This window comes from Sphingomonas sp. TZW2008, from assembly GCF_002117915.1.
Classification (GTDB): Bacteria; Pseudomonadota; Alphaproteobacteria; order Sphingomonadales; family Sphingomonadaceae; genus Sphingomonas.
The window spans coordinates 276358-331906 of the sequence record NZ_BDJB01000008.1 but is presented as its reverse complement, the minus strand read 5'-3'; the positions used below and the strand labels follow the sequence as shown (position 1 = coordinate 331906).

General features: G+C 67.0%; 58 protein-coding genes, 4 tRNA genes and 1 riboswitch (2 of these 63 running past the window's edge). Of the genes, 30 read left to right on the top strand and 32 right to left on the bottom strand.

The window, feature by feature from the left end; all coding sequences use genetic code 11:
- The 5 genes from glgA to B7L05_RS11555 all read left to right on the top strand — a co-directional run.
- Positions 1-343, top strand: partial view of a glycogen synthase GlgA gene (gene glgA / locus B7L05_RS11575; RefSeq protein ID WP_085810410.1) — the 3' portion only. The gene continues 1088 nt to the left of window position 1, outside the view; the window shows 343 of its 1431 coding nt (coding positions 1089-1431); the start codon falls outside the window, past its left edge; it ends in the stop codon at positions 341-343.
- Positions 340-1959: an alpha-D-glucose phosphate-specific phosphoglucomutase gene (locus B7L05_RS11570; RefSeq protein WP_085810409.1), complete on the top strand. Its 1620-nt coding sequence runs from the start codon at positions 340-342 to the stop codon at positions 1957-1959. The genes glgA and B7L05_RS11570 overlap by 4 nt, the downstream gene beginning before the upstream one ends.
- Positions 1959-3680 carry a glycogen-debranching protein gene (locus B7L05_RS11565; protein WP_085810408.1) on the top strand — a complete coding sequence of 574 codons (1722 nt, stop codon included), beginning with the start codon at positions 1959-1961 and terminating at the stop codon, positions 3678-3680. Before B7L05_RS11570 ends, B7L05_RS11565 begins: the two co-directional genes overlap by 1 nt.
- 1020 nt (positions 3681-4700) lie before the next feature.
- A complete protein-coding gene (locus B7L05_RS11560) occupies positions 4701-5630 on the top strand; it encodes an aldo/keto reductase (protein WP_305852075.1) in 930 nt (309 codons plus the stop codon).
- Between the two features lie 20 nt (positions 5631-5650).
- Positions 5651-6508 carry a potassium channel family protein gene (locus B7L05_RS11555; protein ID WP_218776009.1) on the top strand — a complete coding sequence of 286 codons (858 nt, stop codon included), beginning with the start codon at positions 5651-5653 and terminating at the stop codon, positions 6506-6508.
- A 260-nt stretch (positions 6509-6768) separates the two neighbouring features.
- Here B7L05_RS11555 and B7L05_RS11550 read toward each other — a convergent pair whose 3' ends face one another.
- A complete protein-coding gene (locus tag B7L05_RS11550; protein WP_085810405.1) occupies positions 6769-7197 on the bottom strand; it encodes a VOC family protein in 429 nt (142 codons plus the stop codon).
- 126 nt (positions 7198-7323) lie between these two features.
- Between B7L05_RS11550 and B7L05_RS11545 the strand changes: the two genes are divergently transcribed.
- Complete coding sequence (locus B7L05_RS11545) at positions 7324-7518, top strand: hypothetical protein (RefSeq protein ID WP_085810404.1); 195 nt, start codon at positions 7324-7326, stop codon at positions 7516-7518.
- On the opposite strand, the gene B7L05_RS11540 is transcribed toward B7L05_RS11545, so the two are convergent.
- Positions 7491-7754 carry a DUF4214 domain-containing protein gene (locus B7L05_RS11540; protein WP_085810403.1) on the bottom strand — a complete coding sequence of 88 codons (264 nt, stop codon included), beginning with the start codon at positions 7752-7754 and terminating at the stop codon, positions 7491-7493. The genes B7L05_RS11545 and B7L05_RS11540 overlap by 28 nt on opposite strands.
- Positions 7755-7896: 142 nt before the next feature.
- Complete coding sequence (locus B7L05_RS11535; protein ID WP_085810402.1) at positions 7897-8085, bottom strand: hypothetical protein; 189 nt, start codon at positions 8083-8085, stop codon at positions 7897-7899.
- Between the two features lie 82 nt (positions 8086-8167).
- On the opposite strand from B7L05_RS11535, the gene B7L05_RS16940 reads away from it, so the two are divergent.
- The 5 genes from B7L05_RS16940 (at position 8168) to B7L05_RS11520 (ending at position 9964) form a co-directional block, all read left to right on the top strand.
- The gene (locus tag B7L05_RS16940; RefSeq protein ID WP_144037244.1) at positions 8168-8737 is read left to right on the top strand and encodes a hypothetical protein; all 570 of its coding nucleotides are present in this window, start codon (positions 8168-8170) and stop codon (positions 8735-8737) included.
- 34 nt (positions 8738-8771) lie between these two features.
- Positions 8772-9086, top strand: a complete 315-nt coding sequence (locus B7L05_RS11530) for a hypothetical protein (RefSeq protein WP_144037243.1) — start codon at positions 8772-8774, stop codon at positions 9084-9086.
- A gap of 146 nt (positions 9087-9232) precedes the next feature.
- Positions 9233-9430 (top strand): hypothetical protein, encoded by a 198-nt coding sequence (locus B7L05_RS11525; protein ID WP_085810400.1) that lies wholly within the window; start codon positions 9233-9235, stop codon positions 9428-9430.
- Positions 9431-9592: 162 nt separating this feature from the next.
- Positions 9593-9718, top strand: a complete 126-nt coding sequence (locus tag B7L05_RS17695) for a hypothetical protein (RefSeq protein ID WP_256926705.1) — start codon at positions 9593-9595, stop codon at positions 9716-9718.
- A gap of 30 nt (positions 9719-9748) precedes the next feature.
- A complete protein-coding gene (locus B7L05_RS11520) occupies positions 9749-9964 on the top strand; it encodes a hypothetical protein (protein ID WP_085810399.1) in 216 nt (71 codons plus the stop codon).
- Here B7L05_RS11520 and B7L05_RS11515 read toward each other — a convergent pair.
- The 5 genes from B7L05_RS11515 to B7L05_RS11495 all read right to left on the bottom strand — a co-directional run bounded on the left by B7L05_RS11515 (position 9953) and on the right by B7L05_RS11495 (position 13956).
- Positions 9953-10026 (bottom strand) — tRNA-Gly (locus B7L05_RS11515). The genes B7L05_RS11520 and B7L05_RS11515 overlap by 12 nt on opposite strands.
- A gap of 153 nt (positions 10027-10179) precedes the next feature.
- On the bottom strand, positions 10180-11208 hold the full coding sequence (locus tag B7L05_RS11510) for a LacI family DNA-binding transcriptional regulator (RefSeq protein WP_085810398.1): 1029 nt from the start codon (positions 11206-11208) through the stop codon (positions 10180-10182).
- Positions 11205-12173 carry a GDP-L-fucose synthase gene (locus B7L05_RS11505; protein WP_085810397.1) on the bottom strand — a complete coding sequence of 323 codons (969 nt, stop codon included), beginning with the start codon at positions 12171-12173 and terminating at the stop codon, positions 11205-11207. The genes B7L05_RS11510 and B7L05_RS11505 overlap by 4 nt, the downstream gene beginning before the upstream one ends.
- Position 12174: 1 nt before the next feature.
- Positions 12175-13242, bottom strand: coding sequence for a GDP-mannose 4,6-dehydratase (gene gmd / locus B7L05_RS11500; RefSeq protein ID WP_218776008.1), 1068 nt, complete (start codon positions 13240-13242; stop codon positions 12175-12177).
- A gap of 36 nt (positions 13243-13278) precedes the next feature.
- A complete protein-coding gene (locus tag B7L05_RS11495) occupies positions 13279-13956 on the bottom strand; it encodes a uracil-DNA glycosylase (protein WP_085810395.1) in 678 nt (225 codons plus the stop codon).
- A 23-nt stretch (positions 13957-13979) separates the two neighbouring features.
- Here B7L05_RS11495 and folK point away from each other — a divergent pair, with 23 nt between their 5' ends.
- Positions 13980-14489, top strand: coding sequence for a 2-amino-4-hydroxy-6-hydroxymethyldihydropteridine diphosphokinase (gene folK, locus B7L05_RS11490; protein WP_085810394.1), 510 nt, complete (start codon positions 13980-13982; stop codon positions 14487-14489).
- A tRNA-Lys gene (locus B7L05_RS11485) sits at positions 14480-14555 on the top strand. Before folK ends, B7L05_RS11485 begins: the two co-directional genes overlap by 10 nt.
- Before the next feature lie 11 nt (positions 14556-14566).
- Here the strand turns inward: B7L05_RS11485 and aguB are convergent.
- Both aguB and B7L05_RS11475 read right to left on the bottom strand, forming a co-directional pair.
- Positions 14567-15427, bottom strand: coding sequence for an N-carbamoylputrescine amidase (gene aguB, locus B7L05_RS11480; RefSeq protein ID WP_085810393.1), 861 nt, complete (start codon positions 15425-15427; stop codon positions 14567-14569).
- Between the two features lie 52 nt (positions 15428-15479).
- Complete coding sequence (locus B7L05_RS11475; RefSeq protein ID WP_085810392.1) at positions 15480-16262, bottom strand: SDR family NAD(P)-dependent oxidoreductase; 783 nt, start codon at positions 16260-16262, stop codon at positions 15480-15482.
- A gap of 265 nt (positions 16263-16527) precedes the next feature.
- On the opposite strand from B7L05_RS11475, the gene B7L05_RS11470 reads away from it, so the two are divergent.
- Both B7L05_RS11470 and B7L05_RS11465 read left to right on the top strand, forming a co-directional pair.
- Positions 16528-17082 carry a fasciclin domain-containing protein gene (locus tag B7L05_RS11470; RefSeq protein ID WP_085810391.1) on the top strand — a complete coding sequence of 185 codons (555 nt, stop codon included), beginning with the start codon at positions 16528-16530 and terminating at the stop codon, positions 17080-17082.
- A gap of 450 nt (positions 17083-17532) precedes the next feature.
- Entirely contained in the window at positions 17533-18063 is a 531-nt protein-coding gene (locus B7L05_RS11465; protein WP_144037242.1) for a hypothetical protein, read from the top strand.
- Between the two features lies 1 nt (position 18064).
- Here B7L05_RS11465 and hutH read toward each other — a convergent pair whose 3' ends face one another.
- The 6 genes from hutH to B7L05_RS11435 all read right to left on the bottom strand — a co-directional run bounded on the left by hutH (position 18065) and on the right by B7L05_RS11435 (position 26302).
- Positions 18065-19594, bottom strand: a complete 1530-nt coding sequence (hutH, locus tag B7L05_RS11460; RefSeq protein ID WP_085810389.1) for a histidine ammonia-lyase — start codon at positions 19592-19594, stop codon at positions 18065-18067.
- Between the two features lie 72 nt (positions 19595-19666).
- Positions 19667-22126: a DNA topoisomerase (ATP-hydrolyzing) subunit B gene (gene gyrB / locus B7L05_RS11455; protein ID WP_085810560.1), complete on the bottom strand. Its 2460-nt coding sequence runs from the start codon at positions 22124-22126 to the stop codon at positions 19667-19669.
- Between the two features lie 61 nt (positions 22127-22187).
- A complete protein-coding gene (locus B7L05_RS11450; RefSeq protein WP_179187197.1) occupies positions 22188-23450 on the bottom strand; it encodes an MFS transporter in 1263 nt (420 codons plus the stop codon).
- A gap of 68 nt (positions 23451-23518) precedes the next feature.
- The gene (locus B7L05_RS11445; RefSeq protein WP_085810387.1) at positions 23519-24295 is read right to left on the bottom strand and encodes an OmpA family protein; all 777 of its coding nucleotides are present in this window, start codon (positions 24293-24295) and stop codon (positions 23519-23521) included.
- Positions 24296-24382: 87 nt separating this feature from the next.
- Complete coding sequence (recF, locus tag B7L05_RS11440) at positions 24383-25426, bottom strand: DNA replication/repair protein RecF (protein WP_085810386.1); 1044 nt, start codon at positions 25424-25426, stop codon at positions 24383-24385.
- A gap of 81 nt (positions 25427-25507) precedes the next feature.
- On the bottom strand, positions 25508-26302 hold the full coding sequence (locus B7L05_RS11435) for a Coq4 family protein (protein ID WP_085810385.1): 795 nt from the start codon (positions 26300-26302) through the stop codon (positions 25508-25510).
- A gap of 105 nt (positions 26303-26407) precedes the next feature.
- Between B7L05_RS11435 and B7L05_RS11430 the strand changes: the two genes are divergently transcribed.
- Positions 26408-27103: an HAD family hydrolase gene (locus tag B7L05_RS11430; RefSeq protein WP_085810384.1), complete on the top strand. Its 696-nt coding sequence runs from the start codon at positions 26408-26410 to the stop codon at positions 27101-27103.
- Here the strand turns inward: B7L05_RS11430 and B7L05_RS11425 are convergent, their stop codons facing one another.
- Positions 27104-28525: a sigma-54 dependent transcriptional regulator gene (locus tag B7L05_RS11425; protein ID WP_085810383.1), complete on the bottom strand. Its 1422-nt coding sequence runs from the start codon at positions 28523-28525 to the stop codon at positions 27104-27106.
- 124 nt (positions 28526-28649) lie between these two features.
- On the opposite strand from B7L05_RS11425, the gene B7L05_RS11420 reads away from it, so the two are divergent.
- The 7 genes from B7L05_RS11420 (at position 28650) to B7L05_RS11390 (ending at position 33691) form a co-directional block, all read left to right on the top strand.
- Positions 28650-28784: an aa3-type cytochrome c oxidase subunit IV gene (locus B7L05_RS11420; RefSeq protein ID WP_085810382.1), complete on the top strand. Its 135-nt coding sequence runs from the start codon at positions 28650-28652 to the stop codon at positions 28782-28784.
- 3 nt (positions 28785-28787) lie between these two features.
- The gene (locus tag B7L05_RS11415; protein ID WP_085810381.1) at positions 28788-29912 is read left to right on the top strand and encodes an NAD(P) transhydrogenase subunit alpha; all 1125 of its coding nucleotides are present in this window, start codon (positions 28788-28790) and stop codon (positions 29910-29912) included.
- A 110-nt stretch (positions 29913-30022) separates the two neighbouring features.
- Positions 30023-30322 (top strand): NAD(P) transhydrogenase subunit alpha, encoded by a 300-nt coding sequence (locus B7L05_RS11410; RefSeq protein WP_085810380.1) that lies wholly within the window; start codon positions 30023-30025, stop codon positions 30320-30322.
- A gap of 57 nt (positions 30323-30379) precedes the next feature.
- Positions 30380-31888 (top strand): NAD(P)(+) transhydrogenase (Re/Si-specific) subunit beta, encoded by a 1509-nt coding sequence (locus B7L05_RS11405; RefSeq protein WP_085810379.1) that lies wholly within the window; start codon positions 30380-30382, stop codon positions 31886-31888.
- A 125-nt stretch (positions 31889-32013) separates the two neighbouring features.
- Positions 32014-32940 (top strand): hypothetical protein, encoded by a 927-nt coding sequence (locus B7L05_RS11400; RefSeq protein ID WP_085810378.1) that lies wholly within the window; start codon positions 32014-32016, stop codon positions 32938-32940.
- A gap of 55 nt (positions 32941-32995) precedes the next feature.
- Positions 32996-33071, top strand: a tRNA-Val gene (locus tag B7L05_RS11395).
- Positions 33072-33154: 83 nt separating this feature from the next.
- Positions 33155-33691 carry a DUF2141 domain-containing protein gene (locus tag B7L05_RS11390; RefSeq protein ID WP_256926704.1) on the top strand — a complete coding sequence of 179 codons (537 nt, stop codon included), beginning with the start codon at positions 33155-33157 and terminating at the stop codon, positions 33689-33691.
- Between the two features lie 25 nt (positions 33692-33716).
- Here the strand turns inward: B7L05_RS11390 and B7L05_RS11385 are convergent, their stop codons facing one another.
- A complete protein-coding gene (locus B7L05_RS11385; protein WP_085810377.1) occupies positions 33717-34223 on the bottom strand; it encodes a hypothetical protein in 507 nt (168 codons plus the stop codon).
- Between the two features lie 84 nt (positions 34224-34307).
- On the opposite strand from B7L05_RS11385, the gene B7L05_RS11380 reads away from it, so the two are divergent.
- A tRNA-Arg gene (locus B7L05_RS11380) sits at positions 34308-34384 on the top strand.
- Between the two features lie 83 nt (positions 34385-34467).
- On the opposite strand, the gene purT is transcribed toward B7L05_RS11380, so the two are convergent.
- Both purT and B7L05_RS11370 read right to left on the bottom strand, forming a co-directional pair.
- Entirely contained in the window at positions 34468-35634 is a 1167-nt protein-coding gene (gene purT, locus B7L05_RS11375) for a formate-dependent phosphoribosylglycinamide formyltransferase (RefSeq protein WP_085810376.1), read from the bottom strand.
- 97 nt (positions 35635-35731) lie between these two features.
- Positions 35732-36634 (bottom strand): exonuclease domain-containing protein, encoded by a 903-nt coding sequence (locus tag B7L05_RS11370; RefSeq protein WP_085810375.1) that lies wholly within the window; start codon positions 36632-36634, stop codon positions 35732-35734.
- A gap of 155 nt (positions 36635-36789) precedes the next feature.
- Between B7L05_RS11370 and B7L05_RS11365 the strand changes: the two genes are divergently transcribed.
- Positions 36790-37209 carry a hypothetical protein gene (locus B7L05_RS11365; protein ID WP_144037241.1) on the top strand — a complete coding sequence of 140 codons (420 nt, stop codon included), beginning with the start codon at positions 36790-36792 and terminating at the stop codon, positions 37207-37209.
- Positions 37210-37232: 23 nt separating this feature from the next.
- Positions 37233-37715, top strand: coding sequence for a DUF6438 domain-containing protein (locus B7L05_RS11360; protein ID WP_144037240.1), 483 nt, complete (start codon positions 37233-37235; stop codon positions 37713-37715).
- 10 nt (positions 37716-37725) lie between these two features.
- Here the strand turns inward: B7L05_RS11360 and B7L05_RS11355 are convergent, their stop codons facing one another.
- The 7 genes from B7L05_RS11355 to B7L05_RS11325 form a co-directional block, all read right to left on the bottom strand.
- On the bottom strand, positions 37726-39213 hold the full coding sequence (locus B7L05_RS11355; protein WP_144037239.1) for a PepSY domain-containing protein: 1488 nt from the start codon (positions 39211-39213) through the stop codon (positions 37726-37728).
- Positions 39210-39752 (bottom strand): hypothetical protein, encoded by a 543-nt coding sequence (locus tag B7L05_RS11350; RefSeq protein WP_085810371.1) that lies wholly within the window; start codon positions 39750-39752, stop codon positions 39210-39212. The genes B7L05_RS11355 and B7L05_RS11350 overlap by 4 nt, the downstream gene beginning before the upstream one ends.
- Before the next feature lies 1 nt (position 39753).
- On the bottom strand, positions 39754-41907 hold the full coding sequence (locus tag B7L05_RS11345; RefSeq protein ID WP_179187196.1) for a TonB-dependent siderophore receptor: 2154 nt from the start codon (positions 41905-41907) through the stop codon (positions 39754-39756).
- A gap of 185 nt (positions 41908-42092) precedes the next feature.
- Positions 42093-43940: a GSCFA domain-containing protein gene (locus B7L05_RS11340; protein ID WP_179187195.1), complete on the bottom strand. Its 1848-nt coding sequence runs from the start codon at positions 43938-43940 to the stop codon at positions 42093-42095.
- Between the two features lie 124 nt (positions 43941-44064).
- On the bottom strand, positions 44065-44481 hold the full coding sequence (locus B7L05_RS11335) for a cupin domain-containing protein (RefSeq protein WP_085810368.1): 417 nt from the start codon (positions 44479-44481) through the stop codon (positions 44065-44067).
- A gap of 69 nt (positions 44482-44550) precedes the next feature.
- Positions 44551-45837 (bottom strand): AarF/ABC1/UbiB kinase family protein, encoded by a 1287-nt coding sequence (locus B7L05_RS11330; RefSeq protein WP_256926703.1) that lies wholly within the window; start codon positions 45835-45837, stop codon positions 44551-44553.
- A gap of 163 nt (positions 45838-46000) precedes the next feature.
- Positions 46001-46750, bottom strand: a complete 750-nt coding sequence (locus tag B7L05_RS11325; protein WP_085810367.1) for an enoyl-CoA hydratase/isomerase family protein — start codon at positions 46748-46750, stop codon at positions 46001-46003.
- A 138-nt stretch (positions 46751-46888) separates the two neighbouring features.
- On the opposite strand from B7L05_RS11325, the gene B7L05_RS11320 reads away from it, so the two are divergent.
- On the top strand, positions 46889-47947 hold the full coding sequence (locus B7L05_RS11320) for an amidohydrolase (protein WP_085810366.1): 1059 nt from the start codon (positions 46889-46891) through the stop codon (positions 47945-47947).
- Between the two features lie 23 nt (positions 47948-47970).
- Here B7L05_RS11320 and B7L05_RS11315 read toward each other — a convergent pair whose 3' ends face one another.
- Complete coding sequence (locus tag B7L05_RS11315; protein WP_085810365.1) at positions 47971-48885, bottom strand: ABC transporter substrate-binding protein; 915 nt, start codon at positions 48883-48885, stop codon at positions 47971-47973.
- Positions 48885-49427 (bottom strand): hypothetical protein, encoded by a 543-nt coding sequence (locus B7L05_RS11310; protein ID WP_144037238.1) that lies wholly within the window; start codon positions 49425-49427, stop codon positions 48885-48887. The genes B7L05_RS11315 and B7L05_RS11310 overlap by 1 nt, the downstream gene beginning before the upstream one ends.
- A gap of 166 nt (positions 49428-49593) precedes the next feature.
- A riboswitch (cobalamin riboswitch) is annotated at positions 49594-49837 on the bottom strand.
- Positions 49838-50040: 203 nt separating this feature from the next.
- Here B7L05_RS11310 and B7L05_RS11305 point away from each other — a divergent pair.
- A complete protein-coding gene (locus B7L05_RS11305) occupies positions 50041-50382 on the top strand; it encodes an SWIB/MDM2 domain-containing protein (RefSeq protein ID WP_085810363.1) in 342 nt (113 codons plus the stop codon).
- 45 nt (positions 50383-50427) lie between these two features.
- Here B7L05_RS11305 and B7L05_RS11300 read toward each other — a convergent pair whose 3' ends face one another.
- Entirely contained in the window at positions 50428-51462 is a 1035-nt protein-coding gene (locus tag B7L05_RS11300) for an LLM class flavin-dependent oxidoreductase (protein WP_085810362.1), read from the bottom strand.
- A gap of 179 nt (positions 51463-51641) precedes the next feature.
- Between B7L05_RS11300 and B7L05_RS11295 the strand changes: the two genes are divergently transcribed.
- Positions 51642-51881: a hypothetical protein gene (locus B7L05_RS11295; RefSeq protein ID WP_085810361.1), complete on the top strand. Its 240-nt coding sequence runs from the start codon at positions 51642-51644 to the stop codon at positions 51879-51881.
- Between the two features lie 25 nt (positions 51882-51906).
- Entirely contained in the window at positions 51907-52734 is an 828-nt protein-coding gene (locus B7L05_RS11290; protein ID WP_085810360.1) for a DUF4336 domain-containing protein, read from the top strand.
- Here the strand turns inward: B7L05_RS11290 and treY are convergent.
- Both treY and malQ read right to left on the bottom strand, forming a co-directional pair.
- The gene (treY, locus tag B7L05_RS11285) at positions 52731-55061 is read right to left on the bottom strand and encodes a malto-oligosyltrehalose synthase (RefSeq protein ID WP_085810359.1); all 2331 of its coding nucleotides are present in this window, start codon (positions 55059-55061) and stop codon (positions 52731-52733) included. The two genes, B7L05_RS11290 and treY, sit on opposite strands and share 4 nt — an antisense overlap.
- On the bottom strand, positions 55058-55549 hold the end of the coding sequence (gene malQ, locus B7L05_RS11280) for a 4-alpha-glucanotransferase (protein WP_218776007.1). The gene runs 1380 nt beyond the window's last position; the window shows 492 of its 1872 coding nt (coding positions 1381-1872); its start codon lies off the right edge, out of view; the stop codon is at positions 55058-55060. Before malQ ends, treY begins: the two co-directional genes overlap by 4 nt.

The window sequence follows — 55549 nt, the reverse complement described above, 5'->3', positions numbered from 1 at the left end:
GGCGGACGCGATCGTCATCCCGTCGCGGTTCGAGCCGTGCGGGCTGACGCAGCTCTACGGCCTCGCCTATGGCTGTGTGCCGATCGTGGCACGCACCGGGGGGCTCGCCGACACGATCGTCGACGCCAACGTCGCGGCGCTTGGCGCGCAGGTCGCCACCGGGTTCCAGTTCGACGGCGTCACGCCCGACGCGCTGCTTTTCGCACTACGCCGCGCAATCGATGTTTATGCCGACCCCGCGGCGTGGCAGGCGATCCAGCGACGCGGCATGAAGGCCGATTTCTCATGGGCGGCGAGCGGCGCCGCCTATGCCGCATTGTATCGGGGGTTGAGCGAGGCATGATCGAGACGGTGCGCACCACGCCTTACGGCGATCAGAAACCGGGTACGTCGGGGCTGCGCAAGAAGGTGCGCGTGTTTCAGCAGCCGCATTATGCCGCGAACTTCATCCAATCGGTGTTCGACGTGATCGACGGCCGCAACGGCTCGACGCTCGTGATCGGCGGCGACGGGCGATTCCTCAACCGCGACGTGGCGGTAACCGCGATCCGCATGGCGGCGGCGAACGGCTTCGCGCGCGTCGTGGTGGGGCAGGGGGCGATCCTATCCACCCCCGCCGCGTCGCACATGATCCGCCAGCGCGGCGCGATCGGCGGTCTCGTGCTCTCGGCCAGCCACAATCCTGGCGGGCCGGACGAGGATTTCGGGATCAAGTACAACGTCGCCAATGGCGGGCCCGCGCCGGAAAAGGTGACCGACGCAATCGTCGCGCGCACCGCGGCAATCGATCGATATCACATCGTCGCCGACGCCGCGGTCGACCTCGATACGCTGGGCGCACAGCACGTCGGCGACATGGTTGTCGAGGTCGTCGATCCGGTTGCCGCCTACGCCGATCTGATGGAGACGCTGTTCGATTTCCCGCTGATCCGCGCCGCCGGCCTGTCGATGGCGTTCGACGCGATGCACGCGGTGACGGGGCCCTATGCGGTCGAGATCCTCGAGCGGCGGCTCGGCTTCGCGGCCGGCACCGTGCGCAACGGCACGCCACTGGAGGATTTCGGCGGCCACCACCCCGATCCCAATCTTGTCCACGCGCGCGCGCTGTACGATACGATGATGGCAGCCGATGCGCCCGATTTCGGGGCCGCATCGGACGGCGACGGCGATCGCAACCTGATCATCGGCCGCGGCATCTTCATCACTCCGTCGGACAGTCTGGCGATGCTCGCCGCGAATGCGCATCTCGCGCCGGGCTATGCGCGCGGACTTCAGGGCATCGCGCGCTCGATGCCGACCAGCGCCGCCGCCGATCGCGTCGCCGCCGCGCTCGGCATTCCCTGCTTCGAGACGCCGACGGGGTGGAAGTTCTTCGGCAATCTCCTCGACGCCGGAATGGCGACGATCTGCGGCGAGGAGAGCGCGGGGACGGGGTCTGATCACGTCCGCGAAAAGGACGGGCTGTGGGCGGTGCTGCTGTGGCTCAACATCCTGGCGGCGACCGGCAAGTCGGCTGCCATTATTGCGCAGGATCATTGGGCACGTTTCGGGCGCAACTATTACGCCCGGCACGATTATGAAGGCGTAGACAGTGCCGCGGCCGAGGCACTGATGGCAGGGCTCAGGGGCAAGCTGGCCGATCTGCCGGGCGAACGCATCGGATCGCTGCTGATCGCCGCGGCGAACGATTTCGCCTACCACGATCCGACCGACGGTTCGGTGAGCCGCAACCAGGGTATCCGCATTCTGTTCGATGGCGGCAGCCGTGTCGTCTTCCGCCTCTCGGGGACGGGAACGAGCGGCGCGACGCTGCGCGTCTACCTCGAACGGTACGAGCCGGTAGGCGGGACGCTAGACGCGGATACAACCGCGATGCTCGCCGACATCGCCGCGGCAGCCGAGGCGATCGCGGGCATCGTCGCGCACACCGGAAGGCGGCAACCCGACGTCGTCACGTGATGCTGGCAAGCCCGGACGGCACCACGCGCCGGTTCAGCGTACGCGCGCCGGACGCGGCGAGCGTGTGGCTGTGCCCGTTCGATGACGCTGACCGCGAAACCCGGGTCGCAATGGATCGCGATGGGGAGACCTGGGTGGCCCACGCGCCGATCGTTCGGCATCAGCGCTACGGCTTCCGCGCCGCCGGGCCACCCCCGTTCGATCCCGCCAAGCTCCTCGTCGATCCTTATGCGACGCACCTCGACAGGCCGTTCGAGTATGATGCGCGGCTCGCCATGTTCGGCGCGGATACCGCCGCGCTGGTGCCCAAGGCGGTCGTCGTCGATCCGCTTCCGCCGGTTGTGCCCGCGCCGCCGGTGTTTCGGGCGGGCGGCCTCATCTACGAGCTGAACGTCCGCGGCTTCACCAACCTCCATCTGGATCTGCCCCCCGCAATCCGTGGCACGGTGTCGGCGCTGGCGCATCCCGCGGTGATCGAGCATCTGCGAACGATCTGCGTCGATGCGGTCGAGCTGATGCCGATTGTCGCCTGGATCGACGAGCGCCACCTGCCGCCGCTCGGCCTGCGCAACGCGTGGGGATACAATCCCGTCGTGCCGATGGCGCTCGATCCGCGGCTGTGCCCCGGCGGCATGGCTGAGTTGCGCGACACGGTGGCGACGCTGCGCGGCGCAGGCATCGGCGTGATTCTCGACCTCGTCTTCAATCATACCGGCGAGAGCGATGCCGAGGGGCCGACGCTGTCGCTGCGGGGGCTCGACGATCGCCACTATGCCCGCGCGCCCGACGGTGCGCTGATCAACGATACGGGAACGGGCAACACGCTCGACTTCGGCTATCCCCCGACGCGTGATCTCGTCTTGGCGACGCTGCGACACTTCGTCGGACAGGCGGGGGTGGACGGCTTCCGCTTCGATCTCGCCACCGTCCTGGCACGATCGCCGGGATTCGCACCCGACGCGCCGATCTTCGCTGCCATCGCGGCCGATCCGCTGCTTGCCGACCGGATCATGATCGCCGAGCCGTGGGATATCGGCCCCGGCGGTTACCGGCTCGGCCAGTTTCCCGCGTCCTGGCTTGAATGGAACGATCGTTATCGCGACGACGTGCGGCGCTTCTGGCGCGGCGATGGCAGCGTCGGAGCGCTCGCAACGCGGCTGGCCGGATCAACCGATATCTTCGGCGACGAACGGACGCGGAGCGTCAATTTCATGGCGTCGCACGACGGATTCACGCTTGCCGACACGGTCCGCTACGCGACGCGCCACAACGAGGCGAACGGCGAGAGCAACCGCGACGGTCATGCGCACGAGGTAAGCTGGATCAGCGCGACGCCAGGCGCCGACGTCCGTGCGCTGCTCGCGACATTGTTCGCGTCGCGCGGGACGATCATGATCGCGGCCGGCGACGAGATGGGCCGCACGCAGCACGGCAACAACAACGCCTACGCGCAGGACAATGCGACCTCATGGATCGATTGGGGAGCGATCGACCATGATCTCGTCGGCCATGTCGCGCATCTGGCGCAATGGCGCCGCGCGCATCACGACATCCCGGACGTGCGCGTGCGTCACGATATACGCTGGTCAACCAACGATGGTCAGCCGATGGCCGAGCAAGATTGGTCTCGTGCCGACGGTGTGGTGATGCGCGTCGCTGCGGGCGAAGCCGAAGACGCGATCTCGTTCGATCGGCCTGCCCGTCGGGTGACGTTTAGCTGATTAGTGGAGCGGGTTTCAGGCACACGCCAAGAGTGTAGTTGGCTGAAGGCGCGATCGCAGGCCTTCCGAGATGTGTTAACAATCGCGCTGCCGCTCGTAAAAGCAGCCATTCCGCGCACGCTCAATTTGCGGGAATTGTACGCAGGTTTACATACCTTCCGACGCGGTCTGAGCCATGACAGATGACGGCAGGTCGAGGAACTTTGCGGCAACCTCAAGATCACTGGCGAACAGTAGCAACTCTGAGTACATAATGCGCTCTACCTGGCAGCCCTCTTACACGTAGATAGTTGGAGCGTGTCGGCTCGACCGTGCGGTGCGCCCGCTATCGACCGCAGCGTTTCAGGTAGTCATCGTTTGGTCACCAGATCCTTCACACCGGTGGGCGCTTCCGGCCCTAAGAATGTCAGTTGGAAGAGCGTCGGATCGCTTCGCTATTCCACGATTCGGCAGATATGTGCCCAGAAGATCGGAAAACTTCGACCGTCGTGAACGGAAAAGATACCGCGCGGTTTGCTGCTTCAGCCGTCAGGCAAGAGCACAAAGTCTACCAGCCGCGAGCATCCAATCGCTTAGCTCTCGATGCACCATGACTAGCGCATTGGTACGGATCATGCGCGTCAATTTGCGCTGGTATATGTCTGCTTACTATCGAACCAAGACCTACTTAAAATCGAAGCGAAGCCCCGCACCCAGATAGTTCGACCCCGTGCGTTGCGAACTGATCAAACCATAGACGCCCGAGCGGTGGTTGAGCCGAAGCACGAGATGGACGTTTGGCGCACTGGAGTCGGTCAACTCGGTTTCAAAGTTCATGTAATACTGAAACTGCTTCGTCCCCACCCCGCGAACGCCACTATCGCCGCTCTCTGCACGAGGGTTTGTGAACGCGTAGGACACGCCGTTACCCCAAGCCACATTAAGTGACGTGCCGCCAAAAATACCGAGTTGCCCAGACCGCAACACGATCGCAGCGTTAGTCTCGACTGCCCGTGCGCGGTTGCCGCAGGCGGGGGACGCGTGACGGCCGCTGTCACCAGCGCCGCGCAGCGGGTGACGTCCGGGCCGGAACCGGAGGGCATGGAACGGCGCCGCTTCGGTTCCCTGCCAGGCGACGTGCCCGTGATCGGCCAGGGTAGCTGGTACATTGACGACGCGCACCAGCCCACGGCGGTCGCGGCGCTGCGTCGAGGGCTAGACCTCGGCATGAGCCACATCGACACTGCGGAGATGTATGGCGACGCCGAGCTGGTGATCGGCGAGGCGATCGCAGGTAGGCGCGACGAGGTCTTCCTCGTCTCCAAAGTCCTCCCCGGCAACGCCTCCGCGCGGGGAACGATCGCCGCCTGCGAACGCTCGCTGGCGCGTCTGCGCACCGATCGGCTGGACTGCTACCTGCTGCACTGGCGCGGGTCGTACCCGCTGGACGAGACCTTCCAGGCCTTCGAGCGGCTCTGCGAGCAGGGCAAGATCCTGTCCTGGGGTGTCAGCAACTTCGACGTTCCGGACCTTGAGGAGGCCTGGGCCGCTGGCGGCGAGGGCCGGATCGCCTGCAACCAGCTCCTCTATCACCTTGAGGAGCGCGCCATCGAGTACGCCGTACTGCCATGGTGCGAGCAGCACGGCATCGCCGTCGTTGCGTACAGCCCGTTCGGCCACGGCCGCTTTCCGGCTCTTCGCTCGGCAGGCGGTCAGGTGCTGGAGGAGATCGCTGCCGATCACGGCGCAACCGCTCGTCAGGTGGCGCTGCGTTTCCTGGTCCGGCGATCGTCCACCGTTGCTATCCCCAAGGCGTCAAACCCGGAACATGCTGCCGACAACGCCGGCGCCGGCCCGCTGCGCCTAACGGAGGCCGAGCTTGACCGGATCGATGCAGCGTTGCCAAGCTGGCTGGCAAGCGCGGAGGCACGGTTCTCACGTTTGCCGGTCCGCTCATTGTCGTCTTACTGATCGGATTCTGGGCAATCGGCTTGGCGCTTGGCGCGGCGCTTATCGTCCAGCCCGAGCTCGGCACCGCGATCCGTCCCGCAAGCGGCCGGGCGTCCACTGACTTCGTCACCGCGCTGTTGGTTGCGGGAAACAGCCTGTCGATAGTCGGCGGCGGCGACTATTCGCCGCACACGACCGGTACGCGCCTGCTCTTCCTTCTTAACTCGCTGATTGGCGCGTCGGTGCTGTCGCTGGTGCTGAGCTATCTTGTCCAAGTGTATTCGGCTCTCCGGGAGCGCAACGCACTGGCGCTTGCGGTCGACCTGATAACCGACGGCACTGGCGACGCGGCCGTGATGCTGGCCAAGCTCTTACCGGAAGGGGAGGCGAGTGACGCAACGGGCGAACTCGGCAATCTCGTCCGCTCCCTCGCGGCAACCAAGGAGGCGCATCATTTCTATCCGTTGCTCTTCTACTTTCGCTTCGAAGAGCCGCTGTACGCCGTGTCCAGGTTCAGCTTCGTCCTTCTCGATGCGACGACGCTGATCGATACCGCGCTCGATCGTGCCCGCTATCGCGCACTCGCGGCCTCTGCGCCCGTCGCGGCGGTCCGCCGTGGTGCCCGACTGCTGCTCGAGACGCTCGACTCCCACTTTCCGACTGTCCGCGATCGCGCCGACGCCGCGACCGAGGCGTGGCCGCTCCGCCAGAGCTACGATGCGGCGATCCGGACACTCGCCGGGGCCAAGATCACGACGCAGCCGGAAGGCGTCCAAGCATATGTCGCCTTGCGCCTCGATTGGGAACCGCTCGTCCGGCGTGTTGCTCCAACGCTTGGCTACGCGTTGCCGGAGATCGATAGACGGACTGCTGCGACACAGGCAGCCGCCGCAAATTGATCCTTCGATCGAACGAAGGGCGGAAGCCATGGCGGCGCAGCGGCAAGCTGATCGGCATTGGACGAGAGCACGTCGCTGCCGACGACCCCAGCCTGAACGAAGCGCAAGTACCAATTCGGGCACCGCAAGCCGGCGATACCGCAAGTTTGAAGTCTCAAGCCGCTCAGAGAACGGGGCAGGGCGCAGGACGCGGTCAAGCCACACGATGAACGATCAGCAGAATACAGAAATTGGCGGGGCGCTCTGTAACTGCTTCTGTTTCATCCGGCGGGCGCAAAGGGATCGTAGCTGCCAAAGCTCCAGGCGTTACCCTCCGGATCACGGGCGCCGTACCCGCGGCCACCGTAATCCTGATCGCTCGGTTCCATGAAGATGACCGCTCCGGCAGCCCGGGCGCGTACGGCGTGCGCATCGACGTCTTCGACAACCACATAGGCTGACTGCGCGTTTCCGCCCGCCGCGGCCACCGACACCATGGGCGCCGCCCTACTAAAGCCTCCGTCCTGCGCGGTAGTCAGCATGATCATCTGGCCGTCGCGGACCAGTTGAGCGTGGTGGATAATGCGGGCGTTCTGCGGATCCACGAAGACGGCGTGGCGTTCGAAACCGAAAGCAGCGCAGAGGAAGTCGATTGCGCGCGGTGCATCCTCATACCGCAGACAAGGTATGATGGCGGAACGGGTGGACATGGCAGTCTCCTCCTTGGCGCCCCGCTTCTATCGCGCGAGCTTCGCGCCGGAATACTAATCGTCTAGCCCGGCTTGCGCGCAGACCGGCGGGCTGATGGTTCGCCATGGCAGCGCGGGGACAGCTCGATGACCGAGGAACTGCAGGCCACGATCGAGCGGCTTCATGCATTCAGCCAATCGTGGAATGACGATGAGGTCGGCCATCTTACTGGCAAGGATCTCCGCCTGGTGGTCGAGCATTTACGTGGGGCAGAAGCAGCTCCCGTCGCCGGCGTTATCAACAAGACTTTCAATCAGCGCCGGTTCTGCATCGACAGGTGATGCTCTCGAAACTTGCTTGCCTCTTCGCTCATCGTCATCGAGCGAACCACAGCGATCAATGTTTCGCGGTTCGGTGCCTTCAAAATCAAGTCCCGGTAGTGCTTCAGGCCCGAAGCGTCCGGCGCACGGCCGAACATCGCATGATAGCAGACGTCGACAAAAGCCTTGGCTTCACAATCACTAAAGTTGAGAGCAGCTCCCACAGGACCTGCTTTTCGAATCGGCAGCACGATCATCCCTCCCCCAAGGATGGCCGCGTCTTAGCTTCTTTGAGCAATACTGCCTACGGCAACATTTTGATACGCATCAACGCAAGTGCGGTAGCTTTGCCGGGTCGGGCGCTACCAGTCGCATCGCCGCCTCGATCGGTGCGCGCCGCTACGCTTCCTCATCCTCATCGTGCAGCAGCGCCGGCATCCCCTTTGGATGGACCGCCACCAACAGCGAGTTCAGCTCGGTGGTCAGGAGCCCAAACCCGGCGCCGCCGCCGGCTTGGCGCGAGACCTCGGCGAAGCCGACAGCGGGATGCCGTCTCGTTGCAATGAACGGCGCGTCTGCAGCTAGCATGAATTATCATTGCCAAGTCATGAGAGAGGCTTTGCAATCCAATCCGGCCGATTCGGGCTGGGGTGCCTAACACGGGCGGGGGATGGCAGAGCATCGAAAGCTTTTGGTTGATCGGGCGGCGCTTCGGGGTGCCGCCGACACTCCGCTGCAGAAGCTCACCAAGCGCGAGTATGAAGCGGTTCGCATGTATCTCGAGCAGGGACATCGAGGCCGCGCCGCTAGCAAGCTCGGGATCTCGGAGAACACGCTCAAATCCCAACTCGCGTCAGCCCGTCGCAAATTGCAGATGCCAGATCACGTGATTGCCGGGCTGATCTTCCCCGACAGGGCTGGCCCTCACCCAAGGCGGGTCAACCCACCTCATCCAAGGCGGGTTAACCCGGAATGGGTAATGGAGGAACGAGCGCCGCCCCCTCTATCCGGATCACCGCCGGACGATGGTTCCGGCGGCGACGTTCCGCTCGAAGGTGAGCGGATATCGCCCATCCTCTTCCGGTGGAGCCGACGAAATGACTTGACCACAAAATCGCGTCTTATTGCGATCGCTCATCTCACTGTTGCGATCTTCTCGAGCTACGTCCTGGCGTTCGCGGTCTTCGACGGCATGCAGCGCGTAGCCGACCAACTGAATCCGATTAGCCATCCTCGATAACGTCGGAGCGTTGCTCCGGCGAAGGAGCACGCACATGCCGACAACACGCCATCAAGTTGCTGCTGACATCGCGACCGCCTTCTTGCCCGCAAAGGCGCAGTCCGTTCGCAGTTCCATCTCGATGCTCGAGGCGCTCGCAATCATGGTCGAGGCGAGGGCCAAGGCTCGTATGCCCGATGCAAGCTTCGGCGCGCCGATCCTAGAACAGATGCGCACCGCGGTGAATGCGGCTTTCGATGCGCAGCAGCATATTCACGAAGCTCACGCGATGCTTGCCCCGATCAGGAAGGCATGGAAGATCGCGCCCGGCACTTACGGGCCGAACGACAGCCCAGAAGACCGTCCATGAGCCGATGGGCCTCGCACTCGCCGTTGAGCATGTCGCGCAGAGCGATCTGAACGTGACGTGCGCGGCGATCGACGGCCGCTAGGTCGACGGCTTTCGCAGATGGCTGGCGGATAAGCCGGTCGTTTCGCCGGACGGCAAATTCAGGCGTGCGCGAGCTCGCCGCCGCGATCTACGCGACGCCGGGCCGGGCAGCACAGTTCCAGGCCGAGCTGCCAAAGGCTGTTGCGGGGTCGCCGCGGTATCGCGCCGGCGTCGCAAAGCTGGCGGCGATGTTCGGTTTCGCGATGGGGATCCTCGGGCGCGAGCGCTTGATCGCTTATCTGCGCGTGGCGGTCGCCACTTAGGCACGGCGGAGGAGATCTTCGACTTGCGGGTAGGGCGATGGATTCCCGAGGCGCAAGTGCTAGCTCTCGATCCGCCGGGCCGTCGCCAGACGCGCAAGTGCCGCGGCCGCATCCCCATCGCGCGGCAGTTCGCGCCGTTTCTCGATGCGATGGGCGATGTATATGACGGTCAGCACCATGCGAGCGTCGTGGGACAAGATGCACGCTCAGATCGGCTTGCTGGCCGAACGCGGGGAAGCCGGCATCAAGCTGATCCGTCGATCGATGGCGACGCTGTGCCGACGCTGAATCGGCGAGGCCAGCTGGCGTAAGCGCGAGATGATGCTCAGGCACGTCGAAGCCAGCATCAGCGACATCTACGCGCTGCCCGATCCGGCCAAATTCGGACTGGCTCTCGCGGCTGACGAAGAGATCATCGACGAGATCTTCGCGCTCGCGACCGGTGCATATTACCGCGTCGCCACCACAAGCGGCCCACCCTTGAAGCTAGTGACGGGTATCAGAAATGGCTCAAATCTGCCGTGGAGCGGGTGAAGGGAATCGAACCCTCGTCGTAAGCTTGGGAAGCTTCTGCTCTACCATTGAGCTACACCCGCGCGCGCCAAGCCATGTCAGCTATTCGCACCGGTGATACCGGTGGCCGCCGCTGACAGGTGCTGGCCGGTCGATCCGCCTCTATTCAAAGCCTCGGGCCGACGCAAGCGCTCGCGCGATGCAGGCGGGGCGGATGGCGGAAGGAAGCGTGTGTCTCAGCGCGTAGCCGACGGCGCGCTGCTCTCGCGGATGACCAGTCGCATCGGGACGCTCGGCGACGGTGGCGGCTGGTCCTCGATGAGGCTGATGAGCGTCGCAACCAGTGCGGCTCCCGCCGCGGCGCTGTCCTGCTCGACGGTGGTGAGCGGCGGCGAGACGTGGCTGGCCGACAGGATGCCGTCAAACCCGACTAGCGCGATATCGGCGGGAATCGCCTTTTCGCTCAACCGGGCGGCCCGGATCGCGCCGATCGCCAGCAGATCGGAGGCCGCGAAGATCGCATCGATCCGCGGGTGCGCGGCGAGCAACGCCAGCGTTGCCGCGCAGCCTTCTTCCTCGCGTGACGAAGCGGGCCGGTGGGGCGCTTCAATGAGATCCATCTTCGATCGTTGGAGCGCGTCGAAATAGCCTTGCCGCCGGTCGGCATAGGCCGTCTGTCGTTCCCATCCGCCGCCGAGGAACGCGATCCGCGTCCGACCGCCGTCGATCATGTGCTGAACTGCCATCGCGGCGCCGCTGCGATTGTCGCATCGCACGGTCGGCAGGGCGTCATCGGGTGCGCCCCAGCAGACGACATGCTCGCCGGCCGCCGCTGCGCCGGCATAGAATGTCCAGGCGGCATCGTTGCGAGCGCTGCCGACCACGATGATCCCGTCGGCGTCGCCGCCCTGGCGAAAGCCGGCGCGGAACGTGTCGGGTGAACTCTGAAACGATACTAGTGTATCGTAGCCGCGCTCGGCCGCCGCCGCGGCGATCGCGCCGAGCAGGACGAGGTAGAAGGGGTTGGCCGCTGCGCGCGGCTGATCGGGCATGCCGAGGATGACGACGGCGAGGACCCCCGTCTTGCCGAAGCGCAGCTTCGATCCGCGCCGGTCGAGCCGGTAGTCAAGCTGCCGCGCCGCCTCGGCGACGCGCGCCCGCGTTTCGGCGCTGACGGAAGGATCGTCGCGCAGCGCGCGTGACACGGTGGGTTGCGACACCCCGGCCGCGGCGGCGACGTCGCGCGAGGTCGTACGGCGGATCATCGCGGCGTGGCGGCGCCACTCGCCGGCTGGTCGCGCAAGAACGCGGCGTACGCGCTCGCGATGCCGTCGGGGAGGGCGATGCGCCGGTGCCAGCCCTGGTTGGTGAGCAGTGCGCTATCCATCAGCTTGCGCGGTGTGCCGTCGGGTTTGGTGGGATCGGTGACGATGCGGCCGGTGAAGCCGATGGCGTCGCATACCATCTGCGCGAGTTCGAAGATGGTGACGTCGCTGCCCGAGCCGACGTTGACGTGGCCGTCGTCGGAATAGGTGCGCATCAGGAACACGCAGGCGTCGGCAAGGTCGTCGACGTGGAGGAACTCGCGTCGCGGCGTGCCGGTGCCCCAGATCTCGATGCTGTCGGCACCGGCCAGCTTCGCCTCGTGCGCCTTGCGGATCAGCGCGGGCAGGACGTGGCTGCCTTTCAGGTCGTAATTGTCGCCGGGCCCGTAGAGGTTGGTCGGCATCGCCGAGATGAAATCACGCCCGTGCTGGCGGCGGTACGCCTGCGCGAGCTTGATCCCGGCGATCTTGGCGATCGCATACCATTCGTTGGTCGGCTCGAGCGGGCCGGTGAGCAGCGCGTCCTCGGTGATCGGCTGGGGGGCCATCTTGGGGTAGATGCACGAGGAACCGAGGAACAGCAGCTTCTCGACGCCGTGCACGTGCGCCGCCTCGATCACGTTCGCCTCGATCATGAGGTTGTCGTAGAGGAAGTCGGCCGGAAAGCTGTCGTTCGCGAGGATCCCGCCGACCTTGGCAGCCGCGAGGAACACCGCGTCGGGCTGGTTCGCCGCGAACCACGCGCGCACCGCCGCCTGGTCCTTGAGGTCGAGCTCTGCGCGCCCGGCGGTGAGCACTTCGCAGTGTTCGGACGCGAGCCGGCGCACGATCGCCGAGCCGACCATGCCGCGGTGCCCGGCGACGAACACGCGCTTGCCGGCAAGGTCATAGGGCTGCCCGATCATCTCAGGCGCCCTTGCCGATCGGCGCGGTCTTCATCACCTCGAGGTCGGCCATCACCATCTCGCGCGCTAGATCGCGCGGGCTTGTCTCGTGCACCCAGCCGAGCTTCTCCTTCGCCTTGGTCGGATCGCCGATCAGCAGGTCGACCTCGGTCGGGCGGAAGTAGCGCGGGTCGACCTCGACGAGGCACTTGCCCGTCTCGGTGCAATAGCCCTTCTCCTCGACGCCCTCGCCGTCCCACCGCAGGGTGATGCCGGCATCGGCGAACGCCCATTCGACAAAGGTGCGTACCGGCGTCGTCTCGCCCGTCGCCAGCACATAATCGTCCGCCTGGTCCTGCTGCAGCATCAGCCACATGCCGCGCACATATTCGCGCGCATGGCCCCAGTCGCGCTTGGCATCGAGGTTGCCGAGGTACAGCTTCTCCTGCCGCCCGAGCTTGATCGCCGCGACCGCGCGGGTGATCTTGCGTGTGACGAACGTCTCGCCGCGCAGCGGGCTCTCGTGGTTGAACAGGATGCCGTTCGACGCGTGCATGCCGTACGCCTCACGGTAGTTCACCACGATCCAATAAGCGTAGAGCTTCGCCGCGGCGTAGGGCGAGCGCGGATAGAAGGGCGTCGTCTCGCGCTGCGGCACCTCCTGGACGAGGCCGTAGAGCTCCGACGTCGAGGCCTGGTAGAAGCGGCAGGTCTTCTCCATGCCGAGGATGCGGATCGCCTCGAGCAGGCGCAGCGTCCCGATGCCGTCGGCGTTGGCGGTATATTCGGGCGTCTCGAAGCTCACCGCGACATGGCTCTGCGCGGCGAGGTTGTAGATCTCGTTCGGCTGCGTCTGCTGCACCAGCCGGATGAGATTGGTCGAATCGGTCAGGTCGCCGTAATGCAGGTGGAAGCGCGCGTTCTCCTCGTGCGGATCCTGGTAGATGTTCTCGATCCGACCCGTGTTGAACGACGACGAACGACGCTTCACACCGTGGACGCGATATCCCTTCAAAAGCAAAAGTTCGGACAGATATGCGCCATCCTGCCCCGTCACGCCGGTGATCAAGGCGACTTTGCAATCCTTCACGATCGACCCTCCCTTGTCCCGGCGCCTACGGCCTCGTCAGGCGGGCGACAAGGCGGGGGTATCGCGTAGCGCGATCGCGCGGGCGAAGACGGCTTCGAACATGTCGGCGGTGAGGCGGCCGGTGTTCTGATTGTAGCGCGAGCAATGATAGCTATCGATCAGGATCCGCCCGTCGGGCATGCGGTGCTCGGCGAGGTGGCCGAACTTGGCTTTGGGCAACTTGCCGCCGAGTGCCTTTACCGCCGACTGGTGCGCGATCTGGCCGAGCGCGATGAACACCCGCGCGTTCGGCAGCGCAGCCAGCGGCGATTCAAGAAAGGGGCGGCAGGTGCGAATTTCCTCGGGCGTCGGCTTGTTCTCGGGCGGAAGGCAGCGGACGGCATTGACCAGCATTGCCTGTCTCAGGACGAGGCCATCGTCGGGCCGTGCGTCGAATACTCCCTCGCTGAACCCGAACTTGGCGAGCGTGGCGTAGAGCAGCTCTCCCGCATAATCGCCGGTGAAGGGGCGGCCGGTGCGGTTGGCGCCGTGCTTGCCCGGGGCGAGACCGACGATGACGAGCCAGGCGTCGGGATCGCCGAAGGCGGGGACGGGGGCGTTCCACCAATCCGGATAGTCGGCCTGCAACGTGTGGCGAAAGGCGACGAGGCGCGGGCAGCGCGGGCAATCGCGCGGCGGCTCGGTAGCGGGAAGCGGGGAGGGTGCGAAGTTCATCGCGGTGCGATACGCCGCGCGGCATGACCCGCTCAACCTATGTCGTCGCGCTCGGCTCGAATCGGCACGGCCGGCATGGTGGGCCGGTAGCGGAAGTGGCGGCAGCGCTCGACGCTTTGCGGGCGATCGGCACGGTCACGGCGTCGCGCACGATCACCAGCGCGCCGATCGGTCCGTCGCTGCGCCGGTTCTGCAACGCGGTCGCGATCGTCCGCAGCGCCGACGAACCGCGCGACATGCTGCGCCGGCTGAAGGCGATCGAGCGCGCGTTCGGGCGGCGGCGCGGCGCGCGTTGGTCGGCGCGGGTGATCGATCTCGACATCGTCCTCTGGTCGGGCGGGGCGTTCCGCGCTGCCGAGCTGGTGATCCCGCACCGCCTGTTCCGCGACCGCGATTTCGTGCTGCGTCCGCTGCTCGATATCGCGCCCCATTGGCGCGATCCGATCACAGGCCTGAGCGTGCGTCAGCTTCACGCCCGGTTGACCCGCCGCCGCGCGCTCCCTAGGCGCGACTTCGCTGGTGCGGGTCCGTAGCTCAGTCGGTAGAGCAAGCGACTTTTAATCGAGAGGTCCCGGGTTCGAGCCCCGGCGGACCCACCAGCGTCCCCCGCTTAAATATCGGCCACCAGTCGCCCGTAGAGTTCAGGGCGCCGATCGCGGAAGAAGCCGAAGGCGGCGCGGTGGCGCTTGACCCGATCTAGATTAAGCGTCGCGGTGATGACGCCCTCTTCCTCGCGCCCGAGCTCCGCCAGCATGTCGCCGCGCTCGTCGCAGATGAAGCTGGTGCCGTAGAACGTCTGGCCGTGTTCTACGCCGACCCGGTTCGCTGCCACCACGGGCACGACGTTCGACACCGCGTGGCCGACCATCGCGCGTCGCCACAGCCGCGCGGTGTCGAGCGAGGTGTCGTGCGGCTCGCTACCGATCGCGGTCGGATAGAACAGCACCTCAGCGCCCATCAGCATCATCGCGCGGGCGGTCTCGGGATACCATTGATCCCAGCAGATGCCGACGCCGAGCTTCGCGGCATTGGCGGCAGAGGGGCCGTCCCACACCTTGAACCCGGTGTTGCCGGGACGGAAATAGAACTTCTCCTCGTAGCCGGGGCCGTCGGGGATGTGGCTCTTGCGATAAACGCCCTGGATACGGCCATCGGGGCCGATCATCGCGAGGCTGTTGTAGTGGTGCGGCCCGTCGGCCTCGAAGAAGCTCGTTGGGATATGCACCTTGAGCTCGGCCGCCAGCGCCTGCATCGCGCGCACCGCCTTGTGCTCGGCGGTCGGCTTGGCAGTGGCAAACAGCCCTTCGTCCTCAACGCGGCAGAAATATTCTCCCTCGAACAATTCGGGGGGAAGGATCACCTGCGCGTCCTTCGCCGCGGCCTCGCGCACAAGGCGGGAGACGTTCGCGATATTGGCATCGATATCGGCGGAGAAGGCGAGCTGCAGCGCAGCGACGGTGATCTCGGTCATGCGCGGCCATGTAGGCGATGCCGCTGACGCCCGCCACCTCCGGCGACGGCTATCAGAAGATCGTGTAGCCGCCGTCGACCGTGAACGTATCGCCGGTGTGGAAGCGCGACGCGTCGGAGGCGAGATAGACCGCGAGGCCGCCAAAATCCTCCGGCTCGCCCCAGCGGCGCATCGGCACGCGGCCGATTACCTTATCATTGAACTTATCGTTGCCCTGTGCGCGCGCGGTCATGTCGGTGGCGATCCAGCCGGGAAGGACGGCGTTGGCGCGGATCTCATACCGGGCGTACTCGACAGCGAGCCCGCGGATCATCGGCAGCAGCGCGCCCTTGGTCGCGGCATAGGCCTGGTTGCGCGGCGCACCGTGGATCGCCGAGGTAGACGATGTCGCGAGCAGCGAGCCGCCGCGGTCACCCTTCTCGGCGCGTGCCACCATGTGGCGGGCGGCGGCGCGCAGCGTCCAGAACACGCCGTCGAGGTTCACCGCGAGCACGCGCCGCCACAGATCGGTCGTCATCTCGTGAAACGACGGCGCACCTTCGCCCACACCGGCGTTCGCCGCGACGAAGTCCAAACGGCCGAACATTTCGGCGGCGCGATCGACCGCCGCGTCCACCGCGGCCTCGTCCGACACTTCGACACGCTCGACGTGGACGCGGCCGCCGTGCGCGGACAGACGCGCCTCGGCCGCCGCGTTCTTCGCCGGATTGTTACCCCAGACGACCACCGCCGCGCCGGCCTGCGCCAGCGCGTCCGCCATGCCGATGCCGATGCCGCCATTCCCGCCGGTGATCAGCGCGACCTTGCCGGTCAGATCGAAAGGGGCATAGGCCATGGTCAACTCTCCTGTTTGTTCTGGCGATACCCTAGCCGCGGAAAACGGCGCGATGCCAGTTGTCTGGCGCATTCACCGTGCAATCGGCGAAAGCTGGATACCTTCCGGCGGCTATGCCGCGGGTCGCGATCGATCGCGAACAATGCGAGTGTGGCGACAGAAATTGACCTAAATTAATTTTTCTTCGCGCGCCTCTAAATGGCCGTTTCGAACGTATCTCGCTTCAGCGTCGCAACCCCCCGGCGCGAGAAACAAGGAAAGCCTGATGACGAAGTTCACTCTGCGCGGCGCGATCGCGGCCGCCGCCCTGCTGGCCGCCGGCCCCGCACCCGCGGCCCCGAAGAACCCGATGGTCGGCGGCGCAGCGATGTATCCGACCAAGACGATCGTCGAGAATGCGGCGCAATCGAAGGACCATACGACGCTGGTCGCCGCGGTGCAGGCGGCGGGCCTCGCCGAAACGCTGTCCGGCCCCGGCCCGTTCACCGTGTTCGCGCCGACCAACGCCGCCTTTGCCAAGCTGCCCGCGGGCACCGTCGACACGCTGGTGAAGCCGGAAAACAAGGCGCAGCTGACGAACATCCTGACCTATCATGTCGTCTCCGGCACGATGACGTCGAAGGATCTCGCCAAGGCGATCAAGGCCGGCAACGGCAAGGCGACGCTCACCACGGTGCAGGGCGAGCCGCTGACCGCATCGATGATGGGCAAGCGCATCATGCTGACCGATGCGAAGGGCGGCATGAGCCATGTGACGATCGCGGACGTCAAGCAGTCCAACGGCGTGATTCACGTCGTCGACGGCGTGCTGATGCCGTAACCGCCTGATAATCCGGGCGGCGCGGCTTGCACCGCCCGGATATTGGCTATCGAAGGCCGTTATTTTCGGGATGCCGTTCTGCGGCCATGCGCCGGCCACGGGTTCGGTGAACATCAAAGCATCGGAGGCAGTGTTTCGGGCGCCGTGCCACCCGGCAATGGAAAATATCGGCAGAAACGTGGATCGGCGGCAGTCCGTCGCCAAACGACATCTTGTCGTGATTCACGTGGGCGACAGATTGCCAAGGCCTGCGTCGTCCTTTGCCACGGGCCGCGATCATCTGACCGAGCGTCACAGCGATCAACGCAAATGCCGGAGCGAGGCGTGACCATCTAGTTCCGTGAACCCGCGCAGAGCCATAAGTAGTTAACTGCCTGATTATGGAACGTGTTGCAGTTTAATGCTTTAGTCCTGCAGCGGCGACTGCTCGCCGGCGGTGAGGAGGCTGTTATGCGGATCGCGGTTTGGATGTCACTGGCGATGGTGGCCGCGGCGCCGGCGGCGGCGCAGACGATCGCGCCGGGTTATGGCTACCCCGGGAATTTCGGCGGCTCAGCGAACCCTAGTGCGCAGCTTTCGACGCAGGTCGATCCCAACGCTGGCGGCAGGTGGGTGGGGCCGACGCGATCGGCACGCGCGATGATCGATGCCGGTCGCTATGCGGAGGCGGCGCGAATATTGTCCAGTCCGGGCGTCGTGCAGGGCAAGGACACGCGCTTCCTGAAGGGCGTATCACTGCTCGCGCTCGGTGATGCCAATGCGGCGCGGCGCAACTTCCGACAGGCCGCGCGCGCCGACAATTATCGCGAACCGGCGTATCTCACCGGCCTCGCCGCTGCCGAGTTGAAGCTCGGCAACCAAGCGGCAGCGCGCGGGATATTGGACACGTTGCGCACACAGCAGGCACAGTGCGACGGCACATGCACGCGCGCCGCGTCGCTCGACCGGGCAGTGACGGCGCTCGGCCGCGCGCTAAACTGATCTAGTCTAGCCCGGGTAGCACGCCGGCAAGCGTGACCAGGGCGCCGGTGGCGACGAGGTCGGTCGCAGCGGCCATATCGGGTGCCATGTGACGGTCGTCGATCAAGGTTGGTACGCGACGGCGCAGCGCAGCGCGTATTGCCTCTACCGGCGCGCTCGACGTGAATGGCGCGTGGAAATCGCAGCCCTGCGCCGCGGCGAGCAGTTCGATGCCCAGGATCGCGTCGACGTTCGCGACCATCGGCATCAGCCGGCGCGCGCCGTGCGCGGCCATCGACACGTGATCCTCCTGATTGGCGGAGGTCGGAATCGAGTCGACGCTGGCAAGATAGGCGCGCTGCTTGTTCTCGCTGACGAGCGCTGCGGCGGTGACCTGCGGGATCATGAACCCCGAGTTTAGCCCGGGCTTCGGCGTGAGGAAGGCGGGGAGGCCGGACAGCGCCGGATCAACGAGCATCGCGATGCGGCGTTCGGCGAGGCTGCCGATCTCGCACAACGCAAGCGCGATCATGTCGGCGGCGAACGCAACCGGCTCGGCATGGAAGTTGCCGCCAGACAGTGCCTCGTCGCTCGCGCCGTCCACACCGGCGAAGATCAGCGGATTGTCGCTGACGCCGTTCGCCTCGGTGACGAGCGTCGCCGCCGCCTGGCGCAGCAGATCGAGCACGGCACCCATCACCTGCGGCTGGCAGCGCAGGCAATAAGGGTCCTGCACCCGTGCATCGTCGATCCGGTGACTGGCGCGGATCGCCGAGCCTTCCATCAACCGGCGCAGCGCGTCGGCGGTATCGATCTGGCCGCGGTGGCGGCGTAGCGCGTGGATCCGCGGATCGAACGGTGCGTCCGATCCCTTCGCCGCCTCGGTCGCGACGATGCCGGTGACGAGCGCCGATCGGTACAGCCGTTCGGCTTCGAAGAGCGCCGCGAGCGCGTAGGCGGTGCTGAACTGCGTGCCGTTGAGCAGTGCCAGCCCCTCCTTGGGCCCGAGCGATAGCGGGATAAGGCCAGCGTGCTCAAGCCCGCGGTCGGCAGGAACGACGGCGCCGTCGACGATCATCTCGCCGACGCCGATCATCGTCGCGGCCATATGCGCGAGCGGCGCGAGATCGCCGCTCGCACCGACCGAACCCTGCGCAGGGACGAGCGGCGTCAGCCCTTTCGCCAGAAGCGCTTCGAGCAGCGCGATCGTTTCCGGACGGACACCCGACGCGCCCTGGGCGAGGCTGGCGAGCTTCAGCGCCATCATCAGCCGCGCAACCGGAACCGGCATCGGATCGCCGACGCCGGCGGCATGGCTGAGCACGATGTTGCGCTGGAGCGTCGCCAGATCTTCGGCATGGATGCGCACGCTGGCGAGCTTACCGAAGCCGGTGTTGATCCCGTAGACGGGCGCGCCGTTCGCGACGATCCGCGCGACCGCCGCGGCACTTTCGGCGATCGCCGGGTGGCAGGCGGGATCGAGCCGCGGCGTCGCGCCGCTATAAATGGCGCGCCAGCCGGCATAGCCGACCGCGCCAGGAGAGAGGATCATGGCAAACCGCTCATGTAGAAGTTCAAGGCGTGGCGCGCGGCGTCGTCTCGACCGTCCGCGCGCCCTGCCGGATCAGACGTCGAGGTTGGCGACGCTGAGCGCATTGTCCTGGATGAACTCGCGCCGCGGCTCGACGATGTCGCCCATCAGCCGCGTGAAGATCTCGTCGGCGACATCGGCCTGATCGATCGCGACGCGCAGCATCGTGCGGTTGGTGGGGTCGAGCGTCGTCTCCCACAGCTGCTCGGCATTCATCTCACCGAGGCCCTTGTAGCGCTGGATCGACAGCCCCTTGCGACCGATGCCGAGCACCGCGTCGAGCAGCTGCGTCGGGCGCGCGACGAGTGTTTCGCCCTTGCCGATAGTGACGCCTTCCTCCTCGTCCCCGGCAGCCTCGGTAGCGGCCGACTTGAGCGGCACCAGCTTCGAGGCGTGCGCGTAAGTATCGGCCTGTTCCGATGCCACGGCGTGCAGCTTGCGCGCCTCCGCCGACGCGACGAAGGCCGCTTCGATCACGTGGTGGTCGGTGACGCCGCGCCAGACGCGTTCGAAGTGGAATCCGCCCTCGTCGGTCATCGTCGCGGACCAGCGGGCGTCGGCATCACCCTGATCGAGGCGGCGCGTGATCTCGGCAAGGCGTGCGGCTCGCGCCGTCCGGTCGATCTCGGGATCGAGCGCGCCGCCGAGCGCGAGCCCTTCGATGATCGTCGGATCGTAGCGCCGCGGGGCATAGCGCATCAGCGTGCGCATACGACGGGCGTGATCGACGAGGTGCTTCAGCGCGTCGCCCGAGCCGATACCGTCGAGCGCCGTCGCGGTGACGCCGGCATCGACGAGGTAATCCTCGAGCGCCTTCTCATCCTTGAGGTACACTTCCGAGCGGCCCCGCGTCGCCTTGTAGAGCGGCGGCTGCGCGATGTAGAGGTGCCCCTTCTCGATGATCTCGGGCATCTGGCGATAGAAGAACGTCAGCAGCAGCGTGCGGATATGCGCGCCGTCGACGTCGGCGTCGGTCATGATGACGATCTTGTGGTAGCGCAGCTTCTCGAGCTTGAAGTCGTCGCGTCCGATGCCGGTGCCCATCGCCTGGATGAGCGTGCCGATCTCCTTCGAGCCGAGCATGCGATCGAAGCGCGCGCGCTCGACGTTGAGGATCTTGCCGCGCAGCGGGAGGATCGCCTGGAAATGCCGATCGCGCCCCTGCTTCGCCGAGCCGCCCGCTGAATCGCCTTCGACAAGGAACAGCTCGGATTTCGCCGGATCCTTCTCCTGGCAGTCGGCGAGCTTGCCGGGCAGCGAGGCGATGCCCATCACCGACTTGCGGCTCGCCTCGCGCGCCTTCTTCGCTGCTTCGCGCGCGGCGGCGGCGTCGATCACCTTCTGGATGATCTGGCGCGCGTTCTGCGGGTTCTCCTCCAGCCAATCGGCCATCTTGTCGGCGAGCAGGCTCTCGAGCGGCTGGCGCACCTCGGAGCTGACGAGCTTGTCCTTAGTCTGTGACGAGAACTTCGGATCGGGCAGCTTGACCGAGACGATCGCGGTCAGCCCCTCGCGCATGTCGTCGCCCGTCAGGCTGACCTTCTCCTTCTTGAGGATGCCCGACTTCTCGGCGTAATTGTTGAGCGTGCGCGTCAGCGCCGAGCGGAAGGCAGCAAGGTGCGTCCCGCCGTCACGCTGCGGGATGTTGTTGGTGAAGCACAGGACGTTCTCGTAATAACTGTCATTCCACTCCAGCGCGACGTCGATGCCGATGTCGTCGCGGTGCCCGGAGATGGCGATCGGCTCGGGGAACAGCGCCGCCTTGGTGCGATCGAGCCACTTCACGAACGCCGCGATGCCGCCCTCGTAATAGAGTTCGACCGTCTTGGGTTCCTCGTGCCGCGCATCGGTGAGGAACAGGCGGACGCCCGAGTTGAGGAAGGCGAGTTCGCGATAGCGATGCTCGAGCTTGTCGAAATCGAACTCGGTGATCTTGAACGTGGCGGGCGAGGGCAGGAAGGTAACGCGCGTGCCCTTCATGCCCTCCGCCGTGCCGACGACCTTGAGCGGGTCGACGGCATCGCCGTGCGCGAAGCGCATGTAATGTTCCTGCCCGTCGCGCCAGATGGTAAGATCAAGCCATTCGGACAGCGCGTTGACGACCGAGACGCCGACGCCGTGCAGCCCGCCCGACACCTTGTAGGCGTTGTCGTCCGACGTATTCTCGAACTTACCGCCGGCGTGCAGCTGCGTCATGATGACTTCGGCGGCAGACACGCCCTCTTCGGGGTGGATGCCGGTCGGGATGCCGCGCCCGTTGTCGGTGACGCTGACCGATCCGTCGGCGTTGAGCGTAATGTCGATCCGGTCGCAATGACCAGCGAGCGCTTCGTCGATCGCATTGTCCGACACCTCGAACACCATGTGGTGCAGGCCCGAGCCGTCGTCGGTATCGCCGATGTACATGCCGGGACGCTTGCGGACCGCGTCTAGCCCCTTCAGCACCTTGATCGAGGAGGCGCCGTAATCGTTGGAATTCTGCTGTTCAGCCATGCTGAGCATATAGGCATTGCGGCGCCGCAACGAAAGCGAAATGGCGGCGCAACGGCGGGCGTCAGGCAGGCATTGCGGCGGCCTGAACGTGTGGTAGGGGGCGTTCGCGCAGCGAGAGGAAGAGAAGCGCCGTGATCCCCAGCGCGACCGCCGCGACGACGAGCGCGATGTCGTAGCCGCCCGTTGCATCGTGGAGCCGGCCGAAGGCGGTGATGCCGCTCGCCGTGCCGATCAGCGAGATCATGATGAGCAGGCCGTAGACCTCGCCATAGGCGCGGATGCCGAACAGGCGGGCAGTCAGAAACGGCAGCAGATCGTGCTCGGCGCCGTTCATCAGCCCGCCGAGGAACACGAGCGTGAGGAGCAGCGCGAGGCCGGGCTGCGGCAGTTGCAGCGCGACGAACGCGAGGCAGGAGATCGCCGCAAAGACCGCGGCGGTGACGCGCGGCGGGAAGCGATCGACCAGCGCGCCCATGACGAGTCGTCCGACGACTTGGCTGGCGGCGAAGCTCGTCACCAAAAGTGCTGCCTCGGCAGCGCTCAGCCCGCGATCCACGCCGAACGGCACCAGCGAGGTGACCAGCCCGACGCTCGCCACGTTGATGAGCGCGCCGCACAGTCCAAGCCGCCAGTATCGCCCGTCGCGCCGCGTCTCGCTGCCCGTCATTCCTTCGACCGGGATCGCGGCGCGCGCGTCGTCCGGATCGGGCCGGGTGGGGCCGGCGGGTACGCCGCGCAGCAGGAGCAGTACCGCGGGCAGCGCCGCCGCGCCGACGGCGGCGCACAAGGCAAGGAACCCGACGCGCCAGCCGTAGCTGGTGATGACGAGGCCAAGGACGGGCGCCAGCGCAAGCGAGGTGATCGAGATGCCCGACGTGGCGATGCCGAGCGCCATGCCCCGGTGCTTCTCGAACCTGAGCGCGATGAGCTTCCCATAGACGATCGCGCTGGTGCCGGGAACGGCGAGGGCTAGGCCGAAGACTAGCGCCTGATATTGCCACAACGGCCCAGTCATCGCCGAAAGACCAGCGTAGACGAGCGCGAGCAGCGCCATGCCGAGCACGATCATCAGCCGTACGCCCCAGCGATCGACGAGGCGGCCGAGGAACGGCACCAGCAGCCCGCCAAGCAGCCCAAGGCCGGCGGCAGTCGCAATATCGCCGCGGCTCCAGCCGAATTCGGCGATCGGCCCGACGACGAACAGGCTCGACAGGTTCTGGAACAGCCCCGGCCCGAAGCCGATGCCGATCATCGCCGCGGCCACCACCGGCCAACCGCGCGCCCACTCGCCGGCTGCTGCCGGTCGATCTAGATTGCTCTCCATCACGCGACCGTAGCGCCGCGCTTGCCGGCGTCCACCCCTTGACGGGCGGGGCGGACGCCGGTGGTGCGTCATTCGCCAGCCAGACGGTCGGCGCGCTGGCCGAGCAACGTCACCTCGACGCGGCGATTGCGTTGCATGCCCTGCGGCGTCGCGTTGCTGGCAACCGGCTGGCTCTCACCGAAGCCTTCGACCGAGAAGCGCGCGCGCGTGACGCCGAGATCGTCGAATGCGCCCCGCACTGCATCGGCACGACGCAGCGACAGCGACTTGTTGTACGCGTCGGACGCGCGCGAATCGGTATGGCCATCGATCGCCACGCGCACGCCCGGATTGGCGCGCAGATAGGCGGCGAGCGGACGCAGCCGGGCAATCGCGCCCGGGCGCAGCGTCGCGCTGTCGGTGTCGAACAGCACCTGCTCGCTCAGCGTCATCGTCGCGCCGCGTGGCGTTTGGCGAAAGCCGTAGTCGCGCATCGCGCGGCGATCCCAGGCGATCGGGCCGCGTGCCGGTTCCTCGACGGCGACCACATAGGTCGAATCGCGACGGTCCCAGTTGAAGCGCGGACGATCGGCGCCGGCAATCTGGATAAAGGTACGGTTGGCAAGCGCTGCCTCGCGACGGCCGATCACGCGATCGCCATTGAGATCGAAGTTGCGCATCACGAAAGCCCGGCCACGGACCGAGGCGCGCAGCTCGGGGATCAGCATCGGCACGCCCGGGCCGACGAGCCGCCACGCACCGCTGCCCGGGCGCCCGCCACTCCAGTCCCAGCTGCGTTGCGCTTCGGCTGGCGCGGCACCGGTCATCGCGGCAAAGCCCAGCGTGGCGAGGATAAGGGTACGCATCACATTCCTCCATCGTAGCCCCCGCTACGACGGCGTCACTGCGCGCCCGTGCTTGAACCCTGCCTGAGACCGATCGACAGCCGGCATTCAGCCGAGCGCGATGCGCGTCGCGTCCGCGCCGATCGCGTCGAACAATTGCGGCTCCGTGCCGGTCATCCACACCTGCGCGTGCCCGGCCAAGCGCGCGAACAGCGCCGCGCGGCGTGCCGGATCGAGATGTGCGGCAATCTCGTCGAGCAGCAGGATCGGCGGCTGCCCGCGCCGCGCGCCGACCAGATCGGCGTGGGCAAGGACGATGCCGAGCAGCAGCGCCTTCTGTTCCCCGGTCGAGGCCTGTGCGGCAGGAATCGCCTTGTCGCAATGCATGACAGTGAGATCGGCGCGGTGCGGGCCGGTGAGGGTGCGCCCTGCCGCCGCGTCGCGCGCGCGGCCGTCACGCAGCGCATGGAGCAGCGCCGCCTCGTCCCCCGTCCATCCATCGAGCGCGAGCGTCGCGCGCGGGAAATCGGCGGCGGCCTGGTCAGCAAGCCGCGTCGAAACGGCCGCTACGGTCTCGCGGCGCGCGGCATCGATCGCGGCGCCGTGCTGCGCCATCTGCACCTCGAGCGCCGACAGCCAACCGCGATCGGGCGCTTCGTCGGCAAGCAGCTTGTTGCGCGCGCGCATCGCCGCATCGTAGCGCGTCGCCTCGTGCGCGTGAGACGGCGCGAGCGCGAGCGTCAGGCGATCGAGGAAGCGCCGCCGTTCGCCCGCCGGCTCGACGAACAGCCGGTCCATCGCGGGCGTAAGCCACAGGATCGAGAGCCACTCGGCGAGCGCATTCGCCGCGGCGGTCGCACCGTTGATCCGCACTACGCGGCGCTCGGGCGCGGAGGCGAGCGTGCCGGTGGCGATCTGCGTCGTATCGTCGAGCGTGGCGGCGATGCCGAACCCGCCGGGCCCGTCGCGGCGCGCAACATCGCCCAGCATCGCGCGGCGCAGTCCCCGTCCGGGAGACAGCAGCGATACCGCCTCGAGTACATTCGTCTTCCCGGCGCCGTTCGGGCCGGTGAGGACGACGAAGCCGCCGCCCGGCTCGAGCGCGAGCGCCGCGTGATTGCGCGTATCGGTGAGAACGAGCCGGCGAAGCATCCGGCCGGCATGTGGCGGGCGCGCGCGCAATAGGCAATCCGCCGGCGCCGCCCGAGCAGATCAGGCGGCGCCGCGGCGATGTTAGGCGGCGAGCCGCTCGGGCTCCGCCGCCTCTTCGCGACGCGCGCTGAGGTACGAAGCCATTTCCTCGCCAAGTTCGCGCTGTGCGCGCTTGTACATCACCGGCTCGGTGAGGCCGAGGCGCTTGCGCGCGGCGCCGAGCGGCTCGTGCATCAGCTGCAGCACGTCCTCGCCGGCGAGCCACTTAGCTTGCTTGCCGCGCTTGTACCCTTCGGCGACCGCGCGCGCGAAGAGCGTGTTCTTGGTGACGCCAAAGCTCTTGAGCGCCGCCGCGCTGCCGATAAACGCCCAGCCAAGCCCGCCGACCTGCGCGTAGCTGAACGCGACCAGCGCCGCCTCGCCCAGGCTCTCGTCCGCCTTATAGCCGGTCAGCACGTGCCAGATATCGTGCATGTCGCGCGTACGGCGGCCGAACCAGGCGTAGGGATGTTCGATCTCGGCATTGTCGTTGCCGACCTTGCTGACCTCGACGAGGCCGTCGGCCGAATAGCCCGTGCTGTCGAGGAAGTCGCGATAGGCGGCGCCGACGGTGCCGGGAGCAAAGGTATCCACCCACGACCGATCGGAGAAACGCTCGGCGAGATTGGCCTGCTCCAGCGCGATGCGGCCGCCATTCTCGGTCTCGAGCAGCTTGGCATAGCCCCATTCGGTGCTGCCGGTGTTGAGCGCGCGCATGATGCGGAACACCTGCACCGTATCGTCGCCATTATTCAGCAGCTTCTTGATCGCGTCGAAGGCGGTGCGCCAGTCGCGCTTGCCCGTCGTGCCGGGGAAGGGGGGAAGCTTGGCGGCCATCGATACTGCTCCTTATTGACAGGTGTGTCAGTAATTGCGGTTGACGTTTTCGTCAAGGCTCCGTGATGCTTTCGCGCCGCTGAAGCCGGAGATATCAGGCGCCGTATGCCGATCGACCTCATCTGCCTCGATGCCGACGACACGCTGTGGCACAACATGCGTTTCTTCGCCGCGGCGGAAGAGGCGTTCGTCGCGATGCTGGCGCCGTTTGCGGAAGCGGGCATCGCACGCGACACGCTCGCAGAAGTCGAGGTGCGCAACCTGCCGCTGTACGGCTACGGCGCGAAGAGCTTCACGCTGTCGATGATCGAGACCGCGCTTGAGCTTGGCGGTGCAGCATTGCCCGCGAAGGCGGTGCGCCAGATCCTCGACGCCGGGCGGACGCTGCTGGCGCATCCGGTGGAACTGCTCGACGGGATCGAGGACACGCTCGATCGGCTCGCAGCGCTCGGGCGACTGGTACTGGTGACCAAGGGCGATCTGCTGCACCAGGAGATGAAGCTTGCCGCCTCCGGGCTCGGCGAGCGTTTCGCCGGCATCGAGATCGTCAGCGACAAGCAGCCGGCGACCTTCATGCGTCTGTTCGCGCGCCACGGCGTCGCGCCGGAGCGGGCGGTGATGGCGGGCGATTCGATGCGCTCGGACGTGCTGCCCGCGCTCGCTGCCGGGGCGTGGGCCGCCTATGTGCCGCAGGACGGCGGCTGGAGCCACGAGGCTGCGCCGCCGCCGGTCGACGCCGCGCGGTTCCGCCAGCTTACCAGCCTCGCCGAGCTGCCAGAATGGATCGCGAGGATCGACTGATCAGGCGGCGTTCTCGATGCCGAGTTCGCTGAGTTTGCGGTAGAGCGTCGAGCGCCCGATCCCCAGCCGCCGCGCCACTTCGGTCATGCGGCCGCGGTAGTGGCCGATCGCCAGACGGATAACGTCGGCCTCGATCTCTTCGAGCGCGCGCAGATTGCCGTCGGCACGGAACAGCGTGACACCGCCCGATGTCGCCATCTGCTGTAGCTGCGGCGCACGGCTGCGGCGCGCGCTGTAGGTCGCGATCTGTGGGAAATCGGCGCGGGTCAGCGCATCGCCCTCGCACAACACCGCAGCGCGGAAGAGCGCGTTCTGCAACTGGCGGACGTTGCCGGGCCATTCATAGTCGACGAGCAGCGCCAGCGCGTCGTCGGTAATGCCTAGCTCCTTGAGCCCTGGCTGCTGCGCGATCCGCGCCAGCAGGTGGCGGGCCAGCGCGGGAATATCCTGCGCGCGCTCGCGCAGCGGCGGGATCGGGACCTGCACCAGGTTGAGCCGATAGTAGAGATCCTCGCGGAAGGTCCCGGCCTCCACCTCATCGGCGAGACGTTTGTTGGTCGCCGCGATGATCCGGACGTCGACCTCGCGCGGGTGGCGCGCGCCGAGCGGGTGGATCTCGCCCGCTTGCAGCACGCGCAGCAGTCGCGCCTGTGCCTCGAGCGGCATCTCGCCTACCTCATCGAGGAAGATCGTGCCGCCATCGGCTTCGACGAACTTGCCGATCTTGCGCTCGAACGCACCAGTGAATGCGCCGGGTTCGTGGCCGAACAGCTCGCTCTCGATCTGATTCGCCGGCAGCGCGCCGCAGTTGACGGTCACCATCGGCTTCTTGGCGCGCGGGCTGGCGGCGTGCACCGCTTCCGCGACGACTTCCTTGCCGACGCCGCTCTCGCCCTCGATCAGAACCGCGACGCGTGCGCGCGCCGCCTTCGCCGCGATCGCCAACGCGGCGCGGAATTGCGGTGCCGATCCGACGATCTCGTCGAAGCCGAGCATCGCCGGAATCTTCTCGGTCAGCGGCCGCAGCTCGCCGGCCTGTGTTCCCGCGACCGCTGCGTCCAGCGCGCGCAGCATCCGTTCGGGGGCGAGCGGCTTGACGAGGAAGTCCGTAGCCCCTGCGCGCATCGCGTTCACCGCGTGGCTGACGGAGCCGTTGGCGGTGAGCACCAGGATCGGAAGCGCAGGCCGGCGCGCGCGCAGCTCCGCGATCAGGGCGGAGGCGTCGTCATCCTCGCCCCAGTGATCGAACAGGATCGCATCGAGCTGCATCCCGTCCTGCGTGCCAAGCATCGCGATCGCCGTATCGGAATCGCCAGCGAATAGCGTGCGCCAGCCGCCGCGGGCGGCAAGCGCCGCCACCAGCCGCCGCTGCGCAGGCTCGTCGTCGATCAGCATCAGCATGCGCTGGCCGTTGCGCGTCATCTGTCGTCCCGCCTCATCCGACCGGCTTTAGGACGCCGAAGTAAAAGCTCGCTTAAGCAGGGTTGAGGCGGGCAGGGCCCCCGGATAAGAGCGGGGCATACAAGTGTGGAACAAGAGGGTGACCATGGCCGATCACGGTGCGCAGTCCAACGACATCAAGGCGCATGCCGCGACCTACGAGGGCGTCATGGGGCTGATGAAGTGGGGCACGGTCGCCTGCGTCATCGTCGCTGCGTTCGTGGTCTGGCTGATCGCCTAACCGATGAAGATCGCTGTCCTCAAGGAGGGGGCGGACGGCGAACGGCGGGTGGCGGCGACACCGGAGACGGTGAAGAAGTTCACAGCGCTCGGTGCCGATCTGGCCGTCGAGACGGGCGCCGGTGCTGCGGCGTCGATCACTGATCAAGCCTATGCTGATGCCGGGGCGACGGTGGCGGATCGTGCCGCAGTCCTGGCGGGCGCGGAGATCGTTCTGGGCGTGCAGGGCCCCGAGCCTGCGTCGCTTGCCGGCATGAAGCCGGGCGCATGGCTCGTCGCCGGGCTCAATCCCTTTGGTGAGCGCGCGCGCGTCGACGGCTATGCCGCGGCGGGGATCGAGGCGCTGGCGATGGAGTTCATGCCGCGCATCACCCGCGCGCAGTCGATGGACATCCTGTCTTCGCAGTCGAACCTGTCGGGGTACAAGGCGGTGCTCGACGCGGCGGGCGAATATGGCCGCGCCTTTCCGATGATGATGACCGCCGCCGGTACGGTGTCGGCCGCCAAGGTCTTCGTGATGGGCGTCGGCGTCGCCGGTCTGCAGGCGATCGCCACCGCGCGCCGGCTCGGCGCACAGGTATCGGCGACCGACGTGCGATCCGCGACCAAGGAACAGATCCAGTCGCTCGGCGCGAAGCCGATCTTCGTCGAGAATGTGAAGGGCATCGAGGGCGAGGGCTCGGGCGGCTACGCGACCGAGATGAGCGCCGAATATCAGGCGGCGCAGGCCGAGCTGGTATCGTCGCACATCGCCAAGCAGGACATCGTCATCACCACCGCGCTGATCCCGGGACGCCCGGCGCCGCGGCTGATCAGCGACGCGCAGATCGCGACGATGCGCGCGGGCAGCGTAATCGTCGACCTCGCCGTCGAGCAGGGCGGGAACGTCGAGGGTGCGGTCGCCGGCCAAGTGATCGAGCGGCATGGCGTCAAGATCGTCGGGCATCGCAACGTGCCGTCGCGGCTCGCGGCGGACGCCTCGGCGCTGTTCGCGCGCAACCTGTTCAACTTCCTGTCCGCCTTCTGGGACAAGGAGGCTGGGCGGCCGGTGCTCGATGCGGAGATCGGCGACGCGGTGCGACTGACTCAGGGCGGTAAGGTCGTCAACGAACGGCTGCTGGGCGCCTAATGCCCGCGCTCGGCACCTTTATGAACCGGTGCAAGCAGCGTTAAGACGTTTCGAACAGGCGTGCCGCGGTCTCGACGATCGTATCGTGCGCGCCGGGTGAGGAGGGGAAGTTGAGCTTCATCGCGATCCTGTCGATCTTCGTATTGGCGTGCTTCGTCGGCTATTTCGTCGTCTGGTCGGTGACGCCGGCGCTGCACACGCCGCTGATGGCGGTGACCAACGCGATCTCCTCCGTCATCATTGTCGGCGCGCTGATCGCCGCGGCGGCGAGCGGCAGCCCGAGTGCCAAATGGCTGGGGCTACTCGGCGTCGTGCTGGCCAGCATCAACATCTTCGGCGGCTTCGCCGTCACGCAGCGTATGCTCGCGATGTACAAGAAGAAGGATCGGCCGGCGGCTGCGAAGCACTGATCGGCACACCGGCGGCGCGCGCCGCCGGACACATATGAACCGGGGGGATCGAGGGTAGTGGAACAGGTCGCGGACAATCCCTGGGCGGCGCTCGCCTACCTTGTGGCGGGGGTCTGCTTCATCCTCGCGCTGCGCGGGCTGTCGAGCCCGGCATCGAGCCAGCGCGGCAATCGCTTCGGCATGATCGGCATGACGATCGCGGTGGTGACGACGCTGCTGACGCACGTGCCGACGATGCCCGTCGTCGCGCTGGGCGAGGTCGGCGGCTACGACTACGCCGCACTGCTGCAGCGCGTCGATACGCTGGCGGTGATCGAGATCCTCGTGGCGATCGGGGTCGGCGCGGTGATTGGGATCGTCACCGCAAGGCGCATCGCGATGACGGCGATGCCGCAGCTCGTCGCCGCCTTCCATAGCCTGGTCGGGCTCGCCGCGGTGCTCGTGGCGGTCGCCGCTTATCTCAACCCGGTCGCCTTCGGCATTGCGGACGTCGTTACCCCGCTGATCGGCCAGCCGTTCGCGACGATCCATCCCGTCAGCCGGGTCGAGATGATCCTGGGCGTCGCGATCGGCGCGATAACCTTTTCCGGATCGGTAATCGCGTTCCTCAAGCTCAACGGCAACATGGGCGGCGCGCCGATCCTGCTGCCGATGCGCCACGCGATCAACCTCGGCGTCGCGCTGATGATCGCCTATTTCGCGTTCGCCTTCTGGCTGACCGAGGCGCCTGCCAATTTCTGGATCGTCGTCGCGCTGTCGTTCGCGATCGGTTTCCTGCTGATCGTGCCGATCGGCGGGGCGGACATGCCGGTCGTCGTCAGCATGCTCAACAGCTATTCGGGCTGGGCGGCGGCGGCGATGGGGTTCACGCTCCACAACAGCGCGATGATTATCACCGGCGCGCTGGTTGGATCGTCGGGCGCGATCCTCAGCTACATCATGTGCCGCGCGATGAACCGCAGCTTCATCAGCGTGATCGCGGGCGGCTTCGGGGCGGAGAGCGGCGGCGCCGGCGACGGTGCGGCGAAGGAGCAACGCCCGTGGAAGCGCGGCTCGGCGGAGGACGCCGCGTTCCTGATGACGCAGGCCGAACAGGTCATCATCGTGCCGGGCTATGGCATGGCGGTGGCGCAGGCACAGCACGTCCTGCGCGAGATGGCGGACAAGCTGAAGGAGGCCGGCGTGCGCGTGAAATACGCGATTCACCCGGTCGCCGGCCGCATGCCCGGCCACATGAACGTGCTGCTCGCGGAGGCCAACGTGCCGTACGACGAGGTGTTCGAGTTAGAGGACATCAATTCGGAATTCGCGCAGACCGACGTCGCGTTCGTGATCGGCGCGAACGACGTGACCAATCCGGCGGCGAAGACTGACAAGACGTCGCCGATCTACGGCATGCCGATCCTCGACGTCGAAAAGGCCAAGACGGTGCTGTTCGTGAAGCGATCGATGGGCGGTGTCGGCTATGCCGGCGTCGACAACGACGTCTTCTACATGGACAACACGATGATGCTGCTGGCCGACGCGAAGAAGATGGTCGAGGAAATCGTTAAGGCAATTGAGTGATGTGAATCATCCGAAGCGGAGGTTCTTATAACTCAATCACGGATACGCTGCGCCGTTCCGGAGGTTGATCGTTGCCTGACCTCAATGGGTTAGACGACATGTTCTGATCCGGTTCAGGGTGGGATATGCTGGGAACCAACTGGGACTATGACTCCAACGCGCGGGGGCGGTTCGACGCACTGATCGTCGGCAGCGACGATGCCGCCGACACCGTATCGGCCGTGATCGCGCAGGCTGGGGGGCGTGTGTTGCCGGGCGTATCGTGGGACGGCGCGCTCGAACGGCTGCAGGCTTTGTCAGCCGTACCGGTGGTTGTACTCGACGCCCGCGGCATAGCCGAGGACGCCATCGCCGCCATGCTTCCGGCGATCGATCACGAGGCCGCGGGGCGCGGGCTGCCGCTGGTGATCGGCACCGACATGGCGCGAATCGACGTCATCGCCGCTTCGCTCGTCGCTGCGCGACACGAAATCGTGTGCGATCCATCGGCGATGGACTGGATCGCGGCGATCGCGGCCTGCGGCCTGTCGGACCGCTTCAGTTTGGGTGAAACCGTACGCGAGAATGAGGCGGCGCGGCTCGCGCGGCTGAACGCCGAAGTGGCGCGGATTGCCGACGTGCTCGCCCGACTATCGACGCGCGAGGCGGCATCACAGGCGGTGCCGATCGATCGCAGCGACGATTTCGCCTCGGCGGCGGAGGATGCCGGATCGTCCAGCGAGATCCGCCAGATCGTCCGTGCGCGCCGACAGCGCGATCGGCATCTCGGGCCGGGGCTTTTCGAGGATCCCGGCTGGGACATGATGCTCGACCTGTATGCGGCGCATCTCGAGCGCGCGCAGGTTTCGGTATCCAGCCTGTGCATCGCGGCCGCGGTGGCGCCGACGACGGCGCTGCGTTGGATCGCGCGAATGACCGACGCGGGTATCTTCCGGCGGGAGCCCGACCCGTTCGATCGCCGCCGCGCCTTCATGTTCCTGACGCCGCGCGGGCTGGAGGGCATGCGTCGCTATATCGCGTCACTCCGCGCGATGGGGCTGCCACTGGTCTGACGATCGGTCTTGTGCCGCGCGCAAACCGCGCTACACCGCCGCTTCTCCCGCGAGGGGGCGCTTAGCTCAGCTGGTAGAGCGGCTCGTTTACACCGAGTAGGTCGGCGGTTCGAACCCGTCAGCGCCCACCATCGCGAATTTTGTCCGCGACGATTCATATCTTTGACGCTGCCGCGCCACGATCGCGCCACGACTAGATGCGACACAAGCTGTGATGAAGTTTGTTCCATATCGTTCGCTACTTGGCTCATTCGCGCTGAGCGCCGCGATGCTCGCCGCGACTTCCGGCACGGCGCAGGGCGGTGGCGTCCTTGGCCCGCACGCCGCTCGCTGCTCCGGCAGCGGCCCCGCGATCCTCGTCTCCGTCGTGGGGCTCAAGAGCCGCACCGGCATGATCCGCGTGCGGACCTTCGGCGGCGCGCCGTCCAAATGGTTCGACAAGAAGAGCTGGATTGATCGTGTCGAGTTACCGACCCCGGCCACAGGGCCGATCCGCATCTGCATGCCCGTGCCGGCGCCGGGCAGCTACGCCGTCGATCTGCGCCACGACGTCAATGGCAATGGCAACACCGATCGCAGCGATGGTGGCGGCGCGTCGGGCAATCCGCGCGTGACGCTGCTCGACTTCGTGTTCGGTCGCAAGCCGTCGCCCAAAGTTACCGCGGTCACCGTCGGACGCGGCGTGACGGAGATCACGATTACCGCGATGTACCTGAGCGGCGGCGCGCTTCGTCCAGCGGCGGCGCGCTGATCCCGATCGCGCCGGGCGAAACCTGTCAGGCGGGCGACAGTCGGCCCTGCAGCTCGGCGATCGTTGCTGCTTGCTTCGCCGCTGCAGCGCGGGCTTGCGAGACCGCCGCGTCCAGGGGGCCATAGTCCGCCGCGAGATCGGCCGCGCGCTCGCCCGCGATCGTCTCGAGATCGGTGACCACCTCAAGCGTCGCCGAGCGCAGCGAATCGAGCTCCGCCAAGGTCACCTGCGCATCGAGCCACGCCTCGCTGCCCGCGGGCGCGCGCCCGGCCGATGCCACTTTCTGCCGCGCGGTCGCGCTGGCCGTCTCGAACGCCTTCACGCGCGCGTTAAGCGTAGCGGTGGTCGCAGCGATCCGGGCATCGAGTGCGGGATCGGGCGCCGCGGGCGCCGGAGGCGGCGTGGCCGGCTCGGCGAAGCTCTGCTGCTCCGCCGCGCGGGGAAGCAGAGAGGGGTAGGATCGGCCCGTCGCGCTGCACCCGGCAAGCGCGACGCCGAGCATCAGGGGCAGGAGCGGGCTGCGCGGTGACATGCGTCTTTGCTTACGGAGCGAAAAAGAGTGGCGCAACGCCCTTGCGCAATCCCGAACCCGCTTATATTAGCGCGCCTCCACCGGGCGCCCGTAGCTCAGCTGGATAGAGCATCAGACTACGAATCTGAGGGTCGGACGTTCGAATCGTTCCGGGCGCGCCATTCTTCTTCGGAAGCAGTGGAGGATACAGGGGCGGCGAAAGCCGCCCCTTTTTCTTTGCCGTCGGCAAACGCCGTGCGGCAGTTCATTCGTAAACGATAACGATTGCGTCGGCGGCGGTGCGCGCGGCGGCACGTGCCTCGCCGACATCCGAAGCGCGGGCGAGCGCGACACCCATCCGGCGATAGGGTCGTGTTACGGGCTTGCCGAACAGCCGCACGTCCACCGCCTCTGCTGCCGTTGCCAGTGCCTCTGCCAGCCCGCGATAGCTGAAGCGCGCCGCGTCGCGATCGGCGAGGATCACGGCGGAGGCGGCGGGACCGACCAGTGCCACGTCGGGAATGGGCAGGCCAAGGATCGCGCGCGCGTGCAAATCGAACTCGCTCAACGTCTGCGAGATCAGCGTCACCATACCGGTGTCGTGCGGGCGGGGCGAAAGCTCGGAGAAGATGACGCGGTCGCCCGCAACGAAAAACTCGACCCCGAACAGCCCGTAGCCGCCAAGATCGTCGACGATGAGGCGCGCCATGTCCTGCGCGGCGGCGAGCGCCGCGGCGGACATCGCGGCGGGCTGCCACGATTCGCGATAGTCGCCGCGTTCCTGACGGTGGCCGATCGGCGGGCAGAAGCGCACACCGTCGCGCGTCCGCACCGTCAGGAGCGTGATCTCGTAATCGAAGTCGATGAACTGCTCGACGATGATGCGCCGCCGATCTCCGCGCATGTTTTCGACCGCGTAAGTCCAAGCGCGTTCGAGCTCGTTGGCGCTGTGGACGAGGCTCTGCCCCTTGCCCGACGAGGACATCACGGGTTTGACAACGCACGGGAAGCCCACCGTCGCCGCAGCTGCGCGCGCTTCGGCCAGGCTCTCCGCATAGTCGTAGCGCGATGTAACGAGGCCCAGATCGCGCGCGGCGACGTCGCGGATCGCATCGCGGTTCATCGTCAGCTGCGTGGCGCGCGCTGAAGGCACGACGGTGATGCCTTGCGCCTCGACTTCGGCGAGGATCTCGGTGCGGATCGCTTCCACCTCGGGGACGATATAGTCGGGGCGATGGCGCGCTATCGCGGCGCGCAGCAGGTCGGGATCGAGCATCGAGAAGATGTCGGCTTCGTCGGCCATCTGCATTGCCGGGGCGTGGGCGTAGCTGTCGCAAGCGACGACATAGGCGCCAAGGCGCTTAGCCGAGATGGTGAATTCGCGGCCGAGTTCCCCCGATCCGAGCAGCATGATCTTGGCGATATGGGTCACAGAAGGGGCCTTGTTGCGAGTGAACTACGTCGCCCGGGGGTGGCCATCGTCCGCGCGCTAGGCAAGCGCGATTGCGCAGCGGCGTCACTCGGCGGCATCATGCGCTGGCGCGCGCCTCACCTGCTGATGGCGCGGTTGATGCGATACGCTGTAGTAGGTCGTCTTCGCGCACGATCGCGATCGGGGAACCGGCGGCGCGAAGCTCGTCCGCCCGGCGGTGGGCGGGGCTGGCATGAAAGAAACGGCCGTACGGCTGGTCGTTGGCGACGACGAGCATCGTGGTCGTCGGGCCGACCGAGGCGACGACGCGGGCACCGGCCTGCGCAAGTGTCAGTGCCAAGGCGCCGTTGCGCTTCGCGCCGAGCAAGGCGATCCGCTCACCCTTCAACGGCCCATCAGCGGCCGGCCGTGGCACGGGGGAGGCGCGGGTGGCGGCGGGCTTTAGCCATGCCGCCAGATCGATCCCCGTGTGCTCGATCGCACGGACGATCACCATGCCGGCCGCGCGGGCGTCGCTGAGCGCGTCGTGGTGCTTGTGGCGGAGGCCAAGGAACTTAGCGAGCGCGCTGAGGCGGTGGCTCGGCAAATCGGGCCAGGCGCGCTGCGCGACCCGCACGCTGTCGAGCCAGGTCGCATCAATCATAGGCTTCTCGTGCACGCGGCATGCAGCGGCGAGCGCGCTCTTGTCGAATAGCGAGTGCGCAACGGTGATGCGACCGCCGAGGTGGCCGTCGACCGCGGCATGGATGCCGGCAAAGGTCGGCTGGTTCATCACGTGATCTTCGCACAGGCCGTGAATTCGCGTGTTGAAGGGCGAGAATTCGTCGCATGGATCGACGAGCGATTCGTACGCGAAGACTTCGCGACCGGCGCGATACCCGACGATACCGATCTGGCAGATACTGCTGACGCGCGCGCAGGCGGTCTCCACGTCGACGACCACGAAATCGGGCGCGGCGGGATCGGATGAGAAGGCGGGCGCGGCGGCCGGAACGATCATCAGCGGAACATATCATGGCCGGATGCCGGGCGTACAGGGGCGGTACGGTGCGCCGGGAGCGCGTTGGGCGTCGACATCGCAGCACCGGTTCAGCTTGGGCGGTTTAGCGAAATGCGACGAACCATGGCGAGGAAGGCGATCAGGTGGCTGTTCGAGTGAAGTGGTTGGCCGCGCTGTGCGGGCTGGGCGCAACGATCTCAGCGGCAGCGCAGGTCGCCCGCTTGCCCGAACCGCGCGGGGTCTATCGGCTGACGCCGGGGATCTACGTCGAGCAGGGGATCGGCTGTGCCGCGCCACCCAACGCATCGATCCGGCGCTACGACGGTCAGGGGATCAGCGGGGCCCATTCGCGCGCCTGCCGGGTCACGGTGCTGTCGCGCCGGGGCAATCGATACAGCGTGTCGCAAAGTTGCATCGATGCCGGCGCCGGGCCCGCGCCGCGATCGAGCGAGCGGCAGGTGGTGACGGTACGCGACGCGACGACCTTCACGCTGCGTCGCGGTGCGGCGGCTTCGACCTTTCGCTATTGTTCGATCGCGCAACTGCCCGTCGATCTGCGCGAGTATGCACGATGATCGGGCGGGTAGAACTGCTTGCGATGAGCACTGCACTGGCAGGATGCGCGGGTAATCTTCCCGCGCCGCATTCCTCAACCGCGACCGCGGAGACGATCATGGTTTCAGTTGGCCCATGTTTCGGCTTCTGCCCGGCCTATACCGTCAGCATGGCCGCGGACGGCGAGGTGGTGTTCAAGGGAGCACGACATACGGCGACGCTGGGCGAGCGCCGTCGGAAGATTGATGCGGCGGTCTACCGCGCCGTTGCTGCCGAGCTTGCCCGGTTTCGACCGCAAGCCAAGGAGCAGCGCGAGGTCGCGTGCCGGGTGAAGGTGAGCGATCAGGCATCGTACGACGTGACGTGGATCGGCGCAGCCGGCGCGGGGCGCGCGATCCACGCCGCCGGCGGGTGCCGGGACGGCGAGGGTGCAGCGCTGGAGGCCGTGCTGCGGACCCTGCCCGAACGGCTCGGCATCGCCGCATGGGCGCAGCAGAAGACCTATCCCGGCACCTCGCGCGGCTGACCTGCACGCTTCAATGCTGCGCGGCAGCCATCCGCGCTCGCTCGGCACCAGCCGCCGGCGCCGCAGCCGACGAGCGGCGACCCACTGCCCAGATCAGCCCCGCCATCGCCAGGATCGCGGCGTCGAGCGCGAGGTTTTCGGTCGGGCCGGGATAGCTCGCGGCGGCGTGGCTGAATGCAGTCACACCAAGCGCGCCCACCGTTACCGTCCGCAATCGCAGCGCGGTGATGAGCGCGGACCGTGCACCGGCGGCAAGCAGCAGCGCGGCGAGGAACAACCAAAAGCCCGCGACGAGCTGCGCCTGCGGGCCGACGGTCGCGCGCAGCCAATAGGTGAGGATCAGCCCCAGCGGCGTGCCCCAGACGATCACTGTCCAGCTCGCTTCGAGCCGGTCGCTGCCATGGCCGCGGCGGCGGCGCTTGCCGAGCCACAGAGTGGTGCCAGTCGCGGTGACGATGCACAGCGCCAAGCCCAGCAGGATATAGGCGATCTCGACCGGCAGGCCGGCGTAATTGCCGAAATGGAGATTGTACGCTGAAGCGGCGGCCTGCTGCCCGAGTGCGCCGTCCGACAGGCCGACCGGCCCGTGCCAGCGGCCGGCGCCGTCGAAGCGATACGTCTCGCCGTAGATCAGCCGCCGGGGATGTTCGGCGATTACCTGGACGTGCTGCCCGCGCGTGCCGGGATCGTGGACGATGACGTAGGTCGGCGACGCCTGCGGTACGCGCGTGTGCACCGCGTGAAGCGCCGCCGCGACGTTCGGCAGCGGCCCGCGCGCGGCCTCAGGCGGCGGCTCGTCACCGAACACAGGCGCGTAGACCTTCTCGAGATCGCCGCCGGTATAGCCGCGCGCGAGTGCGCTGACGCCGACGCTGCCGAGCCCGATAAACGCGCCCGTCAGCGTGACGGCGAGCGCGAAGGGCAGCGTCCATACGCCCAACCGGTTGTGCCAATCGGCGCGCGCGATCGGCGGATCGTGGCGGGTGCGCAGCAGAAAGGCGTCGCGCACGATGCGCGGGTGCGCGAGTACGCCGGTGACGACAAGCGCGGCGAGCGCGACGCCGAGCGCGCCAACGAGGATCATCCCCCATGTCGTCGGCAGGTGCAGATATTCGTGCAGCCCGATGAGGAACTCGGTCCAGCTATGCGCTTCGGGCGCGACGATGCGGCCGGCGCCGTCCACGTACCAGGCGGCATGATCAGTGGTCACGACGGCGCGGGGCAGATCGGGCGTCGGCATGCGGATGTAGAGATGCGTCGTGGGTGGCTTGCCAGCCTCACCAGCGACAACCGCCGTCATCGCGGCCTGCGCCGCAGCGGGGGAGAGCACCGCGCTCTCCGCGACACTGGGCTCCTCCCACCGCTGCCAGCGATCGTGGATGACGATGATCGAGCCGGTCAGCGCGATGATGTAGATCAGCGCACTGGCGAGCAGGCCGAGCGCGGCATGCCCCCCCAGCGCGCGTTGCACCAGCGTATGACGCTGCGGCGCGCTCATGCGGCGAGCCACAGCAGCGTGCCGGACACCGCGGTCAGCGCCGCGGGGGCGATCATCTGCACCGGACCAGGCCGGGTCATCTGCCATATCATCAGCGCGCTCCAGATCATCGGTTGCAGGAAAAGCGTGAGGACGATCGCGTCCGCTTCCCCGCTGCCTGCGCGCCGGGCAAGCGCCTGGACACCATAGGCGCACCATTGCGCGGCGACGAATGCGACCGGCACGACCAGGAGGAAGACGGCGACACGGCGGCCGAAATCGCCACCGTTGCGGGGCAGCGCGATCGCGGGCGCCTCACGCGGCGCGCGGCGCGTGCGGGCGGGGGCGGTGGCGCCGGCGTAGAGGACCAGCGCGAGTGCGACGGCGATCCCGGCGACGGTGCCGAGCGCGATGCCCCACGCGCCGTCCCCCCACGCCAGCCAGCCGAGCGCGACGCCGCCGAGCGCCCAGCCGACCACGCCGAGGCTGCGCCGGCCGCTCCATCCGGCGCGGATCAGCAGCGTCGCGGCGACGACGACGAGGAGCGGGGCGGCGATCACGTCAGAAGCCGATGCCGGGCCCGAAGCGCACGCTGATCGTGCCGAGCACCGTGCGCGGCGCGCCAAAATAGCCGCCGTCGAAGTTTACCGCGGTCAGATATTTGGCGTTGGTTACGTTGCGGACGTTGATACCTGCGGCGACATTTGGGGTAAGTTCGTAGCGGGCGAGCAGATCGAGCAGCGCGTAGCTGCCCTGGCGCGCAGTCCGCGTCGGTGTGAAGATGCGGCTCTGATACTGGCCCGAGGCGCCGAGCTTCAGCTGTGGCAGGGCGGGGGGCGAGTAGCTGACATTCAGTCGGCCGGTGTTGCGCGGCACGAACAGGCGCGCGGCGTCGCCATTCTCATCCTCAATCCGCATCAGCGTATAGCCGCCGGTCGCCTGCAGCCCGGGCGCGAGCTGCCCGCCGACCTCGATCTCGATGCCTTCCGACCGCGCATCGACGCCGCGCGAGATCGTGCGGCCGCCGACGAAGTCGATCGCCTCCGCAGTATTGTCCTGCCGCGTGCGGAACAGCGCGACGGTGGCGTTGAGCCTTCCGTCGAACCATTCGCCCTTGATACCGGCTTCGAGATTGTTGCCGCGGATCGGATCAAGGATGCGGAAGTCCGCGCCGATCGCGGTTTGCGGATTGAAGATCGTCGCGTAGCTTGCGTACAGGCTTAGGTTCGGCGTCACGTCGAACGTCGCGCCCGCGAACGGCAGAAAGCGCGTGTTGTCGAAATTGGTGTCGACGCCGTAGGAGAAGCCCTTGCTGACGGCGTGCGTGACGTTGCCGCCGAGCATCACCTTGAGCGGATCGGCGAGGTTGAGCCGAACGAGGCCATAGACCGTCTCGCGTCGCGTCTGCGTGTTCTGGCTCGATGCATAGGCGGTAGAGAATTCGGTCGGGAAGTTCGGCTTCGGGAAATTGCCGTCGAGCAGATCGGGGAAGGGCAGCAGCTGGCCGATCAGCGCATTGTCGTAGCTCGACGATTGCTTGTAATCCTGTGCGCTGCGATTGACGCCGATGTTCACGTCATGCTGGCGGCCGAACAGCGTCACCGGGCCGGTGATATAGCCTTCCATCGTCAGGTTGCGCGTCTGCGCGCGAAAGGCGCCGGGATAGGCTTTAATGCCAAGATCATCGAACGGATTCGCCGGATCGCGCAGGTCGATGCCGCCCGGTGCGCCGCGAACGGGCGCATCGTAGACGTAGAACAGCTCGTCGGCCTCGCTCGTCGCGCGGCGGACCGCGCTGAACCGCGCGATCCAGCCATTGTCGAAGCGGTGCGTGATGTCGCCGAAGATCTGCCGATCGATGATGTTCCAGTTCGACCAGTCGGGCGCGACGTTGGCCGAGCGATCATAGTCGATCCGCGTGCCATCAGTGTAGTTGAGCGGCAGTGCGCCCCACATCGCCCCGCGGCTCTGGTGATCCTGATGACCATAGCCCGCGCTGATCACGGTTTTGGGCCCAATATCGGCCTCGACGATGCCGTAGCCGACCCAGCGGCGCAGGCCGTAGCGGTCGAGATGGCTGTCGGTATCGGTGAAGGCGCCGACCGCGCGCGCGCGGACGCTGCCGTCGCTGGTCAAGGGCACGCTGACGTCGGCCTCGAGCCGGACGTTGTCGAACGAGCCGTACTGCGCCGAGGCGCGCACCTGCGTGTCGCGCGTCGGGCGCTTGCGGATGAAATTGACCACTGCCGACGGGTTGCCGGTCGACGAGAGCAGGCCGGGGGCGCCGCGCAGCACCTCGATGTGATCGTAGAAGGCGGTGTCGATCGATCCGGTCTGGATCCCAAAGGCGAAGGGCACGCCGATGCCGTCGATCTGGAACGTCTGAATGTCGAAGCCGCGCGCGGAGAAATAGACGCGATCGGTCTCGTTCGCCTGGACGTTGACGCCCGGCACCGTCGTCAGCAGCGTGTTGACATCGTTGAGCTGGAAGTCCTCGATCTGTGCGCGCGTGACGACGCTGATCGACTGCGGCGTCTCGCGCTGCGTCAGGTTGAGGCGCGTTGCGGTCGTCTCGCCGCGGATCGTGTAGTCGTCAGTTCCTTCAGTCCGCTGCCCGGTAACGACGATGTCGTCTATGCTTTGCGGCTCAATGGCATCCGCCGGTGCGGTGGTAACAGCGGCTGCTGAAGCCAACAGCGCGAAAATCGTCGTCAACGTCTCTACTCCCCCCGAAGGTCGAGGGCGGATTAGCTACGTCTCGTTGCTATTGCAAGTCGTTCGCAATCGCAGGCGGTGTCATTTGATTGCCGGGTCCGCAGGCTGGCTAAGTGACGCCTGCTAAGTTCCTGTCGTGCAATAATCTTTCACAGTTGAGCGTAGCGTTTCGAGCGACCTGAGCGTCATGCGAGCAGGTCGTCACCGCGCGCCTCCAGGCGCGCCACGAGGTCTGGAATACGTGGGTCATCCGAATCGAGCGAGAGCGCCCGCCGCCCGGCGACCAGCGCCTCTACCTCGCGTCCGGCTTGGGTAAGCGCAACTGCGTACATGCCGAGGGCGATCACGTCGTCTGGCGCCGCATCGAGCCGGCGCTTCAGATGTGACGCCGCCTCATCGAAACGCTGCCGCCCGGACGCGATCGTTGCGAGCTGACGTGAGGCTTCGGGAGAGTGCTCGGGCGACTTGAGTAACGAGACAATCGCGTGCGCAGCATCATGATTGCCCGCGCTGAGAAACTGCTGCGCATAATAAGCAATCTGCTCAGGCGTTCCCCCGGCCAGCGCCGCCGCCTGTAGCAGTCGCTGGTGGTTGGGCTCGTCGCCGCGATCACGGTAGAACAGCGCGAGCCGCGCAAGAACGTCGGGATTGGCAATGAAGGTCGTTTCAGCCTTCTGCATCAAGCGAAGATGCTCATCGTCGCGGCCCTGGCGATGCATCTGAACCATGACCGCCTCGAGCATTGCCCAATTGCCGGCGATTTGCGCGAATGCGCGCTGCCGCTGCTCTTCCGCCGCGACGTCCTCGCCAACCGATTGCAGCAGCCAGGCGAACCGAAACCCTTCCGCTGTTTCTGCGCCCGAATCGTGCAGGGCGCGCAGGCGTTTGCGTGCGGTTTCCGCGTCACCGACTGCGATTTCATAGTGCGCCAGATCCAGCGGCAGCGCATGCAGCGCAGGATCACCCGGGCCATCGCGCAGCACCTCGTAGAGCGGCGCGGCGTCGTCGATCGCACCGCCCATCACCGCGGTGCTGAACGCCATCGCCTGCTCGTACTGGCTGGTCGCCGCATCGACGACATAGGCTTCGACGACACGCGCCATGATGCGTCCCACGAATGCCTGTTCGATATGGATGAGATCGTTCATCCACACCGATGCCTGTTTGGTGAGCATCACGCTCTCGTAGGACGGGAAATAATCGACGCGATCATTGTCCTGCGTGACCGTGCCCGCCACCGCGCGCAGGATGCTCTTCGACATCATGTTGGCGATAATCACGTCGTCGGTGGTGAAGGTGGTTTCAAGCGGGACCGGCGAGGTGGTGATGAGCACTTTGGTGCGCGGATTGCGTAGCAATACACTGAGCGCCTGGCGCGTCGCCGACAGCGATCGAGTATAATCGAGCGGCTTGAATCCGAAATGTTTGGCGTCCGGGTGGCGAAGCGCACGCGGATGCATCTCGATCGACTGGTCGACACGCGTATCCCACCACGTTTCGATCAGGCCGAGTGTGACGACCGCGAGATCGCAGTCGAACGCCGTGCGCAACCACGAGTAAATCAGGCGACGCCGCGCCATCTGCTCGTCGAACGGCAGCCCGAAGCCGGGATCGGCGCGCGCGTGCAGATCGACGTAGCGATCCTCGCCGAGCTGCAGCAGCAGCGGCATCACGTCCTGCTCGGTCAGCGTATCGTCGCGATCGTAGATCGTGCGCGCCCATTCGAGCTCCTGCGCAATCGAGGTCGGCGTATATTTATTGAAAATCTCCGCGCCATAGGCGGCGGTGAGCGCGCTGTTGGATCGTGTCAGCGTGACGGCAGGAACGGCGAAGCCCAACCGATCGAGATGCGTCTCGATGTTGCGCGCGAAGCAGCTGCCCATCGTGAAGACCGTTGCCCCCTTCGCAACGGTGAAGCTGGGACGAAGGACGGGCCAGCATTCCGGCTCAAGCCGGTTCGGTTCGCCCCGTGCCGGCCAGGTCGCCGCGCTGTTCGCACCCGGACGGCGAGCCGCCTCACGGAAGGGGATCATGCCGTCAATCATTGCCGAAACGTAGCGGAGGGGGGGAGCCGTGACAATGCAACTGGGGCTCGGCCTGATACGTGGTCGACGCTGCAACCCCGGAAGCCGGAGCGCAGCGTCGGTGGTCTTCTACTCAGTCGCCCAGCGCTTCCTTCACCTTGTCGGCAGCCTTGGCGAGCAGGCCTTTCTCGGCTTCCTCCGCTTCGGCCTTGGTCTTGAACGCCGCGCCTTCCGGCTCGGCCGGCGGGGCGTAAACCGAGAATAGCTTGAGCTCGCCACTGCCCTTGTTAACGATGTTGTGCTCGGCGCCTTTGGGCACGATGACGAGGTGGTTGGCGCCGGCCGACGTCGTATGGCCGTCGATCACCACCTTCGCGTCACCCGATACGATGAACGTCGTCTGATCTGCGGGGTGCGTCTCGGCGCCGATTTCCTCGCCGGCAGGAATGCTCATCAGCACGATCTGAATCTTGCGATCGCGATAGACTTCCTTCTGCCACAGCGTGTTGCGGGTCGCGAGCTCGACCATGTCCTTGTTGAAGATCGCCATCGTTCTGCCTTTTCAGTGTATAGCCGGGACGACGCGCGCATGCGCGAAGCGTTCCGGAACGAGCGGCGGTCAGGCGAAAATTGCGTCGCGATGCGCACCGATCAGACCGCGCAGGTCGACCTCGGCCTTCAGTCGCGCGCACAGCAGCGCGGTGCCGCTCACCTTACGCTGGACGAAGAGGGTGTCGATCGGCGGCAGATGCCAGGTGCTGCGATCCTGCGCCATCACCATGGCCTCCTCGCGCAGCACCTGGACAAAGGCGCGGTCGCCGAAATCGAACGGACCTGAACGGTGGAGTTCGGCAACGATGACGTCGATCATCCGCGCAACGATCGCGCCGTGGCGATCGGCGGCGGCGTCGCCGAGGAAGCCCGCGTCGATCGCCGCGGCGCGGATCTCGGCCGCATTCTCGTCGAGTCCGGCCATCAGCAGGCGGTGGTAGCCGGCCTGCGTCCGCGGCTGAACCGGGCGCGCGGCGCCGAAATCGAGTAGGACGAGACGCCCGCTTTCCGCCTGCCAGCGATAGTTGGCGAAATTGGGATCGGTCTGCATCAGGCCCCAATCGAACAGCTCGCGCAGCACGAGAGTCACCAGCGCGGTGGCGGCGCGATCGCGCACCTCCTGCGGCGCGTCCTCCAGCGTCTCGATCGGGCTGCCGGCGACGAACTCCATCGCCAGCACGCGCGCGGTGCTGAGTTCGGGCACGGCGGCCGGGACGACATAAGCGGGATCCTCGCCGATCTGCTCGCGATACCGCTCGAGCATCTCGCGCTCGCGCAGGTAATCGGCTTCCTCGTGCAGCTGGCGCTTGGCTTCGACGAGCAGCGTCGCGATGTCGAGCTCGCGCGGCAGCAGGCCCGATACGCGCAGCAGCGTCGCGACATTGTCGACGTCTGCGTCGATGCTCTCCGCGACGCCGGGATACTGTACCTTGATTGCGATCGTGCGGCCGTCGGGCAGTTCCGCGCGATGCACCTGCCCGATCGAGGCGGCGGCGATCGGATGCGCCTGGAAGTGGCGGAAGCGCCGGCGCCAGTCGCGACCCCATTCCTGCACCAGCACGCGATCGAGCTGCGGGGGCGGCATGTGATGCGCATTGTCACGCAGCCGGGCGAGGATCGCGGTAAGCTCGGGCGGGAGCAGGTCGCCGGCATCCATCGAAATCATCTGCCCGAGCTTCATCGCCGCGCCGCGCAGATGCGCGAGTTGATCGGTGACGCGCGCGGCGTTGCCGGGCGTCAGCAGCAGATCGCCCATGCGCGGGCGCTCGCCGGCGGCAATGCGGCGCGTCCCCTCCGCGAGCATGCCGCCAGCGACCCCGCCAGCCAGCCGCCCGAGGCGCCCGAAGCGTGCCATTCGTCCGCTCGGCACGGCCCGGCCGCCACCTTGTTCCGCCATCTGCCGCGCCGTCCTTGTGCCGATAAGGCGGCGCGGCAGGCGGCCGCGCGCCGTTACCGGTTCAAAGCGCGGGTGAACGCCGCGTTCCATCGCCGGGCGACAAAGCCGGCGAGGCGAGCGATCAGCCCTTTGCCGACTTGCCGGTGAAGGCCGCGATGCGATCGCGCATGTCGGGCCCGACGCCTTCGTTCTCGAGCACTTCATATTGCAGCCCGGCGTCGAGCGCCTGCCCGTCGGTGACGTCGAGCAGCCGCTTGTTGGCAGCGTGGCTGAACGCCGAATTGGCGGCGATCCGGCCGGCGAGCGTGGCGATCTCGTCGTCGAACCGGTCGAGCGGGACGACCTGCTCGGCGAGCCCGATACGGTGCGCCTCGGCCGCATCGATCATGTCGGCGGTGAACATCAGCCGCTTGGCAGTGGCAATGCCGACCCGCCGCGGCAGCCGCTGGCTCATTCCCCAGATCGGGGTCAGCGCCCATTTGGCGTGCGTGTCGCCGAAGCGCGCATTGTCGGCCGCGACGATGAAGTCACACGCGAGCGCGACTTCGAGCGCGCCGGTGTAGCAGTGGCCGTGGACGGCGGCGATCACCGGCATCGGCAGCTTCTCCAGGAACCGCAGCGTCTCGCTATGCCAGCCGCGCGAGGGCACGTCCTCGCCGCTCGCGATATCGGCGAGGTCGTGTCCGGCGGAAAAGCATTTGCCCGCCCCCCGCAGGACGACGCAGGCGGCCGAGCGATCGTCACGAAGGTCTGCGATGTGCGCACGGAGTTCGCGAAAGACGCCGACGGTCAGGGCGTTGAGCTTGTCGGGGCGGTTGAGCGTCAGCAGCGCCCAGCCGTCTCGATCGTCGCGGATGACCAGATCGCCCATCTTCTCTCTCCATGCTTATTCGTCGTTCTCGTTCCGGTATGACCGGGCGGTGACGTAGCGTAAAGCAGCGGGCATCGACTTCGCCGCCGCGGTGCGGCACGCTGCTGCCAAACAACGACACGAAAAGGAGAGGGCAGCATGCGCGACGCCGAGCCGATCATTGAGCCGGACCTGCCGATCATCGATCCGCACCACCATTTGTGGGATTTCCAGCCGGTGCTGCCGCGGATGCCCGAGATCGCGCATCCGTTCGGGCGGATATCGCGCCAGTCGCCGCGTTACCTGTTCGACGAACTCTACGCCGATTGCCGCGGGAGCGGGCACAACGTCGTCGCCACGGTGTTCCTGCAATGCGGCGCCTTCTATCGTGCGGATGGACCGGCGGAACTGAAGCCGGTGGGCGAGGTGGAGTTCGTCAACGGCGTCGCGGCGCAGTCGGCAAGCGGAATCTACGGGCCGTTTCGCGCGTGCGCCGGGATCGTGGGGCAGGCCGATCTGATGCTGGGCGACGCCGTCGCCGCGGTGCTGGAGGCGGAGATCGCGGCGGGCAACGGGCGGTTTCGCGGTATTCGCCATATCGCCGCGTGGGACGCTGATCCGGTGGTGCTCGGCCCGCTCGGCCACGCACCCGCCGGGCTCTACGCCGACGCGACGTTCCGCGCGGGCTTTGCCCGGCTCGGGCCGCTTGGCCTAACGTTCGACGCCTGGGTGCTGGAGCCGCAGATCGGCGACGTCGCGGCGCTGGCGCGCGCCTTTCCCGATCAGCCGATCGTGCTCGACCACGTCGGCACGCCGCTCGGGCTCGGCAGCTACGACGGGCGGCAGCGCGAGCGGTTCAATGGCTGGGCGGCGGCGATCCGCGATCTTGCGCAATGCCCCAACGTGACGGTCAAGCTCGGTGGGCTGGCGATGCCGTTCTGCGCGCTGGGCAATCTCGGGCCCGACGCGCGACCGACGTCCGACCTGCTGGCCGAGCTGTTCCGGCCGTATGTCGAGACGTGCATCGAGGCGTTCGGCACCGAGCGCGCGATGTTTGAGAGCAATTTTCCGGTCGACCGCTGGGGCGCCGATTACGCGACGCTGTGGAACGCGTTCAAGCGTATCGCAGCGGGCGCGAGCGCGGCCGAGAAGCGCGAACTATTCGCCGGTTCGGCGGCGCGCTTCTACCGGCTCGATCTCGACGCGCTGACCGGGTGAGGTTTACCGGGTGCGGCGCGCGGTCATAGCCGGCGCCACCCCGCGCCGGCGTCCACGCCGCGGCCGGCATCGATCGTCTCGGCGATGATCGCCGCGGATTCGACGAGCCGCGGGCCGGGGCGATTGAAGAAATGGTGGCCGTCGGCGACGAACACCCGGCCGGCGCGCACCGCGGCCAGCCGATTCCACCCGTCGCGCGTGGTGAGCGGACCAAGATCAGCCATCGTCTGCGGGATCTGGAAACCGCACGGCATCAGCACGATGATGTCGGGATCGGCCGCGACCAGCGCGTCCCATTCGAGCCATGGCGAATGCTGGCCGGGCGTCGCGAACAGCGGCTCCCCGCCCGCGATCTGGATCAGTTCAGGCACCCAGTTTCCCGCCGCCATCAGCGGATCGATCCACTCGATCGCGGCGATCGTCGGACGATGCGCGCGCTTGGCCGCTCGCGTGCGGAGTGTGTCGAGCCGTGCCTGAAGGGTGGTGATCGATGCTTCGGCGGCTGCGGGCGCGCCGACTGCCTCACCGACGCGGCGCAGATCACCCCAGACGTCGTCAAGATTGTCGGGCGCCAGCGACAGCAGCGTCGGCGGCGTGCCGATCCACGACGACAGCGCCTCTTCGAGATCGCGCGGCGTAACCGCGCACACGGCGCACTGCGACTGCGTCAGGATCACGTCGGGGCGCAGCGATCGCAGCAGCGCGGCGTCGACCTCGTAGACCGACAGGCCCTGGCGCACGATCTCCTGCACGCGATCGTCGATCTGCAGCGACGTCAGCCCCTTTTCGAGCTTGGTCGCGGTGCAGATCGGCAGTGCCTTGATGAATGCAGGGAAGTCGCATTCGTGCGACCGCCCGACGATCTCCTGCTCCATGCCGACGGCGACGGCGATCTCGGTCGCGCTGGGCAGCAGGGAGACGACGCGCGGCTGGGCCATCACGCCGCCCGCAGCGCGAGGCCCGGGCCGAACACCCGCGGAGCGGCGCGGGTAAGCACACCGTGGAGCGCAAGCAATCCAGCGAACCACAGCACGTCGTTGGTCAACAGTTGCAGCACGATCGTCGGCGTGAACGTCTCGGTCCCGCCGACGAGCAGCGCGAAGCCGAACAGCGCGATTTCGAATGCGGCGAAGGCGGCGAGGAAGACCAGCGGGAAGGCGTAACTGAGCGGGCGGGGCGCGTCGAACAGCCGCGCCGCGAGCAGCATCGCACCCAGACTGGCGCCGAGCAGCGCGCCGCCCCACGACAGCGCGTAGCCGGTGAGGGGGTAGCCGAGCAGCCCGAAGCCGAGCAGCTGGTTTGTCGCCCAGATCGCGGTGATCGTTGCGGCGGCGCGCGTGCGGGGCATGGTGAGCGCGGCGGCGACCGCAAGCGCGACGAACGGCATCATGCAGGCAATTGCCAGCGTGCCAAGCACGGCGACGGCGGCGAGCGCGAGTTGCCAGGCGATGCCGGCATCGGGGGTACGGGAGAGGATCATGAGGCAGGCTCCACGCGTCGAGCGACCATGCCGGGGCGTCCGTGCGAACGGCCGGACGATCGCCGCAACGCGCGCGTTCGCGCCGACAGCCATCACCGGTGCGGCCCCGGCCGCATTTCCGTCGCTCAGACGAAGAGCTTCGCGCCCGGCCAGTCCCATGAGCCGGACAAGAGCGACACGCGCCGAGCGGTCTCCTGGCTTGCGGATCATCGCGCGACCTGCGCCTTCCCAGACGATCGGCTTGATGCAACCGATCGTTCCAGTGACTGCGGGATGAAGCCACCCCGCCTGCACATCGCACTCGCCGCTCACAGTTGCAGGGTCAGCCGCAGAATTACATGCCGAAACATGCGCACTGCGTTCCCGGTACCGGCACGCCTTGATGCGCCGTCGAACGGCGCCGGACCGTCCTAGCGCCGGGCGCGCGAACTGCAAGTCGCCGACCGTCCACGCGGCATCTAGGCACAGCGACGGGACCGTAACGGCGGCGTCTGCCGCACGGTCGGCGGACGGGCCAATGCGTTGCGCCTTGCGATGTTTCGCTTTTCGTACGACACAATCGCGCCCACCACTCGCTGCGCCCGGAATCGGGCGGGCAGGACCGGAGAGAAAAATGGCACGTTCGGCAGAGAAGCGCGGCAAGAACGAGACCGCGGCGGCGGAAAAGAAGGTCAAGGCAACCGGCAAGTCCGCTGGCGGCGCACGTGGCGGGATCACTGCGCCGGTCACGCCGTCCGCCGATCTGGCCGAGATCGTCGGCAAGGGCGATCTTCCGCGCAGCGAAGTCGTGAAAAAGGTGTGGGACTATATCAAGAAGCACGATCTGCAGGACGCCAAGGATCGGCGGCAGATCAACGGCGACGACAAGTTGGCGAAGATTTTCGGCAAAAAGTCGGTCAGCATGTTCGAGATGAACAAGCACCTCAGCGCGCATCTGAGCACGCCGAAGGCTTGATCGATCGCCGGGCGCGCATCGGCGCCCGGCGACGACCATCCCCGATCAGGCGGCGAGGCGCGTGTCCGTCCAGCCCAGCGCTGGGGCGACATGCGTCATGAGCGCCTCGAGCACGTGCGTGTTGTACGCCACCCCGAGTTGGTTGGGGACGGTGACGAGCAGCGTGTCGGCCTCGGCGATCGCCTCGTCGCCGCGCAGCTGCTCGATCAGCCGGTCGGGCTCGTCGGCGTAGCTGCGGCCGAAGACGGCGCGCATATTGTCGATCACGCCGATTTGGTCGCTGTCCGCGCCGCGCCCGAAATATGCCCGGTCGCGATCGTCGACCAATGCGAAAATCGACCGCGATACCGACACGCGCGGCGTTCGGCTGTGGCCGGCGTCCTTCCATGCATCGCGGTAGGCGCGGATCTGCCGCGCCTGCTGGACGTGGAACGGCTCGCCCGTCTCGTCGGCCTTCAGCGTCGAACTCTGCAGGTTCATGCCCATCCGCGCGGCCCACACGGCGGTCGCGTTTGAGGCGGAGCCCCACCAGATCCGCTCGCGCAAGCCCGGCGAATGCGGCTCAAGCCGCAGCAGCCCCGGCGGATTGGGGAACATCGGCCGCGGATTAGGGCGCGCGAAGCCCTTGCCATCCAGCAGTTCCAGAAACACTTCGGCATGGCGACGGCCCATGTCGGCATCGCTTTCGCCTTCCGCCGGTGCATAGCCGAAGTGGCGCCAGCCATCGATGACCTGCTCGGGCGAGCCGCGGCTGAGCCCCAGCTGCAGGCGTCCGCCGCTGATTAGGTCCGCGGCGCCCGCATCTTCCGCCATGTAGAACGGGTTCTCGTAGCGCATGTCGATGACGCCGGTGCCGATCTCAATCCGCTTCGTTCGCGCGCCGACCGCGGCAAGCAGCGGAAAGGGCGATGCGAGCTGCTGCGCGAAATGGTGCACGCGAAAATAAGCGCCGTCGACGCCAAGCTCCTCCGCGGAAACCGCGAGGTCGATCGATTGCAGCAGCACGTCCGCCGCCGAGCGCGTCGCGGAGTGCGGGGAGGACGACCAATGGCCGAACGACAGAAAGCCGATCTTTTTCATGACGCACATTCCCATGCGATGATTTGTTGCAGGAAAGCTTGGCGCTCGCGCGGCATGTCGCAAGGCCACGGATCGAACCGAAGGGTTTCGATTAGCGCAACGCCGACCAGCGATGCGGCGGCGGCACGGCACGAACACGGCAGCGGGGCGTTCACGTAACGCATACGTGGAGAGAGACAATGACCGACAAGCAGCCGATGCAAGCCGACGGGGCTGGAACGAGTGATGCCGCCGATCCGCAGGAGTCGCGTAAGCCCAAGGGCGAGGGTGAGAGCCAGGGCGGCGCCTATCCCAACCCGCATAGCGGCAAGAAGCCGGGCGGGTTTGACGGCGGCCAGTCCGAGCGCGCCTATCATGGCAGCGGCCGCCTGGGTGAGGAGAAGACGGCTGAGCAGCCCAACGCGGGCTCTTCCGAATAACGCCGGGCAGAAGGGAGCGCGTCCGATGAAGGAACGGGCGAACGAGCGAGCGACGCTGCTGGGTGCGGGCGCGGCGCTGGGATTGATCGGCGGCGCGCTGTTCTTGGCGCGCGGCGCCGCGCGCGATGACGCGGCGATCGTCTACCCGCCGCTCGACACGCCCAAGCCGCTCGGCGACAACATCTGGATCGTCGACAGCGGGCCGATCAGCGCGCTCGGCTTCCAATTACCGGTGCGCATGACCGTGATGCGGCTGCGCGACGGCAGCCTGATCCTCCATTCGCCCACACGGCATAGCGCGGCGCTCGGCGCTGCGCTTGATGCGATCGGAACCGTGCGCCACATCGTTGCGCCGACGATCGCGCATTGGGCCTATGTCGAGGAATGGCAGCGCGCCTATCCGTCGGCGACGTGCTGGGCGGTGCCGGGGCTGCGTGACCGGCGTGCGGTGCGCGACGCCGGGTTGCGGATCGACGCCGACCTCGGCGAGGCGGCGCCCGCGGACTGGGCGGACGAAATACGCCAAGGGCTGGTGCGCGGCGGCGCGGGCTTCGAGGAAGCGTGGTTCTTCCATGCCGCCAGCCGCACGCTGGTGCTGACCGACCTGATCGAAAACCTCGATCCCGGCAAGCTGCGCCCCGCGGCCGCGGCGGTGATGCGCGCGACGCTGGCGACGCGCGGCACCTCCGCAATTCACGCCCGCGCGGCCCTGCTGCTCAACCGCGGGGAGGCCGCGGCGGCAATCAGCGCCGCGATCGCGACCCAGCCGGAGACCGTCGTCTTCGCGCATGGCGACGTCTTCCGCGGCCGCGGCGCGGCAAGGGTGCGGCAGGCGTTCGACTGGCTTCTTTAGGCCGAAACAACCTCGAACCAGACCGGGCCGCTCGTGAAGAGCGTCGCCGCTTCCTCTTCTCGGGTGGACGGAAAAGCGATCCGGGTGCTCGGCGAATGGTCGCCGAGTGTCGCGGCGAAGCGCAGCGTTGTTCCGTCGTGGTGACGTTCGAACGCGACGATCCGGCTGTCGTCATTGATCGTCGCGGGCTCGTACGTGCCGTGTGCGAAAAGCGGCTGATAAGCCCGGCGCAGATCGAGCAGCGCGAGGATCAGCCGCAACTTCTCGGGCGGCGCAGCGATCGCTGAGGCGCGGCGATGATAATCGACCGGTGCTCGATTGTCGGGATCAACCAGGCTGAAGTCGCCGAGTTCGGTGCCCTGATATAGATCGGGAACGCCTGGCGCGACGTAGCGCAGCGCCGATGTTACCAGCATGTTGCGGCGCGCGATCGAGTCGATTTCCTTGAGGAAGGCTTTCACGGCCGCGACGAAAGCAGGCGTGGTGATAAGCGTCGCGGCCAGGCTGTTGCAGCGTTCCTCGTATTCGGCATCGGGCGCTTCCCACGACGAGCGCAGCTTGGCTTCGCGCAGCGCCTTGGTCTGCCACGCAGCGATCCGATCCGCGAAACTAGCGTCGGGCTCGCCCGCCGGCCAGGCGCCGAGCAGTGCCTGGAACAGCTGGTAGCGATCCCCGCGATCGATCCCGTCGGAGAAGGGCGCGGCGACCCTTTCCAACTGCTCGACGGCGGCACGCCACTGCGCGGGCTTCGCACTCAGCGCGGCAAGCCGGGCGCGACTGTCCTCGCCGCGCTTGTGATCGTGCGTGGCGGTGGTCAGCATCGCTTTGTGCCAGTGCGCCGCCCGGTCCATCATGATCGCGTGGAATTCGGCGACGGGCAGGCTCATGCGCGCAGCGTCGAACCCGACATCGTTGCGCGACAGCAAGCGGCCGTAGCGGTAGAACGCCGTATCCTCGAGCGCCTTGGCGGCGATCGGTGCGGAGAGCTGCTGAAAGCGGCGGACCGCCTCGGTCGCGAGGCCACGATCGCCGGGACCGGTGCCGGCGAGCCACGCGAGGATGTAACCGACGACCGTCGCTTCGCCCGGCGGAACGTGCGGTGCGACGCGGCTGCGCACGGTGGCGCGGATCCGGGCGTCGCTTGCCGGTGCGGCATCGCCGGTACCGTAGGTGCGATAGACCGGAAACACCCACAGCAAGCGTTCGATCGCGCGGCGAAGCATCTGTCGCGTAAGTCCGTCGGTGGCTGCGGCGCTATGCGCGAGGCTGGCGAACGCGTCGGTGCAGCCTTCCAGCTGGCCGCTGAACTGCCAGGCGAGCAGTTGCTGCCGCGCCAGCAGCTCCTCGGGACCGAGCTCGTCCGGGCGGCCGCTGACGTCTCGCCACAGATCGCCGAGCGGCGCGGCGCCGGCAGGATCGTGGATCAGCGCGGTGACCTGTTCCATGAAGTCGTAGCCGCTCGTCCCGTCGACGCCCCAGTCGCGCGCGAGCTGCTCTTCAGGCGCAAGGATCTTCTCAACGATGATCCACGCACTCGGGCCAAGCCGCTCGCGGAGCAGGCGGCAATAGCCCGCCGGATCGGTCAGCCCGTCGACGTGATCGATGCGCACGCCGTCGATCAGCCCCTCGTCGTGCAGCCGGAAGTACAGTGCGTGGGTACGCGCGAGCACGGCTGGATCCTCGACGCGCACGCCGGCAAGTTCGTTGATCGCGAAGAAGCGGCGCCAGTTGAGCTCATCGTTCGCTGCGCGCCACCAGGCTAGGCGATAATGCTGCCGTGCGAGTAGCGTCGTAATTGGTAGCTGCTCTGCGACGTCCTGATCCTCATCACGGATCGGGAACCGGTGTTCGTCATAGGCGGTGATCCACCAGCGCCCGGCGTGCTGCGCCACGCCGATCGCGCCTTGATCGAGCGCCTCGTCCAGCGACGTGCCGAGTATCGGCAGCATGATCGGGCACGACCAGTCGATGTCGAACACCTCGGCGAAGTCGCTCGCCTTGCCGCGGCGCAGGACGTCGCGCCACCAAGCGTTGGTATCGCCGGCGACGCCCATGTGGTTGGGCACGATATCGATGACGATCCCCATGCCGCGAGCGCCCAGCGCGGCGACCAGGCGGCGGAAGCCGTCTTCGCCGCCGAGTTCCGGGTTGATCGTCGTCGGATCGACGACGTCGTAACCGTGCGTCGAGCCCGGCGCTGCCGTAGTGACGGGCGAGGCGTAGATGTGGCTAATCCCGAGCTGGTCGAGATAGGGCACGATCGCTTCCGCATCTCCGAAAGTGAAGCCGGCGTGAAGTTGCAAGCGGTAGGTGGCGCGCGGAATCATCCGGGTCTCTCGCTGGTGAGCCGCGCGACGCGCGCAGCGACGGGAGGATCGTCGAGCAGCGCCGCGGTCGACGCCGGCATGCGGCGGCGCCAATTGGGGTGTTCGGTGACCGTGCCGGGGATGTTGGGCTGTTCGACGAGACCCAGCATATCCTCGAGCGGGACGATCGCGAGCGGTGCGGGCGCCTGTGCTACGCTGCTGAGGATCGCGTCGATCGGCGCAGCGTCATCGGCGCCCTCAACGGGCAGTTCGAGGCTGGCGCAAAGATCGATACGTTCGGCCTGCCGCGTCGCTTCGGCGTCCGGGAGCACGTCGTGTCCAAGCGTGCGGCGCCATTCGATGTCGCGGCCAGTCCACCAGCCGGCGAGCGTCGGGGTATCATGCGTCCCGGTCATTGCGACGGCATCGGCGTCCCAGCGGCGTGGCGGGACGAAATGGCCCTTGCCGTCGCGCTCGAACGGCAGGACGCGCATGCCGAGCATCCCGCG

Coding starts and splice junctions, on each gene's coding strand:
- B7L05_RS11570 (WP_085810409.1), top strand. CDS start 340: ATGATCGAGACGGTGCGCACCACGCCTTACGGCGATCAGAAACCGGGT.
- B7L05_RS11565 (WP_085810408.1), top strand. CDS start 1,959: ATGCTGGCAAGCCCGGACGGCACCACGCGCCGGTTCAGCGTACGCGCG.
- B7L05_RS11550 (WP_085810405.1), bottom strand. CDS start 7,197: ATGTCCACCCGTTCCGCCATCATACCTTGTCTGCGGTATGAGGATGCA.
- B7L05_RS11545 (WP_085810404.1), top strand. CDS start 7,324: ATGACCGAGGAACTGCAGGCCACGATCGAGCGGCTTCATGCATTCAGC.
- B7L05_RS11540 (WP_085810403.1), bottom strand. CDS start 7,754: ATGATCGTGCTGCCGATTCGAAAAGCAGGTCCTGTGGGAGCTGCTCTC.
- B7L05_RS11535 (WP_085810402.1), bottom strand. CDS start 8,085: ATGCTAGCTGCAGACGCGCCGTTCATTGCAACGAGACGGCATCCCGCT.
- B7L05_RS16940 (WP_144037244.1), top strand. CDS start 8,168: ATGGCAGAGCATCGAAAGCTTTTGGTTGATCGGGCGGCGCTTCGGGGT.
- B7L05_RS11530 (WP_144037243.1), top strand. CDS start 8,772: ATGCCGACAACACGCCATCAAGTTGCTGCTGACATCGCGACCGCCTTC.
- B7L05_RS17695 (WP_256926705.1), top strand. CDS start 9,593: ATGACGGTCAGCACCATGCGAGCGTCGTGGGACAAGATGCACGCTCAG.
- B7L05_RS11520 (WP_085810399.1), top strand. CDS start 9,749: ATGATGCTCAGGCACGTCGAAGCCAGCATCAGCGACATCTACGCGCTG.
- B7L05_RS11510 (WP_085810398.1), bottom strand. CDS start 11,208: ATGATCCGCCGTACGACCTCGCGCGACGTCGCCGCCGCGGCCGGGGTG.
- B7L05_RS11505 (WP_085810397.1), bottom strand. CDS start 12,173: ATGATCGGGCAGCCCTATGACCTTGCCGGCAAGCGCGTGTTCGTCGCC.
- B7L05_RS11495 (WP_085810395.1), bottom strand. CDS start 13,956: ATGAACTTCGCACCCTCCCCGCTTCCCGCTACCGAGCCGCCGCGCGAT.
- folK (WP_085810394.1), top strand. CDS start 13,980: ATGACCCGCTCAACCTATGTCGTCGCGCTCGGCTCGAATCGGCACGGC.
- aguB (WP_085810393.1), bottom strand. CDS start 15,427: ATGACCGAGATCACCGTCGCTGCGCTGCAGCTCGCCTTCTCCGCCGAT.
- B7L05_RS11475 (WP_085810392.1), bottom strand. CDS start 16,262: ATGGCCTATGCCCCTTTCGATCTGACCGGCAAGGTCGCGCTGATCACC.
- B7L05_RS11470 (WP_085810391.1), top strand. CDS start 16,528: ATGACGAAGTTCACTCTGCGCGGCGCGATCGCGGCCGCCGCCCTGCTG.
- B7L05_RS11465 (WP_144037242.1), top strand. CDS start 17,533: ATGCGGATCGCGGTTTGGATGTCACTGGCGATGGTGGCCGCGGCGCCG.
- hutH (WP_085810389.1), bottom strand. CDS start 19,594: ATGATCCTCTCTCCTGGCGCGGTCGGCTATGCCGGCTGGCGCGCCATT.
- gyrB (WP_085810560.1), bottom strand. CDS start 22,126: ATGGCTGAACAGCAGAATTCCAACGATTACGGCGCCTCCTCGATCAAG.
- B7L05_RS11450 (WP_179187197.1), bottom strand. CDS start 23,450: ATGGAGAGCAATCTAGATCGACCGGCAGCAGCCGGCGAGTGGGCGCGC.
- B7L05_RS11445 (WP_085810387.1), bottom strand. CDS start 24,295: ATGCGTACCCTTATCCTCGCCACGCTGGGCTTTGCCGCGATGACCGGT.
- recF (WP_085810386.1), bottom strand. CDS start 25,426: ATGCTTCGCCGGCTCGTTCTCACCGATACGCGCAATCACGCGGCGCTC.
- B7L05_RS11435 (WP_085810385.1), bottom strand. CDS start 26,302: ATGGCCGCCAAGCTTCCCCCCTTCCCCGGCACGACGGGCAAGCGCGAC.
- B7L05_RS11430 (WP_085810384.1), top strand. CDS start 26,408: ATGCCGATCGACCTCATCTGCCTCGATGCCGACGACACGCTGTGGCAC.
- B7L05_RS11425 (WP_085810383.1), bottom strand. CDS start 28,525: ATGACGCGCAACGGCCAGCGCATGCTGATGCTGATCGACGACGAGCCT.
- B7L05_RS11420 (WP_085810382.1), top strand. CDS start 28,650: ATGGCCGATCACGGTGCGCAGTCCAACGACATCAAGGCGCATGCCGCG.
- B7L05_RS11415 (WP_085810381.1), top strand. CDS start 28,788: ATGAAGATCGCTGTCCTCAAGGAGGGGGCGGACGGCGAACGGCGGGTG.
- B7L05_RS11400 (WP_085810378.1), top strand. CDS start 32,014: ATGCTGGGAACCAACTGGGACTATGACTCCAACGCGCGGGGGCGGTTC.
- B7L05_RS11390 (WP_256926704.1), top strand. CDS start 33,155: ATGAAGTTTGTTCCATATCGTTCGCTACTTGGCTCATTCGCGCTGAGC.
- B7L05_RS11385 (WP_085810377.1), bottom strand. CDS start 34,223: ATGTCACCGCGCAGCCCGCTCCTGCCCCTGATGCTCGGCGTCGCGCTT.
- B7L05_RS11370 (WP_085810375.1), bottom strand. CDS start 36,634: ATGATCGTTCCGGCCGCCGCGCCCGCCTTCTCATCCGATCCCGCCGCG.
- B7L05_RS11360 (WP_144037240.1), top strand. CDS start 37,233: ATGAGCACTGCACTGGCAGGATGCGCGGGTAATCTTCCCGCGCCGCAT.
- B7L05_RS11355 (WP_144037239.1), bottom strand. CDS start 39,213: ATGAGCGCGCCGCAGCGTCATACGCTGGTGCAACGCGCGCTGGGGGGG.
- B7L05_RS11340 (WP_179187195.1), bottom strand. CDS start 43,940: ATGATCCCCTTCCGTGAGGCGGCTCGCCGTCCGGGTGCGAACAGCGCG.
- B7L05_RS11335 (WP_085810368.1), bottom strand. CDS start 44,481: ATGGCGATCTTCAACAAGGACATGGTCGAGCTCGCGACCCGCAACACG.
- B7L05_RS11330 (WP_256926703.1), bottom strand. CDS start 45,837: ATGGCACGCTTCGGGCGCCTCGGGCGGCTGGCTGGCGGGGTCGCTGGC.
- B7L05_RS11325 (WP_085810367.1), bottom strand. CDS start 46,750: ATGGGCGATCTGGTCATCCGCGACGATCGAGACGGCTGGGCGCTGCTG.
- B7L05_RS11320 (WP_085810366.1), top strand. CDS start 46,889: ATGCGCGACGCCGAGCCGATCATTGAGCCGGACCTGCCGATCATCGAT.
- B7L05_RS11315 (WP_085810365.1), bottom strand. CDS start 48,885: ATGGCCCAGCCGCGCGTCGTCTCCCTGCTGCCCAGCGCGACCGAGATC.
- B7L05_RS11310 (WP_144037238.1), bottom strand. CDS start 49,427: ATGATCCTCTCCCGTACCCCCGATGCCGGCATCGCCTGGCAACTCGCG.
- B7L05_RS11305 (WP_085810363.1), top strand. CDS start 50,041: ATGGCACGTTCGGCAGAGAAGCGCGGCAAGAACGAGACCGCGGCGGCG.
- B7L05_RS11300 (WP_085810362.1), bottom strand. CDS start 51,462: ATGAAAAAGATCGGCTTTCTGTCGTTCGGCCATTGGTCGTCCTCCCCG.
- B7L05_RS11295 (WP_085810361.1), top strand. CDS start 51,642: ATGACCGACAAGCAGCCGATGCAAGCCGACGGGGCTGGAACGAGTGAT.
- B7L05_RS11290 (WP_085810360.1), top strand. CDS start 51,907: ATGAAGGAACGGGCGAACGAGCGAGCGACGCTGCTGGGTGCGGGCGCG.
- treY (WP_085810359.1), bottom strand. CDS start 55,061: ATGATTCCGCGCGCCACCTACCGCTTGCAACTTCACGCCGGCTTCACT.